Annotated in this window: 58 protein-coding genes and 1 tRNA gene (2 of these 59 cut by a window edge); 10 read left to right on the top strand and 49 right to left on the bottom strand. The window is 57.8% G+C overall.

Annotated features, from left to right (window positions below; genetic code table 11):
* From nuoN to PG871_RS12165, 34 genes are all read right to left on the bottom strand, one after another.
* Positions 1-115: the 5' portion of an NADH-quinone oxidoreductase subunit NuoN gene (gene nuoN, locus PG871_RS12330; protein ID WP_270729707.1), read on the bottom strand. It extends 1,325 nt beyond the left edge of the window; the window shows 115 of its 1,440 coding nt (coding positions 1-115); the start codon lies at positions 113-115; its stop codon lies beyond the left edge, outside the window.
* Positions 116-129: 14 nt separating this feature from the next.
* Positions 130-1,677, bottom strand: coding sequence for an NADH-quinone oxidoreductase subunit M (locus tag PG871_RS12325; protein WP_270729704.1), 1,548 nt, complete (start codon positions 1,675-1,677; stop codon positions 130-132).
* Positions 1,677-3,830, bottom strand: coding sequence for an NADH-quinone oxidoreductase subunit L (gene nuoL / locus PG871_RS12320; protein ID WP_443020491.1), 2,154 nt, complete (start codon positions 3,828-3,830; stop codon positions 1,677-1,679). Before nuoL ends, PG871_RS12325 begins: the two co-directional genes overlap by 1 nt.
* A gap of 4 nt (positions 3,831-3,834) precedes the next feature.
* Positions 3,835-4,140: an NADH-quinone oxidoreductase subunit NuoK gene (gene nuoK / locus PG871_RS12315; RefSeq protein ID WP_054001749.1), complete on the bottom strand. Its 306-nt coding sequence runs from the start codon at positions 4,138-4,140 to the stop codon at positions 3,835-3,837.
* 106 nt (positions 4,141-4,246) lie between these two features.
* The gene (locus PG871_RS12310) at positions 4,247-4,855 is read right to left on the bottom strand and encodes an NADH-quinone oxidoreductase subunit J (RefSeq protein WP_270729700.1); all 609 of its coding nucleotides are present in this window, start codon (positions 4,853-4,855) and stop codon (positions 4,247-4,249) included.
* The gene (locus PG871_RS12305; protein WP_270729698.1) at positions 4,852-5,259 is read right to left on the bottom strand and encodes a carboxymuconolactone decarboxylase family protein; all 408 of its coding nucleotides are present in this window, start codon (positions 5,257-5,259) and stop codon (positions 4,852-4,854) included. The genes PG871_RS12310 and PG871_RS12305 overlap by 4 nt, the downstream gene beginning before the upstream one ends.
* A complete protein-coding gene (gene nuoI / locus PG871_RS12300; protein WP_270729697.1) occupies positions 5,256-5,750 on the bottom strand; it encodes an NADH-quinone oxidoreductase subunit NuoI in 495 nt (164 codons plus the stop codon). Before nuoI ends, PG871_RS12305 begins: the two co-directional genes overlap by 4 nt.
* Before the next feature lies 1 nt (position 5,751).
* Positions 5,752-6,789, bottom strand: a complete 1,038-nt coding sequence (gene nuoH, locus PG871_RS12295; protein ID WP_270729696.1) for an NADH-quinone oxidoreductase subunit NuoH — start codon at positions 6,787-6,789, stop codon at positions 5,752-5,754.
* 6 nt (positions 6,790-6,795) lie between these two features.
* Entirely contained in the window at positions 6,796-7,203 is a 408-nt protein-coding gene (locus tag PG871_RS12290; RefSeq protein WP_270729695.1) for a hypothetical protein, read from the bottom strand.
* 9 nt (positions 7,204-7,212) lie between these two features.
* Positions 7,213-9,225 carry an NADH-quinone oxidoreductase subunit NuoG gene (gene nuoG / locus PG871_RS12285; RefSeq protein ID WP_270729694.1) on the bottom strand — a complete coding sequence of 671 codons (2,013 nt, stop codon included), beginning with the start codon at positions 9,223-9,225 and terminating at the stop codon, positions 7,213-7,215.
* 3 nt (positions 9,226-9,228) lie between these two features.
* Complete coding sequence (locus PG871_RS12280) at positions 9,229-9,630, bottom strand: DUF5333 domain-containing protein (RefSeq protein ID WP_270729693.1); 402 nt, start codon at positions 9,628-9,630, stop codon at positions 9,229-9,231.
* A 103-nt stretch (positions 9,631-9,733) separates the two neighbouring features.
* Positions 9,734-10,108, bottom strand: a complete 375-nt coding sequence (locus PG871_RS12275) for a hypothetical protein (protein WP_270729692.1) — start codon at positions 10,106-10,108, stop codon at positions 9,734-9,736.
* 3 nt (positions 10,109-10,111) lie between these two features.
* Complete coding sequence (locus PG871_RS12270; protein WP_270729691.1) at positions 10,112-10,531, bottom strand: DUF5333 family protein; 420 nt, start codon at positions 10,529-10,531, stop codon at positions 10,112-10,114.
* A gap of 27 nt (positions 10,532-10,558) precedes the next feature.
* The gene (gene nuoF / locus PG871_RS12265; protein ID WP_270729690.1) at positions 10,559-11,854 is read right to left on the bottom strand and encodes an NADH-quinone oxidoreductase subunit NuoF; all 1,296 of its coding nucleotides are present in this window, start codon (positions 11,852-11,854) and stop codon (positions 10,559-10,561) included.
* Positions 11,855-11,858: 4 nt separating this feature from the next.
* Positions 11,859-12,086: a DUF5337 domain-containing protein gene (locus PG871_RS12260; protein ID WP_270729689.1), complete on the bottom strand. Its 228-nt coding sequence runs from the start codon at positions 12,084-12,086 to the stop codon at positions 11,859-11,861.
* Positions 12,087-12,089: 3 nt separating this feature from the next.
* Positions 12,090-12,797, bottom strand: coding sequence for an endonuclease (locus PG871_RS12255; protein WP_270729687.1), 708 nt, complete (start codon positions 12,795-12,797; stop codon positions 12,090-12,092).
* 32 nt (positions 12,798-12,829) lie between these two features.
* The gene (locus tag PG871_RS12250; protein ID WP_270729686.1) at positions 12,830-14,056 is read right to left on the bottom strand and encodes an NADH-quinone oxidoreductase subunit E; all 1,227 of its coding nucleotides are present in this window, start codon (positions 14,054-14,056) and stop codon (positions 12,830-12,832) included.
* A 1-nt stretch (position 14,057) separates the two neighbouring features.
* Positions 14,058-14,426 (bottom strand): hypothetical protein, encoded by a 369-nt coding sequence (locus PG871_RS12245; protein ID WP_270729684.1) that lies wholly within the window; start codon positions 14,424-14,426, stop codon positions 14,058-14,060.
* Complete coding sequence (locus PG871_RS12240) at positions 14,426-15,649, bottom strand: NADH-quinone oxidoreductase subunit D (RefSeq protein ID WP_270729683.1); 1,224 nt, start codon at positions 15,647-15,649, stop codon at positions 14,426-14,428. Before PG871_RS12240 ends, PG871_RS12245 begins: the two co-directional genes overlap by 1 nt.
* A 77-nt stretch (positions 15,650-15,726) precedes the next feature.
* Complete coding sequence (locus PG871_RS12235) at positions 15,727-16,641, bottom strand: sulfotransferase (protein ID WP_270729682.1); 915 nt, start codon at positions 16,639-16,641, stop codon at positions 15,727-15,729.
* The gene (locus PG871_RS12230) at positions 16,634-17,245 is read right to left on the bottom strand and encodes an NADH-quinone oxidoreductase subunit C (protein ID WP_270729681.1); all 612 of its coding nucleotides are present in this window, start codon (positions 17,243-17,245) and stop codon (positions 16,634-16,636) included. Before PG871_RS12230 ends, PG871_RS12235 begins: the two co-directional genes overlap by 8 nt.
* Before the next feature lie 16 nt (positions 17,246-17,261).
* A complete protein-coding gene (locus PG871_RS12225) occupies positions 17,262-17,795 on the bottom strand; it encodes a NuoB/complex I 20 kDa subunit family protein (protein WP_170846646.1) in 534 nt (177 codons plus the stop codon).
* On the bottom strand, positions 17,786-18,151 hold the full coding sequence (locus PG871_RS12220; protein ID WP_054001766.1) for an NADH-quinone oxidoreductase subunit A: 366 nt from the start codon (positions 18,149-18,151) through the stop codon (positions 17,786-17,788). The genes PG871_RS12225 and PG871_RS12220 overlap by 10 nt, the downstream gene beginning before the upstream one ends.
* A gap of 326 nt (positions 18,152-18,477) precedes the next feature.
* On the bottom strand, positions 18,478-19,473 hold the full coding sequence (locus PG871_RS12215; RefSeq protein WP_270729674.1) for a sulfotransferase: 996 nt from the start codon (positions 19,471-19,473) through the stop codon (positions 18,478-18,480).
* A 149-nt stretch (positions 19,474-19,622) separates the two neighbouring features.
* Positions 19,623-20,408 (bottom strand): crotonase/enoyl-CoA hydratase family protein, encoded by a 786-nt coding sequence (locus PG871_RS12210; protein ID WP_270729672.1) that lies wholly within the window; start codon positions 20,406-20,408, stop codon positions 19,623-19,625.
* Positions 20,401-21,270, bottom strand: coding sequence for a hydroxymethylglutaryl-CoA lyase (locus PG871_RS12205; RefSeq protein ID WP_270729670.1), 870 nt, complete (start codon positions 21,268-21,270; stop codon positions 20,401-20,403). Before PG871_RS12205 ends, PG871_RS12210 begins: the two co-directional genes overlap by 8 nt.
* Before the next feature lie 2 nt (positions 21,271-21,272).
* Entirely contained in the window at positions 21,273-21,938 is a 666-nt protein-coding gene (locus PG871_RS12200; RefSeq protein WP_270729668.1) for a glutathione S-transferase family protein, read from the bottom strand.
* The gene (locus PG871_RS12195) at positions 21,938-23,890 is read right to left on the bottom strand and encodes an acetyl/propionyl/methylcrotonyl-CoA carboxylase subunit alpha (RefSeq protein ID WP_270729666.1); all 1,953 of its coding nucleotides are present in this window, start codon (positions 23,888-23,890) and stop codon (positions 21,938-21,940) included. The genes PG871_RS12200 and PG871_RS12195 overlap by 1 nt, the downstream gene beginning before the upstream one ends.
* Entirely contained in the window at positions 23,872-24,228 is a 357-nt protein-coding gene (locus PG871_RS12190; RefSeq protein WP_270729665.1) for a hypothetical protein, read from the bottom strand. The genes PG871_RS12195 and PG871_RS12190 overlap by 19 nt, the downstream gene beginning before the upstream one ends.
* Positions 24,228-25,835 (bottom strand): carboxyl transferase domain-containing protein, encoded by a 1,608-nt coding sequence (locus PG871_RS12185; protein WP_270729663.1) that lies wholly within the window; start codon positions 25,833-25,835, stop codon positions 24,228-24,230. Before PG871_RS12185 ends, PG871_RS12190 begins: the two co-directional genes overlap by 1 nt.
* A 16-nt stretch (positions 25,836-25,851) precedes the next feature.
* Positions 25,852-26,328 (bottom strand): lysozyme inhibitor LprI family protein, encoded by a 477-nt coding sequence (locus PG871_RS12180; protein WP_270729662.1) that lies wholly within the window; start codon positions 26,326-26,328, stop codon positions 25,852-25,854.
* Between the two features lie 4 nt (positions 26,329-26,332).
* Positions 26,333-26,827: a lysozyme inhibitor LprI family protein gene (locus tag PG871_RS12175; RefSeq protein ID WP_270729659.1), complete on the bottom strand. Its 495-nt coding sequence runs from the start codon at positions 26,825-26,827 to the stop codon at positions 26,333-26,335.
* Positions 26,828-26,912: 85 nt separating this feature from the next.
* Positions 26,913-28,076 (bottom strand): isovaleryl-CoA dehydrogenase, encoded by a 1,164-nt coding sequence (locus PG871_RS12170; protein ID WP_270729658.1) that lies wholly within the window; start codon positions 28,074-28,076, stop codon positions 26,913-26,915.
* 164 nt (positions 28,077-28,240) lie between these two features.
* On the bottom strand, positions 28,241-29,071 hold the full coding sequence (locus PG871_RS12165; protein ID WP_270729657.1) for a fumarylacetoacetate hydrolase family protein: 831 nt from the start codon (positions 29,069-29,071) through the stop codon (positions 28,241-28,243).
* A 121-nt stretch (positions 29,072-29,192) separates the two neighbouring features.
* Here PG871_RS12165 and PG871_RS12160 point away from each other — a divergent pair, with 121 nt between their 5' ends.
* Entirely contained in the window at positions 29,193-31,010 is a 1,818-nt protein-coding gene (locus tag PG871_RS12160; protein WP_270729655.1) for a M3 family oligoendopeptidase, read from the top strand.
* A 108-nt stretch (positions 31,011-31,118) separates the two neighbouring features.
* On the opposite strand, the gene PG871_RS12155 is transcribed toward PG871_RS12160, so the two are convergent.
* The gene (locus tag PG871_RS12155; RefSeq protein WP_270729653.1) at positions 31,119-31,415 is read right to left on the bottom strand and encodes a hypothetical protein; all 297 of its coding nucleotides are present in this window, start codon (positions 31,413-31,415) and stop codon (positions 31,119-31,121) included.
* Between the two features lie 211 nt (positions 31,416-31,626).
* Positions 31,627-32,061: an NAD(P)H-dependent oxidoreductase gene (locus PG871_RS12150; protein ID WP_270730886.1), complete on the bottom strand. Its 435-nt coding sequence runs from the start codon at positions 32,059-32,061 to the stop codon at positions 31,627-31,629.
* 166 nt (positions 32,062-32,227) lie between these two features.
* On the opposite strand from PG871_RS12150, the gene PG871_RS12145 reads away from it, so the two are divergent.
* Positions 32,228-33,400 (top strand): dipeptidase, encoded by a 1,173-nt coding sequence (locus tag PG871_RS12145; RefSeq protein ID WP_270729652.1) that lies wholly within the window; start codon positions 32,228-32,230, stop codon positions 33,398-33,400.
* Between the two features lie 18 nt (positions 33,401-33,418).
* Here the strand turns inward: PG871_RS12145 and PG871_RS12140 are convergent, their stop codons facing one another.
* The 4 genes from PG871_RS12140 to PG871_RS12125 all read right to left on the bottom strand — a co-directional run bounded on the left by PG871_RS12140 (position 33,419) and on the right by PG871_RS12125 (position 37,603).
* Positions 33,419-34,381 (bottom strand): Gfo/Idh/MocA family protein, encoded by a 963-nt coding sequence (locus PG871_RS12140; protein ID WP_270729651.1) that lies wholly within the window; start codon positions 34,379-34,381, stop codon positions 33,419-33,421.
* A 12-nt stretch (positions 34,382-34,393) separates the two neighbouring features.
* Complete coding sequence (locus PG871_RS12135; RefSeq protein ID WP_270729650.1) at positions 34,394-35,368, bottom strand: capsular polysaccharide export protein, LipB/KpsS family; 975 nt, start codon at positions 35,366-35,368, stop codon at positions 34,394-34,396.
* Positions 35,369-35,447: 79 nt separating this feature from the next.
* Entirely contained in the window at positions 35,448-36,344 is an 897-nt protein-coding gene (gene rpoH, locus PG871_RS12130) for an RNA polymerase sigma factor RpoH (RefSeq protein ID WP_270729649.1), read from the bottom strand.
* A 224-nt stretch (positions 36,345-36,568) separates the two neighbouring features.
* A complete protein-coding gene (locus PG871_RS12125) occupies positions 36,569-37,603 on the bottom strand; it encodes an RluA family pseudouridine synthase (protein WP_270729648.1) in 1,035 nt (344 codons plus the stop codon).
* On the opposite strand from PG871_RS12125, the gene PG871_RS12120 reads away from it, so the two are divergent.
* Entirely contained in the window at positions 37,602-37,895 is a 294-nt protein-coding gene (locus PG871_RS12120; protein ID WP_270729647.1) for a DUF6476 family protein, read from the top strand. The genes PG871_RS12125 and PG871_RS12120 overlap by 2 nt on opposite strands.
* Before the next feature lie 13 nt (positions 37,896-37,908).
* On the opposite strand, the gene PG871_RS12115 is transcribed toward PG871_RS12120, so the two are convergent.
* The 5 genes from PG871_RS12115 to PG871_RS12095 all read right to left on the bottom strand — a co-directional run bounded on the left by PG871_RS12115 (position 37,909) and on the right by PG871_RS12095 (position 47,828).
* Entirely contained in the window at positions 37,909-39,636 is a 1,728-nt protein-coding gene (locus PG871_RS12115) for an adenylate/guanylate cyclase domain-containing protein (RefSeq protein ID WP_270729645.1), read from the bottom strand.
* Complete coding sequence (locus PG871_RS12110; protein WP_270729644.1) at positions 39,636-44,504, bottom strand: PKD domain-containing protein; 4,869 nt, start codon at positions 44,502-44,504, stop codon at positions 39,636-39,638. The genes PG871_RS12115 and PG871_RS12110 overlap by 1 nt, the downstream gene beginning before the upstream one ends.
* 25 nt (positions 44,505-44,529) lie before the next feature.
* Entirely contained in the window at positions 44,530-46,887 is a 2,358-nt protein-coding gene (locus PG871_RS12105) for a FecR domain-containing protein (protein ID WP_270729643.1), read from the bottom strand.
* 281 nt (positions 46,888-47,168) lie between these two features.
* A tRNA-His gene (locus tag PG871_RS12100) sits at positions 47,169-47,245 on the bottom strand.
* A 43-nt stretch (positions 47,246-47,288) separates the two neighbouring features.
* Complete coding sequence (locus tag PG871_RS12095) at positions 47,289-47,828, bottom strand: GNAT family N-acetyltransferase (RefSeq protein ID WP_270729641.1); 540 nt, start codon at positions 47,826-47,828, stop codon at positions 47,289-47,291.
* 32 nt (positions 47,829-47,860) lie between these two features.
* Here PG871_RS12095 and PG871_RS12090 point away from each other — a divergent pair, with 32 nt between their 5' ends.
* A complete protein-coding gene (locus PG871_RS12090; protein WP_270729640.1) occupies positions 47,861-48,046 on the top strand; it encodes a DUF6324 family protein in 186 nt (61 codons plus the stop codon).
* 8 nt (positions 48,047-48,054) lie between these two features.
* On the opposite strand, the gene PG871_RS12085 is transcribed toward PG871_RS12090, so the two are convergent.
* The 4 genes from PG871_RS12085 to PG871_RS12070 form a co-directional block, all read right to left on the bottom strand.
* Positions 48,055-48,237: a hypothetical protein gene (locus PG871_RS12085; protein ID WP_270729639.1), complete on the bottom strand. Its 183-nt coding sequence runs from the start codon at positions 48,235-48,237 to the stop codon at positions 48,055-48,057.
* A complete protein-coding gene (locus PG871_RS12080) occupies positions 48,234-48,707 on the bottom strand; it encodes an MmcB family DNA repair protein (protein ID WP_270729638.1) in 474 nt (157 codons plus the stop codon). Before PG871_RS12080 ends, PG871_RS12085 begins: the two co-directional genes overlap by 4 nt.
* 329 nt (positions 48,708-49,036) lie before the next feature.
* Positions 49,037-49,312, bottom strand: coding sequence for an Imm27 family immunity protein (locus PG871_RS12075; RefSeq protein WP_270729636.1), 276 nt, complete (start codon positions 49,310-49,312; stop codon positions 49,037-49,039).
* Between the two features lie 430 nt (positions 49,313-49,742).
* Positions 49,743-50,132: a RidA family protein gene (locus tag PG871_RS12070; RefSeq protein WP_270729634.1), complete on the bottom strand. Its 390-nt coding sequence runs from the start codon at positions 50,130-50,132 to the stop codon at positions 49,743-49,745.
* Between the two features lie 187 nt (positions 50,133-50,319).
* Here PG871_RS12070 and PG871_RS12065 point away from each other — a divergent pair, with 187 nt between their 5' ends.
* The 6 genes from PG871_RS12065 to PG871_RS12040 all read left to right on the top strand — a co-directional run.
* A complete protein-coding gene (locus PG871_RS12065; protein ID WP_270729633.1) occupies positions 50,320-51,114 on the top strand; it encodes a creatininase family protein in 795 nt (264 codons plus the stop codon).
* A gap of 68 nt (positions 51,115-51,182) precedes the next feature.
* Positions 51,183-52,367 carry an amidohydrolase family protein gene (locus PG871_RS12060; RefSeq protein WP_270730884.1) on the top strand — a complete coding sequence of 395 codons (1,185 nt, stop codon included), beginning with the start codon at positions 51,183-51,185 and terminating at the stop codon, positions 52,365-52,367.
* Positions 52,364-53,770, top strand: a complete 1,407-nt coding sequence (locus PG871_RS12055) for an FAD-binding oxidoreductase (RefSeq protein WP_270729632.1) — start codon at positions 52,364-52,366, stop codon at positions 53,768-53,770. Before PG871_RS12060 ends, PG871_RS12055 begins: the two co-directional genes overlap by 4 nt.
* Positions 53,767-54,666 (top strand): TauD/TfdA dioxygenase family protein, encoded by a 900-nt coding sequence (locus PG871_RS12050; protein WP_270729631.1) that lies wholly within the window; start codon positions 53,767-53,769, stop codon positions 54,664-54,666. Before PG871_RS12055 ends, PG871_RS12050 begins: the two co-directional genes overlap by 4 nt.
* A 546-nt stretch (positions 54,667-55,212) precedes the next feature.
* Complete coding sequence (locus PG871_RS12045) at positions 55,213-55,953, top strand: SDR family oxidoreductase (protein ID WP_270729630.1); 741 nt, start codon at positions 55,213-55,215, stop codon at positions 55,951-55,953.
* Between the two features lie 203 nt (positions 55,954-56,156).
* Positions 56,157-57,038 carry the 5' portion of an NAD-dependent epimerase/dehydratase family protein gene (locus tag PG871_RS12040; RefSeq protein ID WP_270729628.1) on the top strand. It continues 15 nt past the right edge of the window, so the window shows 882 of its 897 coding nt (coding positions 1-882); it begins with the start codon at positions 56,157-56,159; the stop codon falls past the right edge of the window.

Raw genomic sequence — 57,038 nt, 5'->3', positions numbered from 1 at the left:
TCAGCATCGGCGCGATCTTGTCTTTGCCGGTGTAGACCGCAGCAACAAGCGCCACCATCGCGTACACCGACAGCAGGATCTCCGGCAGGATAATATTCAGATCAGCCTGGATCATGTCTCAAGCTCTCCTTAATGAGATACCGCTTGGCCGGCGGCAGCAGCGCCGTGGTCCAGTGCGGTTTGATAATTGGATACGAGGTTTTCAACCGATGGCCCGATGATGTCGAGCACCAGCCAGGGCGCGACGCCGAGGATCAGGGTCATGGCCACCAGTGGCGCAAAGATCCACTTTTCGCGGGCGGTCATGTCGCTGATGGTCTTGAGGCTTTCCTTGATCAGGTCGCCCAGCACCACGCGGCGGTAGAGCCACAGGGCATACGCCGCCGAAAGGATCACGCCGGAGGTTGCGACCAGCGCCACCCAGGTGTTGACCTTGAAGATACCCATCAGTGTCAGGAATTCGCCGACAAAGCCCGAGGTGCCCGGCAGGCCAACGTTGGCCATGGTGAAGAACATGAAGATCAGCGCATAAGCCGGCATCCGGTTCACGAGGCCGCCGTAGGCGTCGATCTCGCGTGTGTGCATGCGGTCATAGATCACGCCCACGCACAGGAAGAGCGCGCCGGAGATAAAGCCGTGGCTGATCATCTGGAAGATCGCACCGTCGATACCCTGTTGGTTGGCGGCAAAGATGCCCATGGTCACGTAGCCCATGTGAGCCACCGAGCTGTAGGCGATCAGCTTCTTCATGTCTTCTTGGACCAGCGCCACGAGCGACGTGTAGACAATCGCGATGGCGCTCATCCACAGGATCAGCGGTGTCAGCACCTCTGCCCCAATCGGGAACATCGGCAAGCTGAAGCGCAGGAAGCCGTAGCCACCCATCTTGAGCAGGATTGCCGCAAGTACGACGGACCCTGCTGTAGGCGCCTGAACGTGCGCGTCGGGCAACCAGGTGTGCACCGGCCACATCGGCATTTTCACCGCGAAGGACGCGAAGAAGGCAAGGAACATCAGAGTTTGCATGCCCCCGACCACAGTGATGCCAAGCACCGACATGGTTTCGGAACCAAAGTTGAATTCCGATAGTGCAACGATGTCTGTGGTGCCCGCTTGGCTGTACATTGCCACCATCGCCACCAGCATCAGCACGGAGCCGAGCAACGTGTAGAGGAAGAACTTGAAGCTGGCATAGATGCGGTTTTTGCCGCCCCAGATGCCAATGATCAGGAACATCGGGATCAGGCCTGCTTCAAAGAACATGTAAAACAGGATCAGATCCAGCGCCATGAAGACGCCGAGCATCAGTGTTTCCAGCAGCAGGAAGGCGATCATGTATTCCTTGACGCGGTGAGTGACGTCCCAGCTGGACCAGATCACCAAAGGCATCATGAAAGTTGTGAGCATGACAAACAGGATGGAGATGCCATCGACACCCATCTTGTAGTTCAGACCCATCAGCCATGTGTAGTCCTCGACGAACTGCATGCCCGTGTCAGAGGGGTCAAATCCGGCCAGCACAAAGAGCGACACCAAGAAGGTGATGGTGGTGGTCGAAAGAGCAACCCATTTTGCATTGCGGTTCGCCGCTGCGTCATCGCCGCGCAAAAAGACTGCGAGGATCACCGCCGCCCCTGTTGGGATGAAAGTCAGGAGTGTGAGGAGAAGTTCGTTCATCAGTGCGCTCCTCCGCTGAGCGTCATCCAAGTGATCAGGGCCACGATGCCAAGCACCATGGCAAGGGCGTATGTGAAGATGTAGCCGGACTGTGCCTTACCTGCGAGGCGGGTTGCCCAAGGGATAAAGCCCATGGCGATGCCATTGAGGGTTCCGTCAATCACGGTGCCGTCGCCCCGCTTCCACAGGAAACGGCCGATGGCGCTGGCTGGACGCACAAAGACGACGTCGTAGAGTTCGTCAAAGTACCATTTGTTGAGCAGGAACAGATAAAGCGGACGTTGGCTTGCCGCCAGCTTGGCGGGCATCGACGGGTTCCAGATGTAGAACCACAGCGCCGTCAGCAGACCGATAACCATCGCAACAAAGGGGCTTACCTTGACCCATTTCGGGGCATGGTGCGCGTCGTCCATGACGTGGTTGTCAGGATGCATGAAAATCGCACCCTTGGGCGCCTCGCCGTGATGTGCGGCAGCGATGACCGCGTGGGCCGGATCGTCGTGCATCGCCGCATGGTCATCACCGTGATCATCAGCATGGCCGTCATCATGGCTGTCATCGGCGTTGGCATGATCGTCAGCGTGATCATCTGCGTGGCCCTCGCTGGCCTCGGCGTGGTGGTCAGGAATGCCAAAGAATTTGTTCACGCTGGCATGGTCACCAAAGAAGCCGTTGTACCAGATCATACCGGCAAAGATCGCGCCAAGCGCAAGTGCGCCCAGTGGCACCAGCATAATGGTCGGGCTCTCGTGCGCGTGGTCGTGCGTGTGCTTGTTGCCGCGCGGGGTGCCGTAGAACGTCAGGAAGATCAGGCGCCAGCTGTAGAAGCTGGTGAACAAGGCCGCCACAACCAGCATCCAGAAGCCATAGCCGCCCATGGTGCCAGCCCAAGCGCTTTCGATGATTGCATCTTTCGACAGGAAGCCTGCGAAACCGATGTGTGTCAGCGGGATACCGACGCCGGTGATGGCGAGCGTGCCGATCATCATAGCGCCAAAAGTATACGGGATCTTCTTACGCAGACCACCGTAGTTGCGCATGTCTTGCTCGTGGTGCATCGCGTGGATCACGGAGCCTGCGCCAAGGAACAACATCGCTTTGAAGAAGGCGTGCGTGAAGAGGTGGAACATGGCGGCCGAGTAGACACCAACGCCAGCGGCTACGAACATGTAGCCAAGCTGGGACATGGTTGAGTAGGCAATCACGCGTTTGATGTCGTTTTGCACAAGGCCAATGGTCGCCGCGACAAAGGCGGTCGAGGCACCGATAAAGACCACAATCGACATGGCTTCGGGTGCGTATTCCATCAGAGGCGACATGCGGCAGACAAGGAAGACACCTGCGGTCACCATGGTTGCGGCGTGAATGAGCGCCGACACGGGTGTCGGGCCTTCCATCGCGTCAGGCAACCAAGTGTGCAGGAACAATTGCGCCGACTTGCCCATCGCGCCGACAAACAGCAAGAAGGCCAAAAGGTTCGCTGCGTTCCAATCGCGCCACAAGAAGGTGATGTCGGTTTCTGCAATCGCGGGTGCTGCGGCAAAGATCGTGTCGAACTGGATGCTGTCGGTCAGCATAAACAGACCAAAGATACCCAGCGCAAAGCCGAAGTCACCGACACGATTGACCACAAAGGCTTTGATGGCGGCGGCGTTGGCCGAGGGCTTCTTGTAGTAAAAGCCAATCAGAAGATAGGACGCGACGCCCACGCCTTCCCAGCCAAAGAACATCTGCACAAGGTTGTCAGAGGTCACCAGCATCAACATGGCGAATGTGAAGAACGACAGATAGGCAAAGAAGCGCGCTTTGTAGTTCTCGCCCTCGCCCCAATGTTCGTCATGCGCCATGTAGCCAAAGCTGTAGAGGTGCACGAGGGCGGAGACCGACGTCACCACAATCAGCATCGTGGTGGTCAGACGATCCACGCGGATCGACCAGGACGTGTCCAAGTGACCCGATTGGATGAAGGTCATGATGTGCACAGCTTCGTCCAACTGTGCGCCGCGCAGGAACACGATCCAGCTGAGCAAACAGGCGAGGAACAAGAGCGACGTTGTCACAACCTGCGCCGCCTTCTCACCGATCATGCGCCAGCCGAAGCCAGCGATGAGGGCGCCGATCAGAGGCGCAAACAGGATAGTCTTGAAGATCATCTGATCAGCCTTTCATCACGTTGACATCTTCGACCGCGATCGAGCCACGGTTGCGGAAGAAGGACACAAGGATCGCAAGGCCGATGGCGGCCTCGGCTGCGGCCACTGTCAGCACGAAGAGCGTGAAGACCTGCCCGACGAGATCGCCCAGAAAGCTGGAGAAAGCCACCAGATTGATGTTGACCGAAAGCAGGATGAGTTCGATCGACATCAACAGGATGATGATGTTCTTCCGGTTCAGGAAGAGGCCGAAGATGCCGATGACGAACAACGTCGCCGCCACGCCCAGGTAATGTTCAAGTCCAATCATAACGTCCCTCAGGGTTGCCCCATTCGTCTTTCATTTGTCGTGCCCCGATTTTGGCGGGGCTTTCTTGGTTCGTGTCCCTCGGATCATGTCCGGGGCGGAGAGAGGCTTAGAGCCCCTGCCCCGGTTTTACGTCTTTGAGCTCCATCGAATCCGCTGGATCACGCCACATTTGTTCCAGAACGTTCTGGCGTTTGACGTCTTTGCGGTGGCGCAGTGTCAGAACAATTGCGCCGATCATGGCGACCAGCAGTATCAGACCGGCCAGCTGGAAGAGCAGGAAGTACTGGTCATACAGGATCAGACCCAGCGCCGCCGTGTTGTGTGTGTCGGTTGGCGCGACAGCCGCGCGGGCCGCTTCGGCGCCGTCGGCGAATTGCCACACACCAAAGGCCATGCCCAGTTGCATCAACAGCACCACGCCGATCAGCAACGCCAGCGGCAGGTATTGCGCCATGCCCGCCTTGAGTTCGGCAAAGTCCACATCCAGCATCATCACCACAAACAGGAACAGCACAGCGACCGCGCCGACGTAGACAATGATCAAAAGCATCGCCACAAACTCCGCGCCCAAAAGCACAAACAGTCCCGCGGAGCTTAGGAAAGCCAGAATGAGCCAGAGCACCGAGTGCACCGGGTTGCGGCTGACGACGGTGAAAAACCCGCCTGCGATCACGCAGATCGAAAACAACCAAAATGCCAAAGCTGCGATGGTCATGTTTCACTTCCCTCTTGTTCCGCGAGCACCTCTTGCACCAATTCCATGGCGCGGGTGGTGGCGGGAATACCGGCGAACATCGACATCTGGCCGATGGTCTCCACAATTTCCTGTTTCGTGGCCCCTGTTTCCGTCAGGTGACGGACGGTGAGCCGAATTTGTGCGTCTGCTTGCGCGCCCAGCATGGTGAGCGCCCCAAGGGTCAGCAGCAGGCGGGTCTTGGCATCAAGGCCGCCGGGGTTCATCGTGTTGCCAAAGAACATCTCCATAACGTCCTTGGGCATCGTTGGCCAAAGCGTCTCAAACCCCTTGGGCGTGAAGGATTCCAGCGCGGGATTGAAGGCTTTCGCCATCTCCTGATACTGGGCGAACATCGCCTGATATGGGTTTTTGGGATCGGTCATCGGTACGGTGCATCCAGTTCTAGGTTCTTGGCGATCTCTGCTTCCCAACGTTCGCCGTTCTCAAGCAGTTTTGCTTTGTCATAGAACAACTCTTCGCGGGTCTCGGTGGCGAACTCGAAATTCGGGCCTTCGACAATGGCGTCTACTGGGCAGGCTTCTTCGCAGAAGCCGCAGTAAATGCATTTGGTCATGTCGATGTCATAGCGCGTGGTGCGGCGCGAGCCGTCTTCGCGGGGTTCCGCGTCGATGGTGATTGCTTGCGCCGGACAGATCGCCTCGCAAAGCTTGCAGGCAATGCATCGCTCTTCGCCATTGGGATAGCGGCGCAGGGCGTGCTCGCCGCGAAAACGCGGGCTGAGCGGGCCTTTTTCATGCGGATAGTTCAGCGTCGCTTTGGGTTTGAAGAAGTACTTCATGCCAAGGCGGAAACCGCCGAAGAAATCTTTCAGCAGGAAATAACCGGCGGCGCGTTTGTAGTCGATTGCCGTCATATCAGCCTCCGATGGCCCAGCGGGCATAGGCGCCGCCAAGAATTTCGAATTTTGCGAGGAACGCCACCAAAACTACCCAAAACAGCGACAGCGGCAGGAAGACTTTCCAACCGATGCGCATCAACTGGTCGTAGCGGAAGCGCGGGGTGATCGCCTTGACCATCGAGAAGATGAAGAAGACGAAGCAGATTTTCAGAAGCATCCAGCCAATGCCGTCTGGCAGACCCGGAATGGGTGACAGCCAGCCGCCAAGGAACAGCAGCGACACCAGCGCACACATCAGCACGATGGCGACATATTCGCCGATCATAAACAGCAGGAACGGTGTCGAGCTGTATTCCACCTGATAACCAGCCACCAGTTCGCTTTCCGCTTCCGGAAGGTCAAATGGAGGGCGGTTGGTTTCGGCCATGGCGGAGATCAGGAACAGGAACAGCATCGGGAAGTGCGGCAGCCAGTACCAGCTGAAGATGCCATAGCGGCCATCTTGGGCGGCAACGATGTCGCCAAAGTTCATAGACCCGGTCGAGATGATGATGCCGATGATGATCAGGCCCAGCGAGACCTCATAGGAAATCATCTGCGCAGCCGAACGCAGCGAGCCAAGGAACGGGTATTTGGAGTTTGACGCCCAACCGCCCATGATCACGCCGTAAACCTCAAGCGAGCTGACGGCCATCACGTATAGGATCGCCACGTTGATGTCAGACACCACCCAGCCGTCGTTGAACGGGATCACCGCCCAAGCAATCAGCGCCATGCAAAGCGTGATCATCGGGGCCAGCAGGAAGACAACTTTGTCAGCGCCCGCCGGATAGACGATTTCCTTCACCGCATATTTGATGAAGTCCGCGAAGCTTTGCAGCAGGCCGAAGACGCCCACCACGTTTGGGCCACGGCGCAGCTGGACAGCTGCCCAGATCTTGCGATCGGCGTAAAGCAGAAACGCCAGCGCCACCAGCAAGGGAACAACGACCAGCAGGACCTGACCAAGCACGATCAGCAGTGTCCCGAGGTTTGTGTCAAAGAAATTCGTCATGAGTCCTCACACCGTCGGTATGCTATTGTCTTCGCAGTCGGCCACGATGACCTCTGCATCAATTGTTTTGAGCCCTTTGGGAAGGGCTGCCGAGATCACGTAGACAGCGTCGCCGCTCCAGATCTCGTTCGATTTGTTGGTTGTCGTACGCACGTGGCGGGCAAAACCAAAGCCGCGGATCAGCGTGTATTGCGCAGCAGCACATTCCGCATAGCGGTGCACGTCCGTCTCGCTGCGCGCCCCGCGCATGGCCACGTGAAAGTTCACCAAATCACCTTCAAGAAGGCGGGTGTCCACGCCTTGATAATCGGGTAAAAACACCACATCCCGCGCCACGGACCCGTCGGTCTGCGGTTCACAGGCCGCCAGCCCAAGGGCCGCGACGCTGAGAGCGAGGATATGAGGGCGAAACATCACTCTGGGTTACTCCGCTGCGATCTTTTTGCTGTGGCGCGCTTTGGCGTTGGCGGAGAGTTCCGCCATCACGGCACTGGCGCGCGCAATCGGGTTGGTCAGGTAGAAATCGCCAATCGCATTGGCAAAGGCACCCTTGCCCAACTCTTTGACCTCCAAAGCGTCCCAGCCGTTGTCGATCACCTGATCGACCTTGGCGAGATGCGGCACCTCTGCCACCAGCGCCTGACGCAATTGCGCGAGGCTGTCATAAGCCAGCGTTGCGTCCAACTCGGCGCTAAGTGCGCGCAAGATGGCCCAGTTTTCTTTGGCATCACCCGGCGCAAAGCCCGCGCGCATCGCCAATTGTGGACGCCCTTCTGTGTTCACAAACAGGCCGTTTTCCTCGGTATAGGCCGCCGCTGGCAGGATCACATCCGCGCGGTGCGCGCCACGGTCACCATGGCTGCCCTGATAGATCACAAACGGACCTTCGGCGATATCGACCTCATCCGCGCCAAGGTTGAAGACCACCTCGGCCCCCTCAAGGGCCGCGTCCATGCCGCCTTCGGTCACGGCACCAACGTCCATCGCACCGACGCGGCTGGCCGCTGTGTGCAGAACCATCATCTTGCCGCCAAGCTTTTCAGCCAGCGCCATCGCCTTGCCCAAAACCGCAACGCCGTCACCTTCGGTCAGAGCACCCTGCCCGACAATCACAAGCGCGTTCTCTGTGGGCTGCGCTTCGTCAACGGCCTTGTTGAGCATCAGACGACCGGGGCCCATGAAGGTAAAGTCGTAGGTCAGGTCCATGAACTTCGGACCCACAGCCACAACGTCGGCACCTTTGGTCCAGGCCTTGCGGATACGCGCGTTCAACACCGGTGCCTCAAGGCGTGGGTTGGAACCGATCAGATAGATTTTCTTTGCGGTATCAATGTCTTCGATCGCTGCATTGCCGACGTAGGCAGAGCGGTTATCGGCAGGCAGCACCGCGCCGTTGGTGCGGCATTCAATTGTGCCTTCGAGGCCGTCCACGATCTTTTTGAGTGCGAAAGTGGCTTCAGTCGGGACCAGATCGCCCACAAGTGCGGCAACTTTTTTGCCTTTCATCGCACCGGCAGCGGCGGACAGAGCCTCGCCCCATGTCGCCGGTTTGAGCTTGCCGTCAACACGTACATATGGCGTGTCCAAACGCTGGCGACGCAGGCCGTCCCAGACAAAGCGGGTCTTGTCGGAAATCCATTCTTCGTTCACGCCATCGTGGTTGCGCGGTAGGATGCGCATCACTTCGCGCCCCTTGGTATCCACGCGGATGTTGGCGCCAAGCCCGTCCATCACGTCGATGGTTTCGGTCTTGGTCAGTTCCCACGGACGCGCGGTGAAGCTGTAAGGCTTGGAGGTCAGCGCACCGACGGGGCACAGATCAATGATGTTGCCTTGCAGGTTGCTGTCGAGCGTTTCGTTCAGATAGCTGGTGATTTCCGCATCTTCGCCGCGACCGGTCTGACCCATCTGGGTGATGCCAGCGACCTCGGAAGTAAAGCGCACGCAACGCGTGCAGCTGATGCAACGGGTCATCGCGGTGCCCACAAGTGGGCCGAGATTGAGATCGTCCACCGCGCGTTTGGGTTCGCGGAAGCGGGAGAAATCCACGCCGTATGCCACAGCCTGATCCTGAAGGTCGCATTCGCCACCCTGATCGCAGATCGGGCAATCCAGCGGGTGGTTGATCAGCATGAACTCCATCACGCCTTCGCGGGCCTTTTTGACCATGGGCGAGTTGGTTTTCACCACAGGCGGCTGGCCTTCTGGGCCGGGGCGCAGATCGCGGACCTGCATCGCGCAGGAAGCGGCAGGCTTCGGTGGGCCGCCCACAACCTCAACCAGGCACATGCGACAGTTGCCGGCAATCGACAGTCGTTCGTGATAGCAGAAGCGTGGAATTTCCACGCCAGCCTCTTCGCAGGCCTGAATAAGGGTCATAGCGCCCTCTACTTCGACCTCGGTCTCGTCGATGATGATCTTGCGTAGGTCAGACATCGCCTATTTCGCCCTCAAATACGCGCCGATCGCGCTGTTTCGTTCGATTTCTGCGTGCCCGAAGGTGCAGAAGGTTTCAGGGGCATCGTAAGTGACCCCTTTGCTCGCCAGAAATGCCTCGCCGCGCTTGCGCATGCGGGCTTTTTCTTCATCCGAGCGGATGTATGTTTTGATCTCGTCGCGGCTGTAGCCCAGCGAGCGCGCTTTGTTGGCCAGCGACCAGAGATCGCCAACGGCCTTCATTGTGCGCGCATCAATGCTGTCGCACTGCTCGGAAATCTCATATGCCAGCACGCCCCAGAAAATCTGGTCGTCGATCTCGGAGACCTCGCGCAGTGGCGGGTTCGCCCAAGCGGTTGCAGCGGCAAGTGACAAACCCAGCGTCATGGATGACAGGCGTTTCATTCAAATTCTCCTTTTGCGCATGCGGGAGAAATTCCCGCACGGCTTGGGGAGACCTGATGGCCACCTGATAGGCAATAACAGCCCGGATATGCAGCGGACATGATCATGTCGGGCGACAGATCCCTTCGAGACGCAAAGTGTCGTCAACTGGCACCACGGCTTCGTTGTCAGGCCCAACGATCCATTCGATGCGAGAAGTGCCATATTCGGCGATGCAATAGCGGGTTCCGGCATAGCGGCCTGCTTCGCGCGCTGCTGCGAGATCTTGGTTCGCCCGTTTCACGATCGATTCAAATCGGTCGCGCTGCTCTTTGGAGACTTTGTCAGCTTTGGATTGGAAGTAGATTCCATTGAAGGCGAACTGGTCGTCTTTGTTTCGGTTGACGCAGGCGCTGAGTGCCAACGTCGCACAAAGAACGACACCCGTCGCGACGCGGGTGGCTTTTGCTTTAGTCAGAATGTTGCGGGTGTTTTTCATCGCTTACTTCTTTTTCAGCACCGACCCGATAAAGGTCTTGTTTGCAATTTCAGTGTCGCCAACAGAGCAATAAGAGGCTTCGTTGCCCTCCACTGCGCCCATTTTCAGGACCATAGCTTTGCCCGATGCCTTACCTCCGGAAAGTTTCACCCCTTTGAGCCCGGCGTTGATCTCTTCTTTGGTATAGCCCTTGGCCATGAGCGTTTTTTTCAGGCCCATCGCGGCGCCGCCGATCTTGCTTTCGACGGCGCGCATGGATTTACAATTTCTACCGATTTCACGTGCCGCATAATTGGAGGCCAATTGATTTGAAACATAGGCGCGCACCTCTGCTGAACGATCAGCAAGAGCCGGTGTCGCCAGAGCGCTACCGAGAACAATACCGGCAACCCCTAAGGCGCTGTTTTTGGTACCGTGTTTCAAAACCCTACCCTCCAAAATATTGCAGCTTTACTCCGCAGCCATGGCGCCCATGCGCCCGGTTTTGTTTGCCTTGATGCGATCTTCGATTTCCTCACGGAAGTTCTTGATCAAACCCTGAATAGGCCAAGCGGCCGCGTCACCGAGCGCGCAGATGGTGTGGCCCTCGACCTGTTTGGTCACGTCAAACAGCATGTCGATCTCTTCAATTTCGGCCTCGCCTCGCACCAGTCGGTCCATGACACGCATCATCCAGCCCGTGCCTTCGCGACAAGGCGTACACTGGCCACAGCTTTCGTGTTTGTAGAATTTCGACAGCCGCCAGATCGCTTTGATGATGTCGGTCTGTTTGTCCATCACGATGACGGCGGCGGTACCAAGCGAGCTGCCGACCTCGCGCAGGGCGTCAAAATCCATAACCGCGTCGCGCATGTTTTCGCCACGCACACATGGCACCGAAGACCCACCGGGGATCACGGCCAACAGATTGTCCCAGCCGCCGCGAATGCCGCCACAGTGTTTCTCGATCAGCTCTTCAAAAGAGATCGACATCTCTTCTTCGACAACACAGGGCGTATTCACGTGACCGGAGATGCCAAAAATCTTGGTGCCCGCGTTGTTGGGGCGACCAAAGCCTGCAAACCATTCCGGTCCACGGCGCAAGATGGTGGGCACAACGGCGATCGATTCCACGTTGTTCACCGTGGTCGGGCAGCCATAGAGACCCGCGCCCGCCGGAAACGGCGGCTTCATGCGCGGCATACCTTTTTTGCCCTCAAGGCTTTCGATCAGCGCGGTTTCTTCGCCGCAGATATACGCCCCTGCCCCGTGGTTCAGGAACAGATCGAAATCCCAGCCGGACCCAGCGGCGTTTTTGCCAAGAAGACCCGCATCATAGCATTCATCAATCGCGGCCTGCAGCGCTTCGCGTTCGCGGACATATTCACCGCGAATGTAGATATAGGAGGTGTGCGCATTCATCGCGAAGGACGCAATCAAAGCCCCTTCGATCAGCGTGTGCGGATCGTGGCGCATGATTTCGCGGTCTTTACAGGTGCCGGGCTCGGATTCATCAGCGTTGATGACCAGATAAGCCGGACGTCCGTCGCTTTCCTTGGGCATAAAGGACCACTTCAGCCCTGTCGGGAAGCCCGCGCCGCCACGGCCACGCAAACCGGAGGCCTTCATCCGTTCGATGATGGTCTCCCGCCCCGCCTGGATCAGCTTGGCGGTGCCGTCCCAGTGGCCACGTGCCTTTGCCCCTGCCAGCGTGCGGTCATGCATGCCGTAGAGGTTGGTAAAGATACGGTCCTGATCTTTGAGCATCCCGTTACCCTTCGTCTGCCTGACGCGCACGCCAGATCTGATAGATATTCACCAACGCCCAAATCAGCGCGGCCAAAGCGGCAAGATCAAAGAGAAGCGCAAAGCGCCCCGGCAATCCTGCCGCCTTTCCAATTACATTGAGAGCCATCCAGATCAAAACGGAGCCAGCAATCACCAGCGCCACAACACGGCCCCTGCGGGCCAGTTCCTGATCCTTTGTCTCTCCACTCATACCTCAGCCCTCAGCGAGCGTCTTGGCTTGTTCCACCCAACCGTCGCGTTCGATCCGGCCTTTGAATGACAGTTTGTCGTCCATGTCTGCGATGTCTGCGGCGCCCCACGCAGCGATCTGCGCAAAAGTTGTCACGCCATTTTCCTGCAGCTTTTTCTCCAACGCCGGGCCAACGCCCTTCAGCTGCTTAAGATCGTCGGCACCAGATGTTGCGGCGGCCGCTTTGGGCTTGGGTGCCGCTTTGGCGGCCTTAGGCGCTGCCTCATCCGCAGGCTTTTCGTAGGTCCACTCACCCTTACGCTCAGCCAGTTCTTTCTGACCCGGCAGTTCAGTGCTTGGCTTGATCACTGACGCGGTGCTGTCTGCATCAGACGCATCAGCGGCCATTGCTTCGTTGGCGTTGGCCGCGGCTTCGTCGGCTGCTGCTTCGGATTCGGCCTCTGCCGGCTCATCGGCAGGCTGCGCCGCTGGTGCAGCAGGTGCGGGTGCTGCTGCTGGCGCGCTCGCAGGGATCGACGCGGGCGCTGCTTCGGTCACGCAGAAGGTTTTCACCATCCACAGGCCCAGCACCACAACGACAACAACACCAAAGATCAACGCAAGCAGGGTCCAAAGGATGCCTTTCAGCACCATGAATGCGATCAAGCCGACAATCGCGGCGATCACCCAACACGCGATTGTGCAGGTCATATTTTTGTTTTCAGTGGCCATGTTACGTTTTTCCCTATGTTGGTCTTGTTATTTTACTTTGCGTCCTTTGCGCGTTTGGAGAATTCTGTGTCTCCACCTTCAGCCAACAGTTTTGCCTGTTGGACCCAGTTGTCTCGTTCGATGCGGCCCTTAAACGACAGTTTGTCATCCATGTCCGTGATATCTTCTGCAACCCACGCCGCGATCTGGGCAAAGGTTTTAACGCCATTCGCGTGCAACTTTTTCTCAAGTGCAGGGCCAACGCCCTTCAGCAGTTTGAGATCATCCGCCTTGCCCGCTTTGGCGGCCGCTTTCTTTGGCGCGGCTTTCTTGGCGGCTGGTTTTTCAGCAGACGCCGTCTTGGCGGGTTTTGCCTTGGCTGGTTTCGCAGCTTTGGTTTCGGCCTTTTTCTCGGCCTTCTTGGCAGCCTTTTTGGGCTTTTCTTCCGCAGCCGGTTTGGCCGCGGCATCTTTGGCTTTCTTAGCCTCTTCTGCCTGTTTAACAGCCGGCTTCGGCGTTGCCGCTGGCGCAGGCGGTGCATTTTCGGCTTCGCGACCCGCGACCTTGCCATCTTTGTCGATCCAAGGCGTCAAAAGTGGCACTTCGGTGCCGTCGATGCGCTTGATGCTATCGCCCAGATCCGACGCGAGCTGCACGGACGCGTTGTATTGCGTGTGACCGCTGTCAAAGTCCTTGAGCGTGGTCAGGCCCGTCAGAGGCTCGGACGCATAACGCCCGTTCTGTGGCCCCGGCAACGGCACTTGGCCTGCGGCCATCTCATCCAGCATTTTGGCAAAACCTTCGGCGGTCAGATCCTCAAAGTAATCTTTGCCGATCTGTGCCATTGGCGCGTTGGTGCAGGCGCCCAGACATTCGACCTCTTCCCAGCTGAACTTGCCGTCCGCTGACAGCGCGTGTGGCTTGTCAGCAATCTTTTCACGGCAAACCGCAATCAGGTCTTCGGCGCCGCAAATCATACAGGACGTGGTGCCACAAATCTGAATATGCGCAACAGATCCAACCGGTTGCAGCTGAAACATGAAGTAAAAAGACGCCACTTCGAGCACGCGAATATAGGCCATACCCAAAAGGTCGGCGACATATTCGATGGCCGGCTTGGACAGCCAGCTTTCCTGCTCCTGTGCGCGCCACAACAGCGGGATCACCGCCGATGCCTGACGGCCCTCGGGATATTTGGTGATCTGCCCTTCCGCCCAAGCTTGGTTGGCGGCGGTGAAAGCAAAGCTTTCTGGCTGTTCATGATACAGACGACGTAGCATCTCAGGCGGCTCCGTTACTTAGGGCTGTCCACGCGGCGACGGCAGCCACAAGAGCGGCAGCCACACCAGCAGCGGTGTGTTTGATGTGAGGATGACCGGCGCGGGCGTAGATCACCCCGTCAGCAAGTCCCATAAAGGCAAAGGCCACGAAAAGAACCGCAATCACGCAGGGATCGCCGTGCCATGCGGCAGCGAGCGCCAGAAACGTGAAGGCAAAATAGCGGTCGGTCATCACTTGTGGCAGCTGTTCGTGACGGTGGGTCGCCGATTTCATGCCTGCAACAGGATCACGCCAGAAGGTGACGGCAAGAATGCCGGTCACAATCGCGCCCCCGAGGCAAAGCAGAATTGTCAGCAGTCCCAAGCTCATCAGCGGTCAATCTCCCCGAACACGATATCCATCGTGCCGATGATTGCGGCTACGTCGGCCAGTTGGTGACCCGTGGCGATGTGGTCCATCGCCTGCAAGTGCAGATAGCCCGGTGCGCGCAGCTTGGCGCGGTAAGGTTTGTTGGTGCCGTCCGCGACCATGTAGACGCCGAATTCGCCCTTGGGCGCCTCAACCGCGGCGTAAACTTCGCCAGCAGGCACGTGGAAGCCTTCGGTGTAGAGCTTGAAGTGGTGGATCAGGCTTTCCATCGAGGTCTTCATGTCACCTCGTTTGGGCGGTGTCAGCTTGCCACGGGACAGCACGTCGCCGGTGGCTTCGCGCAGTTTGTGGATCGCCTGACGCATGATCGAGAGCGACTGGCGCATCTCTTCCATACGCATCAGGTAGCGGTCGTAGCAGTCACCGTTTTTGCCGACGGGGATCTGGAATTCAAACTCGTCATAGCATTCATAAGGCTGCGCGCGGCGCAGATCCCATGCCATGCCGGCCGAGCGCGCCATGACGCCGGACATTGCGAAATCCAGCACGTCCTGCTCGGTTACGACGCCGATATCGACGTTACGCTGTTTGAAGATGCGGTTTTCGGTCAGCAGCCCGTCGATGTCGGCCAGCATTTCCGGAAACCCGATGGCCCATTCTTCGATGTCATCAATCAGCTCATCCGGCAGATCCTGATGCACGCCACCAGGGCGGAAATAGTTGGCGTGCAGGCGCGCGCCGCAGGCACGCTCATAAAACACCATCAGCTTTTCACGCTCTTCAAAGCCCCAAAGCGGCGGCGTCAGCGCACCCACATCCATCGCCTGCGTGGTGACGTTCATCAAGTGGTTCAAAATGCGGCCGATTTCGCAGAACAGCACGCGGATCAACTGCGCACGGCGCGGCACTTCGGTGCCGGTCAGTTTTTCGATGGCCAGACACCAAGCATGTTCCTGGTTCATCGGCGCAACATAATCCAGCCGGTCCAGATACGGCAGGTTCTGCAAATACGTGCGGCTTTCCATCAGCTTTTCGGTGCCGCGGTGCAGCAAGCCGACGTGCGGGTCGCAGCGTTCGACGATCTCGCCGTCAAGTTCCAGCACCAGACGCAACACGCCGTGGGCTGCAGGGTGCTGCGGGCCGAAGTTGATGTTGAAATTGCGGATTTTCTGTTCGCCGCTCAGCGCATCCACGCTGCCGTCGTCAAATTTGGAACCGTCCATTTATCGTTTCCTCATTTCATTCGATGGGTGCACCGTCATTTTCATGGTTGTGCTCGACATATCTTGGTTGTTCGCCATCATGTGGCAGCCTGCGGTCGTTGCTGTGTCAGCACGCGATCGGTGTGCCAATTAGACGGCACTACGTCCGCGAAATTCTCTGATATCCGTTGATAAACCACTCGCAACATCGGAGCGAGCTTGTCGAAGGCCTCGTCAGGGATGCCCTGCGTCTTGCCTCTGCGCACAATAGTTTCATAGTCACCGGCGACAAAAGAAACTTCCAGAAAATCGCAGAACTGTCTGATAGATGCTTCCGAAAAGAGGCTCTCGTAGAACAACACAAGCAGCTGATCGGCCGGAACGGATCGCTTTAAGTTGAACAATGTCTGCTGGTACATTGATCTTTGCAAAATGTGCTTCTGGCGCCCTTGAACCAATCGGTTCACAATGTCCATTTCATCAAGAACGATGTTCTTCCGGGCCTTCAAAAACGCCCTGTGCATTTTGATATTGGACCAAGTCCGCTCCATGGGGTCACGCATGATGAACAGAAATTTCGGAGCGCCCGGCATGCTAGCCATGTCTTCAAAGGCTGGCCTATTCAAAACACTATAGTCCGGCGTTATGTCCGCCACAACTTTTTCAGTAGTTCTTCCACGGTTGACAAAGGCCTGATACGCAAGGTGTTCCGCGGATGTGTCTTCGTGCATGGCAACCAGTGCCTGTAGCGTTTCCTTTGAGGAGTCATCACCCGGTTGGCGTGACCTACGCAATGAGGACATCAATTTTGTCAGAGGTTTATATTTGGCCAAGGCCTCCGCCCGGTTATTTGCGAACCCGGAATGTTTTGCGTCGTGAAGCACATCGAAATAATGCGCTTCCTTCACGGAAGGCACATGAATTTCAGGATGCTTCGCACAGTAGTCGTACAACCAAGTGGTGCCGGCTTTCTGTGCTCCAACGCAAAAAAACCAAGTCGGCAGTTCAGGCATTTTTGTCCCCCGACTTTTCATCCCCCGGCAGGATGTAGTTGGCACCCTCCCACGGCGACATAAAATCAAACTGGCGATAGTCCTGTGTCAACTGCACGGGTTCATAGACCACGCGCTTCTGCACCTCGTCATAGCGCACTTCGGTGTAGCCCGTGGTTGGGAAATCCTTGCGCAGCGGGTGGCCGCGGAACCCATAATCGGTCAGCAGGCGACGCAGGTCCGGGTGATCGGAGAAGATGATGCCAAACATGTCAAAGACTTCACGCTCAAACCAGTTGGCAGAGGGATGCACCGACGTGATCGACGGAACCATCTCATCTTCGCGCACCTTGATCCGCAAACGCACACGTTGGTTCCGGAACATGCTCAGCAGGTGGTACACGACATCAAAACGCTTGGCGCGCTCGGGATAATCCACCGCCGTAACATCCACGAGCGTAGAGAACCGGCAATTGGCGTCGGTTTTCATGAACTCGATAAAGTCGGCAATGTTGGCCGGCGTCACTGTGATGTTCAGCTCGCCAAAGCTGACCTCCCAGCCCAGCACACAGTCTGGCCGCTTTAGCTCAATATGCGCGCCCAGTTCGTTTAGTGCGTCACTCATGTCTCAATCGCCCCTATCAACGTTCGATTGTGCCGGTGCGGCGGATTTTGCGTTGCAACTGCAACAAACCGTACAGCAGCGCCTCGGCAGTCGGAGGGCAGCCGGGCACGTAGATGTCGACCGGAACAATGCGGTCACAACCGCGCACCACGGAATAACTGTAGTGATAATATCCGCCGCCATTGGCGCAGGAGCCCATGGAGATCACGTACCGTGGCTCGGGCATCTGGTCGTACACTTTGCGCAGCGCCGGGGCCATTTTGTTGGTCAACGTGCCGGCCACAATCATCACATCCGATTGACGCGGGGACGCGCGCGGCGCAATGCCGAAACGTTCCGCATCATAGCGCGGCATGGACGTGTGCATCATCTCAACCGCACAGCAGGCAAGACCAAAGGTCATCCAGTGCAGCGAACCTGTGCGGCCCCAATTGATCAGGTCTTCTGCGTTGGTCAGCAGGAAGCCTTTGTCCTGAAGCTCCGTATTGATGGCCTGAGTGACCACTTCACGATCAACACCTGCGGTGTTCGCGCCTGTCATCACTCCCATTCCAGAGCTCCCTTTTTCCACTCATATGCAAAGCCAATGGTCAGCACGCCGAGGAAGACCATCATTGACCAGAAACCGACCATCGACACGTCCTTGAAGGCCACAGCCCAAGGGAAAAGGAAGGCAATTTCGAGATCGAAAATGATGAACAGGATGGAAACGAGGTAAAACCTTACGTCAAATTTCATCCGCGCGTCGTCAAAGGCATTGAAACCGCACTCATACGCACTCACCTTCTCAGGATCGGGGTTGCGTACGGCCAAAACAACTGCGGCGAGGATGAAAACAAGGCCAAGTGCGATTGCGACGGCCAAGAAGATGATAATGGGGAAGTACTCCCGAAGCATCTCTTCCAATGGTAGCTCCTTTCATGCACCCGCAGTTCGGGGCAGTCAGCTGGCTGTAGTAAGTCTCTGTCGGGGTTTACCCTTGGCCCTTGGCGGGGTCAATAAGAACGACACAGCTGGAGACTTGTCGGGAATAGGCGTTTACGCCTGTTTTAAAGGGTTTCGGGCGCAGGATGCGACGACCTGCGGCATTAGGCCTGACAAGTTTTTTATCGATCGCCTCTTGAAGTTACTCGTCCGAGCGCTTTGATTCCCATTCGCCTCCATTCCGAGCATTTCTATCGGATACTACCGCTACCCTTCAGTCCATTGGTTTTTGGTGCGGTGAAGGAACGTCAAATGTTTGGGGCGTTTTTCGCTTTTTCGATGATGTCCATTTGCCTCGGCGTCCAATCCCATACCAAGGGCGCATGCGCGCCAAACCTTCGTGCCACAAAGGCATAGACTGGATCAAGCCGTGCCCTGAAAACCTTTGTAAATTGAGCAGGAGGCGGCGAGCCCCCGTCCGCCAACCCTTTGGGCCTGAAGGACTCGGCAGGACACTCCTGCACGCCGATAAAGTCCGTTATTGCACGCAATGTTTCCGGCAGGAAAAGCGTTTCGTAAAACAGGCATAGTACATCTGTGGGTGGCACCGATTTGCGCAACGCCTCAATCGTGCCCTTGTAGTCTGAGGCAATTAGGCGTGGCGTGTCAGCGATATAGCTCGACAAAAAGGCATCGGGGTCAAAATCTTTCGCGGCGTTGCTCAGTTTGGTGCGCAGAGCCGCGCGAAATGCGCCCCACTGACGATCCACAGGGTCGCGCATGATAAAGATAAACTTGGTCCGTGTGTGTGTGGCGCGCATCGCGGCAAAAGCTTTGGCACCAAGCATGCCATAAGACGAGCTTGCGTCGCACACCACCGGTTCGTCGCCCAGCCCGTCCGTCAAAACGTCAACGTAGGGCAACGACCCATGACGCAATCCCTGTCGCAATTCCAATACCCGCAATGCCTCTTTGGCCTCTGCAACTTTTTCTGCCGGCCAGTTGGCGGATTTGTCTTCTAGTCGCTGACGTGCGCCATCCACCCTGCGGTCGATGTCAGCACGTTTTCGGGCGGTAATCTTGGCTTGGTTCCTGGAGCCCCCCCGCGACGAAAAGGCAAAGTCAAAATGGTGCACTTGCTTAAGCGGCGGCGTGTGGATGTCCGGATGGGTCTGAAAATAGTCAAGCAGCCGCGTTGTGCCGCACTTCTGCGCGCCAATACAAAAAAGCAACGTCCGAGCGTCGAGGCTCGCGTGTCCCTCGGTCAAAGGCGAAACGCCAGTCGCGGTCTCGGAAGTGGGCATGCAAAGGGCTCAGTGTTTCATGGTCTCACAACAGTGCTACATCCGTCCGGGCAAGCATACAACTCTGACGTGATCAAATGGCGCTTTGATGTGGGCTCATCGCGGTTTTGTGGCAAAAAAGAAATTCATAAAACCGCTCCGAAGCGTCGTCAGCCTTTGACCCAAGGCGCTTTCTGCTTGGCGAAGAACGCGCCGATGCCATCTTTGGCTTCTTGGCCTTCCCAACAAACAACCAATTCGTTGATGGTGTGGTCGATTACCGCATCATCAATCACCGGTCCCAATTTGCGGGTCAGTGCCTTGGCGCGCGCCACGGCACCGGGGGCGCAGACGAGGTATGGCGTGACTTCGGCCTCAACCGCAGCGTTCAGATCTTCGGCGGGAACGGCTTTGGCCAGAAGTCCCAATGTCACAGCCTCGGGCGCCTTGAACAGGCGCGCAGACATAAAGACACGCCGCGCCATGGCCTCACCCATCCGCGAGAGCACATAGGGGCCGATGGTGGCCGGGATCAGACCGAGTTTGGTTTCGGTCAGCCCCATGGTGAGCGTCTCGACGCCGATAGCCACATCGCAAACAGAGGCCATGCCAACACCACCGCCAAAAGCGTTGCCTTGTAGCTTGCCAATCAGCGGCTTGGGCATGGTGTTGAGCGCCTGAAGCGCCTCGGCCAACTTGCGCGCCTCGACAAAGCGGGTTTCGCTGTCTGCCGCCATCTGTGCCTGCATCCACCCCAGATCGCCGCCCGCACAAAAGCTTTTGCCCGCGCCCGTAAGGACGACCACGCGCGCAGTGTCGTCCGCGCCCAGTTGATTTGCGGCCTGTGTAAGTTCGGCGATCATCGCGCCGGACATGGCGTTGTGTTTCTCCGGCCGGTTCAACATCAGCGTGGCAACGCCGCGATCGTCCGTGGTTATAGTCAGGGTTTCAAACATCTGTCGTTCCTTCAAAACGCAACGCTCGCGCCATGTCGGCGGCTTTTGCAAGAATGGCTGTGTTCAGGCCGGTTTCATAACCAAGCTCTTTTAGTCGTACATCGACGGCCTCTGTCGCCACATTGCCTTTGGCACCGGGTGCATAAGGGCAGCCACCCAGACCGCCCACGGCGGCGTCAAACACGCGCACGCCCAAGGCCAGCGACGCTTCGATGTTGGCAAGCGCGCGGCCTGCAGTGTCGTGATAGTGGCCTGCGAGTTTCTCTGCTGGCACCACCTCAAGAACCGTTTTCAGCATCGCGGTGATGCTCTCGGGTGTGCCTTGGCCAATGGTGTCCCCCAGGCTGATTTCGTAGCAGCCCGCGTCAAACAAATGTTTCGCCACTTCGGCCACCTTTTCAGGCGGGGTTGGCCCATCGTAAGGGCAGTCTGTGACGCAGCTGACATAACCGCGGACCGGCAATCCGATCTTTTGGGCTGCGGCAACCACGGGCGCAAAGCGCTCGAGGCTTTCGGCAATGGTGGCGTTGATGTTGGCCTTGGAAAACCCTTCAGAAGCGGAGCCAAAGATCGCGATTTCATCTGCCTTTGCGGCGACCGCGCCTTCAAAACCGCGCATGTTCGGGGTCAGAGCTGCGTAGCTAACACCGCCTGCCCGCGTGATGCCCGCCAGCACATCGGCGCTGTCTGCCATTTGTGGCACCCATTTGGGGCTGACAAAACTCGCCACTTCGATGCGTTTAAAACCGGCGGTGCTCAGACAATCCACCAGCGCGATTTTCTCCGCTGTCGGGATCTGGCGCTTTTCGTTTTGCAGCCCGTCACGAGGGCCCATCTCGAAGATTTCGACGGTGTCAGCCATGCTCAGCTCTCCGGCAGGTTGTAGAAGTCTTGGGTGTAGAATTGTTGCGGTCCTTCAGCGGCCTCGGCGGCAATGTAGGCCTCTCGCGCTTTCAATCTAGCCAGATAAGCCGCCGTCTGCGGGTAGTTGTCAAAGCGCACATAGCGGCGGGCGCTGTCGAGCGTGAATCCCATCATCACATCCGCTGCAGAAAAACCGCTGGAAAGCAGATAGTCGCGACCATCCGTCAACGCGCCTTCGACCGCCTTGAGCGCAATCGCCAGCCGCTTGGTTTCGATACCCATCACGGTGGGCGATTTCATCCAGTCCTTGGGCAGAAAGAGATGCTGCATGTTGAGGTTCTGAATGCCCGCGCCCAGCGTTTCAGGGTAGTGCAACCATTGCAGCCAGTCCGCGCGTTCAGCACTGTCGATGGCCGGCATGAGGTCGTGGCCCGTGCGGGTTTCACAGAGGTATTGAACAATTGCGCCGCTTTCAAAAAGCACGCGCCCGTCGATTTCCAACGCAGGCACGCGGCGGGCCGGACTTTTGGCCTTGAAGTCAGGGCGTTGCAAGGAGCCGTCCATGATCTGATACGGCACGATCTCGACCGGCTCTCCAAGCTCTTGAAGGAGCCAGTTCACCCGAAAAGACCGGCTGCCGGCGATGGAATGCAATTTGGCAGCCATCAGATGTCTTCCTCGTCTTCCAGTCGGATCAAGGCAGCACCGTCCTCTACCTGCGCAGCCTCAGCGGTCAACACTTCGGCCACCACACCGTCACGCGGCGCCAAGAGGGAGTGCTCCATCTTCATGGCTTCCAAAATGGCCAGGCGGTCGCCTTTGGAAACGGTTTGACCGGCCTTGGCAAACACGGCTTTCACCAATCCGGGCATCGGCGCGACAACCACATTGCCCCCTGCCCCTTCGGCGTCTTCGCGCACCAGCGGATCAACCACGTGGAAGCGGTAGCCGTTGCCCCAAAACACGGTCAACTCATCGCCGTGACGCGCGGTGCGGGCCAGAACTTTGGTTGCGTCCACCCACCATGCGCCGCCCTTATAGGTCACGTGATGCTGTGCTTCGCCGAGATCTACGGTAAAATCGGCCGTGTCATGCACGGTGACGCGGGCGGTAATGGCCTCGTCATTATGCGTCAGGTCGATCACGTGGGTCATCGGCGACCAGAGCACAAGAATGGGCTTGGGCGCACCGCGCACCATTTCCATCAGGCCCATTGCGGTCAGGGCCGCGACGGAGCGCGCTTTAGTGCACGCCACAGGTTGCGCGGCCAGCGTGTCGATGTGACGCTCGATCAGGCCGGTGTCGACATCGCCCGCGACAAAGTCTGACTGTGCCGCCAAAAGCGCGAGGAAGCTGACGTTGGTGACGGTGCCGCCGATGTCGGTGAAGCGCAGGGCGCGCTCGAGTTGCTTGAGCGCGACGTCGCGTGTGGGTCCGTGCACGATCAACTTGGCAATCATGGGATCATACCAAGGGCTGATCGTGTCCCCAGCGCGGACGCCGCTGTCGATGCGGGCCTCGGCGGGGAATTCGAGATGGGAGAGCGTGCCGGTGGCAGGAAGGAAGCCCTTGGGCACGTCTTCGGCATAGATGCGAGCCTCAAAGGCATGGCCTGTGATCGTCAACTCGTCCTGCTGTTTGGGCAGGGGTTCGCCCGAGGCAACGCGCAATTGCCATTCCACCAGATCAACGCCGGTGATCAGCTCGGTCACGGGGTGTTCCACCTGCAAACGGGTGTTCATTTCCATAAACCAAAAGCCGTCGGGGCGCAGGCCATCGGAGCCGTCCACGATGAATTCGATGGTGCCGGCCCCTTTGTAGTTGATCGCCTCAGCCGCACGCACAGCGGCGTCGCCCATCGCGGCGCGCATTTCGGCGGTCATGCCCGGCGCGGGGGCTTCCTCAATCACTTTCTGGTGGCGGCGCTGCAGGGAGCAGTCACGTTCAAACAGATGCACGGCGTTGGTGCCGTCGCCAAAGACCTGCACCTCGATGTGGCGTGGGCTGGTGACGTATTTCTCGATCAGCACATCCGCATTGCCAAAAGATGTGGTTGCTTCACCTTGGGCACTGGCCAATGCGTCCGCAAAATCTGCGGTCTGCTCAACAAGGCGCATACCTTTGCCGCCACCGCCCGCGACAGCCTTGATCAGTACCGGATAGCCGATGGCCTCGGCCTGCTCTGCCAGAAATGCCGCGTCCTGATTGGCACCGTGATAGCCCGGCACAACCGGCACATTGGCCTCCTCCATCAGAACCTTGGCCGCATCTTTCAGACCCATAGCGCGAATGGCATCCGCAGACGGGCCGATGAAAGTCAGGCCAACAGCTTCTACCGCGTCGACGAACTCAGGATTTTCCGACAAAAAACCGTAGCCGGGGTGAATGCCCTGCGCGCCGGTCTCAAGCGCGGCCTGAATAATCACATCGCCTTTGAGGTAGCTGTCTGCGGGCGCAGGCCCGCCGATATGCACCGCCTGATCGGCGAGCGCCACATGCTTGGCGGTGGCATCGGCGTCGGAGTAGACGGCGACGGTTTTCACACCCATCTCACGGGCGCTTTCAATTACGCGGCAGGCAATTTCGCCCCGGTTGGCTATCAGGATTTTTTCAAACATTTCGTGGCCTCCCGCCCCTTCAAATCTCTTCTCATTTGTTTTGCGCCTACGCTGATCAGCCTTCGACTAATCTTCGCCTGGACCACGTCGCCCAAAGGTGCATGGGGTGCTTTCTTAAAACGGCTTTGTGCCTTTTTCCGAAATTCATCCTCGGCGCGATCAGGGTCATCGATCCATCCCCCATTCCCTGCCCGCCGCAACGCGCGGTTGCCTATTGCTTTACCTCTAGGAACGTTTTTCCGAGAACTCTTATTGTTCTCACCATAGGTGTCACGCCTGTCTTTCTCATAAGACAAACGCTTCTTTTCCTGAGGGCTTCTAAACCGTTTTTGTGGCATCACATCCGGAACACGCCGAAACGTGTCTCCTCAATTGGGGCGTTCAAACTTGCCGTCAGGCTCAGGTGCAGCACGTCGCGTGTTTTGCGCGGGTCGACGATGCCGTCATCCCACAGGCGGGCGGACGCGTATAGCGGGTGGCTTTGTTCTTCAAACATATCGAGCGTTGGCTGTTTGAAGGCGGCTTCTTCTTCTGCCGACCATTCCCCGCCTTGGCGCTCAATGGAGTCGCGCTTGACGGTGGCCAGAACGCCTGCCGCCTGTTCGCCGCCCATCACGGAAATGCGCGAATTCGGCCATGACCACAGAAACCGTGGGGAATAGGCGCGGCCCGCCATGCCATAGTTGCCAGCCCCAAAGGAGCCGCCAACCAACATGGTGATTTTGGGCACTTTGGTGGTGGCGACGGCTGTAACCATCTTGGCTCCGTGGCGTGCAATGCCTTCGGCCTCATACTTCCTGCCCACCATAAAGCCGGTGATGTTTTGCAAAAAGACCAGCGGGATGCCGCGTTGAGAGCAGAGTTCCACAAAGTGTGCACCTTTGGAGGCGCTTTCGGAATAGAGCACGCCGTTGTTGGCGATGATGCCAACGGGGCAACCTTTAACGTGGGCAAAGCCGCAGACCAGCGTTTCGCCGAAGCGTTTTTTGAATTCGTCAAAGCGAGAGCCATCCACAACCCGCGCGATGACTTCGCGGATGTCATAAGGCGTGCGCAACCCGCCCGGCACAACGCCAAGGATTTCTTCTGGGTCGTAGGCAGGCTCTTCGGGCGTTTGCCAATCCACAGTTTGCGGTTTGGTGCGGTTGAGGTGACGCAGGGCGTCGCGGGCCAAGGCCAGCGCGTGGGCGTCGTCATCCGCCAGATAATCCGCCACACCGGAGAGGCGCGTGTGCACGTCACCGCCACCAAGGTCTTCAGCTGAAACAACTTCGCCGGTTGCAGCCTTCACCAAAGGCGGGCCGGCCAGGAAGATTGTGCCCTGCTCTTTGACGATGATGGTCACGTCGCTCATCGCGGGAACATAGGCGCCGCCAGCGGTACAGGACCCCATGACCACAGCAATCTGCGGGATGCCTTTGGCGGACATGTTGGCTTGATTATAAAAGATGCGGCCAAAGTGGTCGCGGTCCGGGAAAACCTCATCCTGTTGCGGCAGGTTGGCGCCACCAGAATCGACCAGATAAACACACGGCAGGTTGTTTTCTTCGGCAATCTCCTGCGCGCGCAGGTGTTTTTTGACCGTCATCGGATAGTAGGTGCCGCCCTTCACGGTGGCGTCATTGCAGACCACCATGACCTCTTGGCCGTGCACCTGACCGATACCAGCCACGGCGCCAGCACAGGGCGCGGCCCCGTCATACATGCCATGCGCCGCCGTAGAGCCGACTTCAAGGAAAGGTGAGCCCGGATCAAGCAGCCCAGCCACACGGTCGCGCGGCAGCATTTTGCCACGGCTGAGATGACGAGCGCGAGATTTCTCGCCGCCGCCCTGTGCTGCCGCCTGCGCGGCTTCGCGCACGGTGCCGATCATCTCCAGATGCGCTGCGCGGTTGGCGGCGAAATCATCAGAGCCCGTGATAACCTTGGACTGGATTTTGCTCATCGTTACTTTCCGTTTCTCATTCAATCAAAGCCACAGCTTCGAGGTAAAAGACCTGCTCCGCGGTCAGATAGAGGTGACACGTCTGCACCTCCGGCGCATCGGCTTGACCAGAACCCCACAGCGTTTGTTCAAACGCGCAGGTGTCCGCGCGATAGGTATGCCAACTGTCCTGCGCCGTCGCCAACGCGCCGGCCTGATCGCGAGGCTGCAAGTTCAGGTGATGCGCGTCGTCGTCCTTGCCTTTGGAACGGTCCAACACCAGCGCGTAAGCCACCTTGAGCCGCGTGTCCCAGTAGGTGATTTCGGCGGCCATACATATCGCGTCATCCTGTTCATGGCTGCAGCTCCGCGCCGAGGCACCAACACAAACGCGACGGTCGGTTTTGCGATCCAGACCTGCGAGGCAGGCCTCAGTTTCCTCGGGCGAAAACGCGTCTTGCGCGAAGGCGGCGCTGCTCAGGCAAAGTGCTGAAAGGAGTGAGAAAAACCGCATCAGATCACTCCACAATTGCATCGGCTTCGAGGAAAAGCGCTTGCTCGGCCGTCATATACATATGGCAACTGAGCGTGGCCGGACCGCCGCCTGTGCCGCCGCCCCAATGGGAGCGTTCATAGTCACATGTGGCGTCGCGATAGGTGATCCACGCGCGTTGCATTGCCAGCAGGGCGTCGGCCTGCGAGGGCGCGGCCGAGCCGATGTCGGCCATTTCTTTATCGGTTGCTTTGCGCATCGTGCGGACTTTGCCGTAAGCCGCATTCAGACGCTTGTCCCAATATTGCAGTTCCTGATCAAGACAGATGCTCATGCCGCGTGTGGACCAGCCACCTTCGGTGGTTTCCATGCAATGGTTGGCGCTGGCTCCGATGCAGCTGCGCGGGGTCTGACTGTCGCTCATGGCCGCCAAACAGCGCTGTGTGATGATCGGGTCAAACCCCACCACATCTGCGGTATCCGAAGCCGTGGCCACACCCGCCGAAAATGCCAAAATCATCCACATGTCAAAACTCTCCAAATCAATTTTGAGGGCAGCTTAGCCGCGTCAGGCGCAGCGCCCTACCCTCAAAATCAATTCATGTTCAGCTCTGTGCGCTCATCAGTTCGCGACCAATAAGCATACGGCGGATTTCGCTGGTGCCAGCGCCGATTTCCATCAGCTTGGCATCGCGGAAAATGCGCCCCACAGGGTTGTCAGACAGATAGCCCGCGCCGCCAAAGGCTTGCACAGCCTGATGGGCCTGCGTCATCGCAACCTCAGAAGCGTAAAGACAGCATGCTGCCGCGTCCTGACGGGTGATCAGACCGCTGTCGCAGGCTTTGGCACATTCATAGACGTAGGCCCGCGCGGAGTTCATAGCCGTGTACATGTCCGCGATCTTGGCCTGCATCAATTGGAAATTGCCGATGGGCTGACCAAACTGTTTGCGTTCCACCATGTAGGGCATGACTTCATCCAGACAGGCGGCCATGATGCCGGTGCCAAGACCCGCCAGAACCACGCGTTCGTAGTCCAGACCGGACATCAGAACCGCAACACCGTTGCCCTCTTCGCCGAGGATGTTTTCAAACGGCACTTCAACGTCTTCAAAGATCAGCTCTGCGGTGTTGGAGCCGCGCATACCGAGTTTGTCAAAGTGGGGGCTGGTGGAGAAACCTTTCATCTCTTTTTCGATGAGGAAGGCGGTGATGCCACGAGAGCCTGCATCCATGTCGGTCTTAGCATAGACCACGAGAGTGTCGGCATCCGGTCCGTTGGTGATCCAGTATTTATTGCCGTTTAGAACAAAGCGGTCGTTCTTCTTTTCGGCGCGCAGCTTCATCGACACAACGTCGGAGCCAGCGGAGGGTTCAGACATCGCTAGCGCACCGACGTGTTCACCAGACAGCAAACGCGGCAGATACTTTGCTTTTTGCTCGGGCGAGCCGTTCAACTTGATCTGGTTCACGCAGAGGTTGGAGTGTGCACCGTAAGAGAGTGCCACAGAGGCCGAGGCCCGCGCGATTTCTTCGCAGACAATCACATGCGCCAGATAGGACATATCCGCGCCACCGAATTCTTCGGGGACTGTAACGCCCAAAAGGCCCAGTTCGCCGAATTCTTTCCAAAGTTCGTTGGGGAATTCATTTTTCTGATCGATCTCAGCGGCCATAGGCTTGATGCGCTCTTGCGCAAAGCGGTGCACCATGTCGCGCAGCGCGTTGATATCTTCACCAAGGTCGAAAGTCATCGAGTGCATGAACATCTGTCCGAATCTCCCATTATTGAACAGCTGTTCAATTACTAGACCGAGTCGGTTTTTTGATCAAGATACTTTGTGGATGCTGCCCTTCCCGGATGGCCCAAAACCAAGAAAACGCACAGATTTCCCTGTGCGTTTTTCCTAATAAATTGGACAAATTGTCGGTGTCAGCCGTCCTGCATCACGCGCTGGCGCTGTTTGCCTAGGCCTTCGATGCCCAATTCCATCACATCCCCCGCCTGCAAGAACCGCTGGGGCGTCATGCCCATTCCGACGCCCGGAGGTGTGCCTGTCACGATAACATCGCCCGAATGCAAGGTCATCATATGGCTGAGATAGCTGATCACTTGCGCCACACCAAAAATCATCGAAGCGGTTGTACCGGTCTGCATCCGGTCGCCGTTGACGTCGAGGTACAAATCCAGCGCTTGCGGATCAACCACCTCGTCCGGCGTCACCAGCCACGGCCCCAAAGGCCCAAAGGTGTCGCAGCTCTTGCCTTTGGTCCACTGACCGCCACGCTCGAGTTGATAGGCACGCTCTGACACGTCGTTGGCCACGCAATAGCCGGCCACATGGGACAGCGCGTCCTCCTCGGACACGTATTTCGCAGGCCTGCCGATCACAACGCCAAGCTCGACTTCCCAATCGCCTTTTTCAGAGCCACGCGGCAGGATCACCGGATCGTCAGGGCCGACAATCGCACTGGTGGCTTTCATAAACAGGATCGGTTCTTCGGGAATGGGCATACCCGCCTCTTCGGCGTGGTCGCGATAGTTCAGGCCAATGCACAGCAACTTGCCCACCTGCCCCACCGGAGCACCGATACGCGGGTGGTCCTCCACCAGCGGCAAGCTTTCGGGGTCAACACTAGGCAAGTCCGTCAACACATCGCCAGCCAGATCCGAAACCACGCCACTGAGGTCCCGGATGCGCCCCTCGCCGTCTAAAACACCAGGTTTCTCCTGGCCAACTTCACCATATCTCAGAAACCGCATTTTGGCCCTCCTTGTTGATAGACATGCTAGCGGGCGTTCGCCGAAGCGCAACCACCCCTTGAAGCTACCGGTGCACTCTGCCTATCTGTTGCCAAACAGCTTTCCGTTCAAAGGACGTCTCATGTTCAACCTGCCTTTTCCCGTTTTTGATGCCAATGCCAGCGCCGGTTCCGGTGGTTTCGGCGATCTGCCTGAATGGGATCTGTCCGATCTCTATACCGGCGATGATGCGCCCGAATTGACCGCCGATCTGGAGTGGCTTGAGGGCGAATGCGCTGCTTTTGCTGCGGATTACGAAGGCAAGCTTGGCGAACTGAACGCCGCAGAATTTTTGCAAAGTGTTCTGCGCAATGAAAAGATCTCGCAGATTTCCGGTCGCATCATGTCTTATGCAGGCCTGCGGTATTATCAGCTGACCACCGACGCGGAACGCGCGCAGTTCATGGCCAACATGCAGGAAAAATTGACAGAATTCACCACTCCGCTGGTGTTTTTCACGCTGGAACTGAACCGTTTGGACGACGACGTCATGGCGGCACATTTTGCAGAAAACGAAGAGCTTGCACGGTATGAACCGGTCTTCCGCCGCATCCGTGCAATGAAGCCGCACCAGTTGTCTGATGAGTTGGAAAAATTCCTGCATGACATGGGTGTTGTCGGTGATGCGTGGGAGCGCCTGTTTGACGAAACCATCGCGGGCCTGACGTTTGATGTGAACGGCGAAGAGTTTAACATCGAAGGCACGCTGAACTTTATGACCGACCCTGATCGCAGCAAGCGGGAAGCGGCGGCCCATGAGTTGGCCAAAGTCTTTGGCGAAAACATCAAGATTTTCTCCCGCGTGCACAACACTGCCGCCAAGGAAAAAGAGGTTATCGACCGCTGGCGCAATATGCCGTCCGCCCAAGCCGGTCGCCATCTGTCAAACGATGTTGAGCCCGAAGTGGTTGAGGCGCTGCGCGATGCGGTTGTTGCCGCCTACCCCAAGCTGAGCCACCGCTATTACGAGTTGAAACGCAAATGGCTGGGTCTGGATGTGATGCAGGTCTGGGACCGCAACGCGCCCCTGCCGATGGAAGATCCGTCAACCGTGGATTGGGCCACAGCGCAGCAAACCGTGATGGACGCCTATACCGCGTTTGACCCACGCATGGGGGAAATTGCCGAGCCGTTCTTTACCAAAGGCTGGATCGATGCGGGTGTGAAACCGGGCAAAGCGCCGGGGGCGTTTGCCCATCCCACCGTCACCAATGTGCACCCCTATGTGATGTTGAACTACCTTGGCAAACCGCGCGACGTGATGACCTTGGCGCATGAGCTGGGCCACGGTGTGCACCAAGTGCTGGCCGCCGAACAGGGCGAGATGCTGTCGTCAACACCACTGACGCTGGCGGAAACCGCGTCTGTGTTTGGCGAAATGCTGACCTTCCGCGCGATGCTGGACAAGGCCGAAACCCAAGAGCAGCGCAAGATACTGCTGGCCGGTAAAGTCGAGGACATGATCAACACAGTTGTGCGCCAGATCGCGTTTTATGACTTTGAATGCAAACTGCACGCCGCACGGCGCGAAAGCGAGCTGACGCCCGAGGATATCAACGCGCTGTGGATGTCGGTGCAGGCCGAAAGCCTTGGTGAGGCGTTTGAATATATGGAAGGCTATGAAACCTTCTGGGCCTATATCCCCCACTTCGTGCACTCGCCGTTCTATGTCTACGCCTACGCATTTGGTGATGGCTTGGTGAACGCGCTCTATGCGGTTTATGCCGAGGGCGGTGAAGGCTTTGCAGACAAGTATTTCGACATGCTCAAGGCAGGTGGGTCAAAGCACCACAAAGATCTGCTGGCGCCGTTCGGGCTGGATGCGTCGGATCCGAAATTCTGGGACAAGGGTCTGTCGATGATTTCGGACATGATTGATGAGCTTGAAGCGATGGAGTGAGTTCCCAAAGATCGGCGAACAGTTTCTCCTTCCCTTCCCGCGGCAGAGTTACCACCGCAAGTTCACGACCGAAAAAAGGGCGCTACCTCAAATTGGGTAGCGCCTTTTCTATTTCAGAAGATCACCAACAATCCCAACCGCATCCACAACAGTGGTCAGATCGTCGGAAACTTCCAAAATCTCGTCTCCTACGCGAATATAGCGATTGCCCTTGCCAGGCGGCTTAAGTTTCCAACCCGACAAATCGCCGATGTCTTTCCACTTAAGATCGGTCGGCAACTTCGCTCCACGTGTGTACCTCTTGATTTGTCCAGGCGGCACTTTCTTGGCTTTGCTTTTGTCGACCTGAACCTTTTTGTCGCCTCCCTTAACGCCTTTGTCCTTGGCGTAAACGTCAGTGGTCACACCTCCGACGATTAAGAATGCAACGGCGGTAGCAATAATTTGTAACGGTTTGCCCACAAGCTAGCCCTCCTGAATACCTATTGATGTGAGCTTTACTCTGCCATAGGTCGCGCCAAATCCCTAATCGCCGGCAGTGGCTGGGAGTTCGGCGGCTATTCTTGCCAGCAAACAGAAATGATCACGGATCAAAGTTCGACCCCTCCCACGCTGATTAAAACATCCCCATCGCCAGCCCTGCCCCCAGCGCGGCGCCCATCTCGCGGCAGGGCTTCAAGTCCCCTTCGCCCAACACCTTATCTGCCAAAATCTGTTTCTCGGTTTGCGCCCGCGTATTCACAATCACCGGCGGCTGTACCTCTTTCAAACGCCACCCCGTCGTGATCCGCGCCAGTTGCCGCGCGGCGTTGTCGCCATCTGAGCCAGCACAGATCATCTGTGCATAGGGCCGACCGTTGAGCTGACCCAGCACGGGATAGTAGCACCGATCAAAGAACTCCTTCATCACGCCCGACAATGCCGCCAGGTTTTCCGGCCCGCAGAAAATATACCCCCCGGCGGCCAGCAAATCCTTTGGGCCTGCCTCGGCCGCGGGCAACAGGATCGCGGGCCCTTCGGCCGATGCCGCGGCATGGGCTGCCTCTGCCATCTGGCGGCTGCCGCCAGTACGCGAATGGTAGATGATCAATAAACTCAAGCCGTTGCCCCTGCGCTGTCACATCAATTGGGATCCGCCACACGTTAAGGCCTCACGTCACTCTTGCCAAACCTACAGGAGCGCTTACCGTCACAAAAAACAAAATCGGGGAATTGTGATGCGTGTAATTGGAAAATGGCTGGGGCGGCTGTTGTTGCTTGTTGGTCTGGCCGTGGCGGCTTTTTTGATCTTTGCCCCGGGGTATGTCGAGAAATCGCGCAACACCGTTGCTCCGCACGATCCGTTTGATGTCAGCGCCGAGGCGCAGGCCTTGCATGACACGTTGATCGTTGGGGATTGGCACGCTGATACGCTGCTTTGGAAACGCAATCCTCTGAAACGCGCAAATCGCGGTCAGGTCGACATTCCGCGCCTGATTGAGGGCAATGTGGCTTTGCAGGTCTTTACCGCGGTGACCAAATCACCGGCCGGTCAGAACTACGATGAGAACTCAGCAGACGCGCAAGACAACATCACCCTTTTGGCCATTGGGCAGCTTTGGCCTGTTGTCACGTGGGACTCACTTTACGAACGTGCGCTGTTTCAGGCCGCGCGTCTACACAAGGCGGCGGAAAATTCTGACGGGCAATTGCGTGTGATCACCACGCGCGCCGAAATGGAGCAGTTGCTGGCGGATCGCGCCGCGGGGCAGAATGTCACCGGCGGCATGTTGGGTGTCGAAGGCGCACACCCGCTGGAGGGCGACTTTGCCAAACTGCAAGGCTTGCAGGACGCAGGCTATCGCGTGATTGGGCTACAACACTTCTTTGACAACGAACTTGGCGGCTCTTTGCATGGCACCGGCAACAAAGGTCTGACCGATTTTGGTCGTCAGGTTGTTGCAGCCATTGAAAAGCGCAATCTGGTGCTCGATCTTGCCCACAGCAGCCCTCAGGTGGCGATGGATGTTCTGGCAATGACAGATATGCCCATCATCGTCAGCCACACAGGCATCCATTCCAACTGTCCGGTCAAACGCAACTTTGAAGACGCCTTGATGCGCGAGATCGCGGCCACCGGCGGCGTGGTTGGCATCGGTTATTGGGCCGATGTGACCTGCGACGACAGCCCGCTTGGCGTGGCCAAAACCATCCGCGCGGCCGTGGATGTGGTGGGCGAAGATCATGTGTCTCTGGGCTCGGATTTTGACGGGTCCGTGCCGACGGCCTTTGACACCGCCGAAGTGGCGGCGATCACACAGGCGCTGATGGTTCAAGGCCTGAATGAGCCGCAAATCCGCAAGGTCATGGGCGAAAACATGCTGCGTGTGTTGCGTACACGTTTGAAATAAAACGATGTTTGCGGCGACTTAGATCGCCTCAAATACCTGATCCATCATTGCCTGTGTGCCGCGTGCGTCCTCAAGCGTCCATGCGTAATGCGCACCATCGCGCAATGCATGCCCGAAGGCTTCGACCTGTTCTACATAGTGATTCACCCGTGGAAACCGCTCGATCAAAACGCTCATATCAGGGCGGCTGATGTGGATTTCGGCTTGATCAAACACGCCGGCATTAAACGGACAGGTCAGGCTCATGACCGCCTGATCGCCGTGAAAATGCACTTCTTGGCGGGGCGCCATGCGGATCGAGGTAAAGGCCTGATAGGTGAAGTCCGGAAAGGAAAATCCCATGTCGGCAAACAGATCGACACCATTGTCCATCTCGGCACGTGCATAGTCGAGTTGCCTCGGCTCCTGCCCCGTCGCATAGCGCACGCTGCCCATCACATAAACTCCGATGTCGCGCAATCCACCGCCGCCTGCCGCCGCCTGATTGCGGATGTTGCCGGCATCATCATTAAAGAATGAAAAGGCGGCGTTTACGTGGCGCAGGTTGCCAACCGCACCCTCAGCCAACAGGGCTTTGGCGCGCTGCCACTGTGGGTGGTGCACTATCATGAAGGCTTCGGCACACAAAAGCCCGGCGGCATCACGTGCAGCGATCAAGCGGTCAATCTCTGCGACGTCCATACCGATCGGCTTTTCACACAGAACCGCTTTGCCCGCGTCCAGCGCCTTGATCGACCAGCCTACATGCATGTGGTTAGGCAATGGAATGTAGATCGCGTCAATGTCCGGATCTGCCAGCAGCGCCTCGTAGTTTGTATGCACCTGCAAATCCGGCGCGAAGGCGGAAAACGGCACAGCCTTGTCCGGACTGGAGGTCGCCAGCGCCACCAGTTTGGCTCCTTTGGCAGCGTGAATGGCCGGGCCCATTTTGTCCAAAGCAAAATTGGAGGCGCCAAGAATGCCCCATCTGATAACTGCCATTGTCGTTGGTCCTTATTCCGCCGCCAGTTTCTTGGCGCTTGCTTTTATGTCGTATCCTTGCGCGGCCATCCGGCGCACAACCTGTCTGGCAATCACCTTGTCGCGCCGGCTGGCGTCCAAACATTGCAGCCCGAAATACCAATATAGGTATTTGGCATAAACCCGACCGCGCGGTTCTTGCTCAAGTAACACCTGAAGCTTTTCCGGCGTGCGGGCCACATCCGCGAGGTGATGAAAATCCGCCTGACCACACAAAATCACCGGTTTCCGGTGCATGTAAGCCTCGATCCCCACAGCCGAGTTGATCGTCACAACCCGTTGGCATTGCGCCAGAATGTCATGGATGTTTCCCGTTACGACGTGCAGATCGGGATAGACCTTTTGCATCGCCTCAAGCCGCTCGCCCAACATGGGATCATGATCTTTGGGGTGAGGTTTCACGACCACTGAGCCGTCCCAGCTTTTGAGCACGGTCTCCAACATGGTCCATCGATCCATATAACAGGTTTCGTCCACATTGCGGTCGCTTTCGCTTTGGAAAAACACCGCCACCGAGTCATCCGGTATCGTCAGCGACTCTTCGGGTTGCGGATAACGAGAGCTGCGTTTGTCCATCCAGCGCCGCCGCAGACGGCCAAAGAACCGCCGCGCCTTGTCATCGTCGATTTTGCCCGACACAAATTTGGTATCTGCAATGGAGGAAAACGCCCGAATGCCCAAAGGGTCCACATTCCAGAACGGGTAAACGTAGGCCACGCCCGCGTTTAAGACCCGATCATGCTGAATATGGCTGTGGTTGAAAATGTGAAACCAGTCGTCTTGCGCGATCCGCTTCAGGGCGTTGTCGCGGTCAATAGCCTCGGTGCGCCACGGCACCCCAATTTCATCAAAACCTGCCTTCAGCTTTTGATAAAACGGCAGCATTTCCGTGCTGTTAGGTGCCAGCCAGCTTTCTGGTAGATGTAGCACCACCCCCCGATCAGCCATTGTTTCTGCTCATAAAAATGCCTCTTCCGTTCGCACGGAAGAGGCTAAACTGTTTCCTGACATTCGCCAAGAGAGTGTCTTAATGATTTGTAAGCATTCCTTTGGTCGCCGCCAATTCACGCATGCGTTTTTGCAGCTTTTCAAAGGCGCGCACTTCGATCTGACGAATACGCTCGCGGCTCACGTCGTACTGACCACTCAGGTCTTCAAGCGTGACCACCTTCTCTGCCAACCGGCGCTGGGTCAGTATGTCTTTCTCACGATCGTTCAGAACCGCCATTGCTTCTGCCAACAGCTCACGACGGGCATCAAGCTCGTTTTTAGCCTCATAGTCACCCGCCTGATCAGCGTCTTCGTCCTCAAGCCAATCCTGCCATTGCATGGTGCCTTCGCCTTCGGAGCCGACCTGCGCGTTCAGGGACGCGTCGCCGCCCGACATGCGGCGGTTCATCGAGATCACCTCGGTTTCGGTCACACCCAGATCATTGGCAATGCGGGCCACGTTTTCAGGGCGCAAATCGCCCTCTTCCAACGCACCAATACGGGCTTTGGCTTTGCGCAAGTTGAAGAACAGCTTCTTTTGCGCAGATGTGGTTCCCAGTTTCACCATCGACCACGACCGCAGGACGTATTCCTGAATGCTGGCGCGAATCCACCACATGGCATAGGTCGCCAGACGGAAGCCTTTTTCCGGGTCAAAACGTTTGACGGCCTGCATCAGGCCGACGTTGGCCTCAGAAATCACTTCGGCTTGCGGCAAGCCATAGCCGCGATAACCCATCGCGATCTTGGCTGCGAGACGCAGGTGAGATGTCACCATTTTGTGAGCGGATTCAGCGTCTTGCTCTTCCACCCAGCGTTTGGCGAGCATGTATTCTTCTTCCGGCTCAAGAAGGGGAAATTTGCGGATCTCCTGCAGATAGCGGTTCAGGCCGCCTTCTGGTGTTGGGGCCGGCAGGTTTGCATAGTTTGCCATCTTTGTCCTCCCTCTGAGTAACAAGTGCCATAATGTTTATATCGTTAACATCTATTTAGTCAGCGCTAACGGGCTTTCAATGGCGCTCGGCGATTTTCTCTCTAAAAGGTTAAGATTTTTTCCACAGCGGCACCACAGGCTTTTCTGTGCTTTTTCGCGCATGTGCAGTTTGTTGCCGATGGAAACGAAAATGCGCTGCAATCCTCTGCCCAAGTTGGAAAAGGTTACCCAGCGCCAGCGCCCAGCGCCCTGATCAGCGCGGCCATATCCTCAGGCATTTCAGCCTCAAACCGCAGATCTTCTCCGCTCACAGGGTGTACAAATCCCAATACAGCCGCGTGCAATGCCTGTCGCGAAAATGTCTTTGCCGCTTCCAGCCCCGCCGCCCCAACCGCTTTTTCGGCCAGCTTACGCCGCCCGCCATAGACCGGATCGCCGATCAAGCCATGTCCGGCGTGGGTCAAATGCACGCGAATCTGATGTGTACGGCCGGTTTCCAACCAACATTCCACCAATGCGGCCACCGCTGGCGTTCCGAACGGCTCAACAATGCGCACCCTTGTGACGGCATGTCGCCCGCCTTCAAACAGCACTGCCTGACGCTGACGATCCGTCTTGTGCCGCGCCAGGTGGGTGGTGATTTTCATGATGTTGCCGGGCTCAAAGTTCACCCCGCGCACGCCGCGCAAGCGCGGATCGTTGGCATCAGGCACCCCATAACAAACCGCGCGATAGTAGCGCTCGACTGTGTGGGCGGCGAATTGATCTGCCAACCCTTGATGCGCGGCATCAGATTTAGCTACGACCAGCAACCCGCTGGTTTCTTTATCAATTCTATGGACTATTCCGGGGCGCTTCATGCCCCCGACACCGGACAAGCTGTCGCCGCAGTGATGCAGCAGCGCATTGACCAGCGTGCCGTTTGGCGTACCGGGCGCCGGATGAACCACCATGCCCGTCGGCTTGTTGATCACAATGAGATCGTCGTCTTCCCAAATCACATCCAGCGGGATGTCTTCAGGGCCGATGTGGCTTTCTTCGGCCTGCGGCACCGCGATCTCGACGGTTTCGCCGCCCGTAACCTTGGCTTTGGGATCGCGCACCACAACGCCGTCCACCTTGACTGAGCCGTCAACCAGCAATTTCGCCAGCCGTGTGCGCGACAGAGTCGCCTCCACTGGCACATTCAGCGAAAGCGCCTTATCAAGACGCTTGGGCGGGTTTTCCGCGATCACGAAAGTAACAAAGGCTTCAGCCATGACAGATGCTCCGGACCCGATCGAGCCAGCCAACCTGCGGTTTTTGCGGTTGCTGGTCACAGGCTTGACGACGGTGATGATTGTCGGGCTTGTAACCGTGGTCGCGCTGATTGTCATGCGCTTCCGTGACGACGGGCCAATCCTTCCCGAAGAGATCACTTTGCCTGACGGAGTTGCCGTACAGGCTGTGACCACCGGTGACGGCTGGTACGCACTGGTGACCGATGATGACCGCATCTTGATTTATGACCGTATCACCGGCGCGCTGCGTCAGGAAGTGGCGCTGGACTAGCACGCGGACGACCTCAGACAGCCAGTGTTTCTTCTTCGCTGAATGACGCGCGATAGACTGGCACCGGATCGGCATAACCTTTGAGGTCAACCGCAGGACGCGGGTCCAAATCGACGCCTTCATCCACCAAATCCGTTGTGGCGCGATCTACAAGCACCTCCCATGGGCCTGCTTTGGAACACAGGCGTGCAGCAAGGTTCACGGTGGAGCCCAGCACGGTGTAGTCCATCCGTTCCCGCGCGCCCATTGCGCCAAGCACCACCGCGCCAGACGCAATGCCGATGCCCACAGCCAATTCACGGCCTGTTTGGGCGCCAAAGCTCTCGGCCAGCGCTTCCTTGATTTCGACACCGCAGCGCACGGCGCGGTCTTCTTTGTCCTCGCCCACAAACATTGCCATTAATTCATCGCCGACAAATTTGTCGATGTCTCCGCCGTGGCGCACGACAATGGCTGACTGGATCTCGAAATAGCGGTTCAGCACCTCGATCACTTCTTCCGGTGTCACAGTCTCCGAAAACGCAGTATAGCCGCGAATGTCAGAGAACAGCATTGTCACCTCACGCCGCTCTCCGCCGCGCCGGATGCCTGCGCCGTCACGGGCCTGAATGGCGGACACGGTTTCGTGGCTGACAAATTTCATCAACTCCATCCGTTCGCTAAGCTGGCCCGCCATGGTGTTCACCCGCGCTGCCAGATCGCCGATCTCGTCGCGGCTTTTGACTTTGTCCACGCGCGCGCTGTAATCCCCTTCGCCAATCGCGTCCGCCACGCGCCCGATTTTCAGGATTGGTCCGGTCAGGCCCTTGGAGAAAATCAGCGCCGCAACCGACGCCGCGGCAAAGCCCAGCGCACCGACCATCACAATGCGACGCATCATTTCCGCGATCACCGCATAGGCGCTTTCTTCACTCAACTCGGTAATAACAGCCCAGGGAAACCATTCGGGAAAGGCATAAGCCCCCAGCATCGCTGTGCCGTCAGGCCGCGTGTAGGTCTGAAGCGCATCGGCCCGCGCGCCCGCCACAATCAGCGGCATGGCCGAGGCCACAATTGCGCGTTGGTTCATCACCTCAGGCTCGTCCACCAAAGCCGTGCGGCCAGCGTGATCCACGATGGTGATCTCACCACGTTGGTTAAACGGATGGCGCGACACTGTGCGCCGCAAAGCACCAAGGTTGATCCGCGCCGCCAAGGTCAGATCCCGCCCCGCGATCTTGCTGTCCATCGGCAGCGCCAATGTTGCCACCCAATCACCGGTTTCCCGTATCTGGCTGATCAGCGGGCGGCCAAATTGGCCAGTGCCTTTGATGTTGGCGATCAGTTCCGGGCTCGCAGCCAGAGTGGTTACCGGATCCAGCCCTTCTGCGGCAAGCGCTTCGCCAAAAGTCTGATCGCTTACCACCATGGGAATATCAGAGCCTTCAACGCTTAACTGAAGCGCCACGACCCCTTCCAATTGCTCCATGCCCTGCGTCAGCAGCGAGACCTTTTGCGCCACATCCAGATCCGGATTGTCCACGCCGGAGCGGATCACCATCAAAGGCGCAAGCCAACGCCCTTGATACATACTGTCAAACTCGCTGCGTACCTGCGCGGCGACCCCTGTCAGGTCTTCGTTCACGGCGCTTTTGAGTTCATCGCGTGCGATCCGCACCAAGTTTTCCCCCACCAACGCCAGAGGCACCACAGCCACAAGTGCTGCAAACAGGAAGAACTTGAGCGGTAGCGGGAAACGCATCAATTGCTGCCTTCACGCGCGGTGGCTTTGATCAGCGCCGTGTCTGTGCTGACACCACAGCTTAGCCCGCTGCTGTCTCGTGCGGTTACTGTGACCGTATAGTCCCCCGCACTGGCATAACGGTGCCGCGCCACAGCACCAGACAGGCTGGTGCCATCGCCAAAGTCCCAATTGATCAACAGCCCCTGCCCGTCCGGATCACGCGCAGCACTGGCGTCAAACCGCAGCACATCGTGTGCGGCACCAACTGGCGTTGATTGGTGCGCCCCGGCATCCACAACCGGCGCGCTGTTAACCAGAACCCGCGCCATGTCCTGACCTGTGTTGCAGGTTGCACCACTATCATCGACAACGCTCAGGGTCACATCAACCGGGCCTGTGACGCCAAAGCTGCGTGTCACTTCGGCTCCGCGCAGTTCCACACCGTCCGAGAATGTCCAGATGTGGTTGGTGATCTTGCCATCCGCATCATACCCACCGGCGCTGAAAACCACGTCTTCACCGGGACAGACCACACGATCCGGCCCCGCATCAGCCTCCGGCACCGCATTGACGCGCGCGTATACCTCCTCGCGGTAAACCGAATTCGCCAACCCGCGCCCGTCATCTGTGGTCACCGCCACAGGATAAAGCCCCGGCTTGGCAAAGACATGCTCCACCGCGACCCCGGTGTCGGTCTGCCCGTCGCCAAACGCCCAGTTGACCGCGACACCCTCCGCCGCAGTCACTTGCCAGCTGCGTGGAGTGTTCGCACAGAGCGCGGGCGGCGTATCCAACCCGGCAATCGGCACCGGATTGACCGTGACCTGCCGCGCCGCCACCGCGACCGAATTGGCCACGCCCGCATCGTCGACAACCTCAAGGGTCAACGCATAGGTGCCGGCCTTTTCATAGCGGTGGTGTCCAGCAACCCCAGTCGACGTGTTGCCGTCGCCAAAGTCCCACAAGTAGCGCGTGATCACCCCGTCTTGATCGAGCGACCCACCAGCGTCAAACGACACCAACGCGCCCACTGCGACGCTTTCGGGTCCATCAATCGCGGGCTGGGGCGCTGCGTTAACAACAATCTTGTGGCGGCTGACCAATTGCCCGCAGTCCTGCGTGCCGCCCTCAAGTTTGGTGGTCAATGTCACCAGATATTCACCCGGGGCATCAAACACATGGCTGGCGTTTTGTCCTGACGCATTTGCACCGTCGGAAAACTGCCAGTCAAACGCCACTGGATCGCCGGTTCCTGCGGCCTCGCCCAGTTTGGCTGAAAACGCGACCGCCTCGCCGACCGGTGCGCGGTCGACGGCCACAATCGTTTGGCTGCGCGCAGGCAGCACCTCGACCGTCACGGTGTCTGTGTCCAGCGGGCTGCATTGACCAACCGCGTCGCCCGTTATGGTCAAAGTCACGGAATAGGTGCCAGCGCGTTCAAAACTTTTGACCGGCGACGCGCCGCTTGCGCGGCTGCCATCGCCAAAGGTCCACTCATAGCCATTCACCGATCCATCCGCATCGGTGGAGCCGCTGCCATCCATGCGCACTTCTTGATTGACGCACACCCGCATATCAGGCCCCGCGTTGGCAATAGGCCCTTCTTGCACAATCACCGCAATCCGGTCGCGATCGCTGCCACGGCTTGAACCGCTTTCATCCGCCACCGACAATGTCACCGGATAGGTGCCCGGCATTTCATAGGTCTTGGTCGGGTTGATGATGTCAGACCACGTACCATCGCCAAAGTTCCAGTTGTACTGCAACAGATCGCCATCCGCGTCCGCACTTTGAGACGCATCAAACAGGATCGACTCGCCTGAACACACATCACGGTTGCCACCGGCATGTGCCACAGGTGCCGCGTTGATGATCACTGTGGTGGCGTCAATATCGCTGGCATTGCTGAGGCCCGAACCGTCGTCCACCCGCAACGTCACAGGAAAGCGCCCGGCCCTTGGGAACACATGCGCCACTTCACGACCAAACATCGGACGCGATCCGTCGCCAAAGTCCCACTGATAGACAAGGTTGTCCCCATCCGCGTCGCTTGAGCCGCCCGCATCCAGTGTCACGAGCAACTGGTCGGTATCGATTACAGGACCTGCTTCGGCTTCGGGACGGTGGTTGACCTGAATGACAACGCTGTCTTGGGCTGTCGCATTGGCAACGCCGCTGTCATCGCGCACCACAAGGCGGGCGTTGAACACGCCGGCCGATGGCCACGCGCGTTCGACAACACTGGCCTCAAGCGGGGATTGCAGATCGTCAAATTCCCAACTGTAACCCGTCAATTGACCGTCGCGATCAAAGGATCCGGTTGCGTCAAAAGACACGCTTTCGTCTGGTGCCACGCGAATATTGGGGCCTGCAACAGCCACAGGCTGATCGTTGACCGTGATCAACACTTCGCTTTCGTCACCCGCGCCGCCGCCCGCAAAATCATCGGTCACGGCAAGCATCACGCGATGCAGTCCCGGTTGATCAAAACTGTGCGCCGCGCGCACGCCGGTCTTGGAGCTGCCATCCGTGAACGACCAGACGTAATCGACCACCCGACCGTCGGGATCAAGTGACGCCCCCGCATCCAGCACAAACTCTTCGCCCGGCGCCACCGTCAATGCAGGACCGGCATCCGCAATTGGCGCGGCGTTCACCACCACTTTCATCGTGTCGCGATGGGTGCTTTGTGGCGCACCGCTGTCATCCTGCACGGTCAAAGCCACATCATAAGTGCCGGGCCGTGCAAAGCTGTGCACAGGGCGTGGTCCCTGTCCGGTGCGTCCATCGCCAAAGTCCCAAAGGTATTGCGCGATCTGCCCGTCGATATCGCGAGAGCCGCCACCGTCAAACTGCACATCTGATGCTGTCACAAATTGATCCGCTCCGGCGTCGGCCACGGGTCGCGTATTGACGATCACCTCATAGGCCACCTGTTGAGTGGCCGACGTGGTGCCGGAATTGTCGGTCACTGCCAGTACCACGCGGTAAACGCCTGGTTTGGCCCAAGCGTATTCGGCCATCTCACCTTCGCCGATCGAGCCATCGCCGAAATCCCACAAATGGCTCAAGATCACGCCATCCGCATCGCGCGACCCGCTGCCATCAAGCACAACGGCTTCGCCCACCGCAACCGGCTCTGACGGGCCTTCGATCACCGGCACCGGTGGCGCGTTCACCCGAATGGTCAAACGATCCATAGCCGTTGCATTGGCAACCCCGCTGTCGTCGGTCACGGCAAGCGCCACAGTGTATACCCCGGGCTCGGTATAGACATGCGTCACCCGCGATCCGTCGAGCGTTGTCCCGTCGCCCATCTCCCAGACGTGGGCGCCAATGGTGCCGTCCACATCATAGCTGGCAGCGCCATCCAGCGTCACAGCACGGCCCACGATAGTGCTTTGATCCGTGCCCGCCTCGGCAACTGGCGCTGCGTTCACAGTCACCAAGCGCGTTGCCACGCCAAAGTTGCAGGGATGACTGCTGCCATCAGACACCCGCAACACCGACCGATAAGCCCCCGCCTGACCATAGACGTGTTCGGCAGCCGCGCCTTCAACCGCGGCGCCATCACCGAAGGTCCAAACATAGCGGGTGATCGGGCTGTCACTGGGAACTGAGCTGCCACCGTCAAAAGCCACCACATCGCCCGGTGCCACTGTTATGTCCTGACCTGCCATTGCAACCGGTGCTTTGCGGATGTGCACGGGTGCCGTGGCCTCAGCCCCGCGTGCTGCGCGCGTACCGGGCAACAGAACGCGCAGGCGCGCGTCATACTTGCCAGGTGTGCTGTAGCCATAGGCGCTCACCGGCTCCGCGCCGGTTGCACCATCGCCGTAGTCCCACATATAGGCCAGCAATGGATCCGCGCCGTCATGGCTGCCATCAAAGGCCACCGACCGGCAGTCCGCCAATTCCCGCGCGCGCGGCAAAGCGTCGGGGCGTTCCGGCACTGGGGCTTGTCGGGGTGGCATCAGGATTGGCAAAGCAGTGCCTGTTTGATCGAACACCGACAGGGTCACATCATTGGGGGTTTCAAACCCGCCACGCAAGGTGATGGCAAGCAAATCCTCACCAGGCGATACTTCTTCCGAGCTCCAGACGTTCTGGCCTGACGCCCGCAGTCGCATGTCAGAATACATACGGTTCAGACGCAGATCGCCTGCCGCGCCGTCAAAATTTTGCACCGTCAGGGGGCCGGTTGTGGGGTTCAACAGCTCAACCCTTGTGCCGACACCGTCACCAGGCCAACGAATGGTTGGCTGATACGCTTCCATCACAAGCCCGTCGGGTCGGCGATGCACATCGCGCGCGAGACTCACATCCACGTTGAACCCGTTGCCGTCGTCCCCATCCGCCCCAAGGACTTCGAGGCGAAACCAAGCGCGGTCGCCAATGATCTCACCTTGGCGGGCCCGCACCGATCCGAGCGACACCCATTGCCCATCGGTTTTCTTGTCAGCGACAAACGTGGCCTCTCGCAGGACGTCTCCGGACCGAGGTGCCATAAGCGCGGCGCGTTTTACCTTTTGTGGTCGCGCGCCGTCTGAGACCGGCACCGGCATCTCAATGCCAGTACGAGCACCGTCGCCACCAAACACCCGATAGATTGTCTCTGTGTTGCCATAGCGCCCATAGCTGAAATCATGCGCACCGTTCATCTCTGGATCAAAAATCCGTACATAAATTCGGTCGCGTAAATTACGGGGAACACTAAATAAAATGGTTTCGCGGTGATCAATATCGCCTTCACGCGTTGGCGCGAGAACGCCGTAGACGACCAAAAGACCCTGATCCACGGGTGCAGCCGTGTCTTGCGCTCTGACGGCCTCACCGCTCAGCGCCAAAACCACAGCTACCCAAATACGCATCATGCGTTGCATCATCCCAATCATCCCCACCTCAGCCCTCTCATCGGAACGCCTCGTTGCCCGCGTAATCCTGCACGATCACTTCGATCAAACTCATCTCACCTTGCGAGGCTGGCAAACTTGCGCGACAGACACCCGCGCGGCTGTCACAGCGCAAATACCCTTCAAATTCCGCATCCCCAACTTCCACCAGATAAGGCGCGGCCTGTCGCAGACCGCCTTCATCTGTTGCTGTCACCACAATTTCAATCGGCCCCGATTCCCCGCTGGGCCGCTGCATGTCCGCAGACGTGATTTCTGGCGGTTCCAGATCCAGAAGCGTTTCCACAGCCAGAACGCCGACGTTTCCTGCAGCGTCTTCAGCTCTCAACTCAAAAGCGTTGCGCCCGGGCGTCAACGCAATTTGAGTGGCAAAGAAATCATCAAACATCTCAAGCGCTTGACCGTCGAGCTTCAAGCTCACGGCGTCGCCAAAAACCCCAGTCAAATCCAGCGTTTCTTCTGACGTGGCGCGCGGTGGTGGCACGTCCAAAACGATCTCTGGCGCTTGCGTGTCCAATTGCACGGAGAACGCCAACTCGCCAACCAAACGACCCGCCAACGACACCACTTCAAAGCGATAGCCTTGTGGTTGTGGTCCCACCGGCACCGACATGGCGAGCCGACCGCCGGCGCCTGTGCGTGTGCGGCCGATCTCTGCGCCCACGTCATCGCGCAACACCGCGTCCAATCCCGCCGGCGCCGAGGTCGCGGCCAAAACTGTAAGCTCCGGTGTGCGGCTAACCAGCAAATCTCCTTGTCGCGCAAGACCAGCGTCCAAATCAATCTGTACAGCTTCCTGCCGGACATAGGTCACCGTCCTACGCTTTTCGGAGCGGTTGCCAGCGGCATCCAGCGCCACAAGCACCAATTGATTTTCTCCAACCTTCAAAGGGGCTTGCATGACAAAGCTGCCATCACTTGACATCTTCACAGGTGCGCCATTGAGCGTCAGCATCACGCCGGCCTCGGCCGCTCCCAAGACCTCGATCGCGTCACTTTCCACTAGCGTGGCTTCTTGCGGTGCCAAGATGGTCAAGAACGGCGGTGTCTCGTCAATGCGCAGCTCAAAGGCGCTGGTTTCGGACCATTTACCGGGCAAACCCAGTTTATCCAGCGCCGCAACACGCCAGAAATGTACGCCAGGGATCAAGGCTTCGACACGAAATCCAGTGTCCTTAACGCCCCATTCGGTGGTGATCATCTGGTTGAAGCCCGGATCGCCCGCAACCTCAAACCAATAGCCGCTGGCCTCTGGAAACGCCCGCCAGCTAAGATCAACCGCACGTCCGAAGACTTCGGACTTGTCGGCTGGTGCTGACAACACCGTGCGCTCCAGAACTTCCGCCCGCGCCGTAACACCGCCATCGGTGATCACGACACCCTCGTCCTGCCCGAGCGACACCTTTGCAGTACCGCTTTCGATGTCCAGAGCCGCCGTGTCGTAGTTCACAAACAGAGCGCTGTCGTCCTCTTTCTTGATCCAGAAATCATCGCTTTCGGTGGTTGTCTGAATGCCGGGCACGTCGATTTCAAAGCTGTCCTGATCAGACAACTGATTGAGCAGCGCATAAAAATCGCCGCTCTGCAGGCTGACTTTGGTGACTTCTTTGCCCGTTAGCGGGTCCGACCGCATGCGTTGAATCGTAGCATTCGAGTTCGGATTAAGCCGCAACCGGCTTAGGTCGCGAAAGGTCACTTGTGTGGTGGAGTTGGTCAGCGTGCGCACTCTTTCAAATTCCACCAAAATGTCGTCAAGCGCCCGATCAGACCAAGCTGCCTCTGCCGGGTCTCGGCCTTCTACGCGGCCATGGATGTCTGTAATCAACGCCTCCGCCGCGCGGTCGCGCTGTGCCACTGCAATCTCAAAGGCCTCCACTGCATGGTCGGTGCTGGAGCCTGCGAAATTTACCACTTGCCGCCATTCGCCTTCGCCGCGCCGTGTCACCGCCGTGTCCCGATCCGAAATAGCGTCGCCAATTTGGCGCGGCGCAAACAGCCGCGCGCCCTCGGCTGTGGCTTTCTGAATCGCCGTAAGTGACATGGCCAAAGCCTCATCTGCCAAGGCCACCTGCACGACCGGTAACTGCAATACTGTTCCGGGCGATAAATCCGCGACCGACGCCAAATCGTTCAGCCGCAACACGGTTGGCCAAAGGTCCGGATCGTTCAGATGCTCGGCTGTGAAATCACGCAGTGTCGCGTCGCCAGAGAATGGCACCAATTCATATGGCGCATTCAGAGGATCCACATCTGCAGAGACACGAAAAGACCCGCTGTTGCCGCCAATGGCCAGCAACAGGCACAACGCCCCCAAAAGTCCGGCACGCGTATTTCGAATTGTCGCAGGGTGGAACATGGCAGCCCCCTTTGATCGAAATGCGTAGTGCTAAAAATAGTTAACGCGACAAATGTCCTTGTTTCTAAAGCTTTGCGCAAGCTTTTTGACTTTTTAGGCAATTATTTACCACGAATTTGGAAACAGTGCCGGGAAATTACCCTGCAAAACGCCCGATCGGAAACAAAGCTGCTGACCGGGAGCCGACCGTCGGTTCACTGGCGTTTGCTCACAGGCCACACCGCACTACAGTTGCACGCGGCCAGAAACACAACGCAAGCAATTCAAGTTTCTTGGAGAAATGGTACCGCCTCCCCGGCTCGAACGGGGGACCCCTGGTTCCACAAACCAGTGCTCTAACCAACTGAGCTAAGGCGGCACGCTCAGGCGATTTAGCGCCCCGCGTCGGCGATTGCAAGCGCCTAAAATGAAATTTTCCAAGTTTGTTCGACAAGGTCGACACCGAAATTCCGCACCGGTTGCGCATCGGTCATTTCAAAGCCATAGGCCGCATAAAGCGCACAAGCCGCGGCATGACTTTCATGGGTCCAAAGCTGCATTCCTGTGTAGCCACGGTCGCGTGCAAACCCCATGCTGGTCTCAAGCAATCGCCGCCCAAGTCCAAGCCCCTGCGCCTCTGGTTGCACCAGGAACAAGCGCAGTTTGGCCTGCAATGGATCCTTGGATTTCACGCAGAAAATACTGCCCAATCGCCACCCTTGCCGCTCGGCAACCCAACCGCGTTCCCAAATGGCGTCGTTGTGATCCACAAAATCCGTCAAAATCGCGGAAACCAACACCGCGAAACTGTCATCAAATCCTTCTGTTCTGGCATAAAGCTCTGCGTGTGCCTCTACCAGCCAATCCAGATCGCGCGCCTCAAATTGGCGCAAAGTAACTTCATCAATCTCACGCACTGCACTCTCCTGTCGCCGCGTGCCTTGCCTTCGTCGTGCATTCACGCTACCCGATTTGCCAGCACAGGAGAACCGTCATGGGCATCAACACCGAACGCGACATCGAAGCCAACATGCAAATCGGCCCGACCGATCAGGGATTCGTGCGGATTTTTATCGAAGCCGACGGTCTGGAAATTCCGATGGACTTCTCTCCGGAAGAAGCTGAAGAAATCGCCGACGAAATTCGCGCCGCGGCTGCGACGGCCAAACACGTCGACTGAAACGCCGGTTACGTGAGGATTTCGCCGGGACCTTTGAGTTCAAAGCCGGTAATTTCAAACTCGTAATATCCATTGCGATCGCCGCGCTCAGCGCGTGCGATCAGCTTGCCGTCTTTGTGGAAAACCGCGTGCACCGTTTGAAGGCCGCGGTAACACCAGTCATCGTCAGGATAATAAAACTTCACCATCATCGTGGGGTCTCCTCATCAGGCATTGGCGCCAGTTTGGGGTCGCGAAACCGGTGCAGTCGCCGCGCCGCGTCTGTGGCGAACTTCTGGATCATCTTCTTGCGTCGCGCAGGCGCCAGCTTGTCTTCGGGTCCCATGCGGATAATTTCAGCATCATACGCATCCGCCATGATCAACCCCGTGCCTTCCGGCAGCAGCTCGGTCGGAAAATCCGTATCTACCGCCCAGAAATACCGGTCACACCACTCCAGATAGCCTTGCCATTTCGTGTCTGATTGAAAATCCGCGCGGCTGGATTTGCATTCCACCACCCAAAGTTCCCCTTTGGGACCAAGCGCCATCACGTCAACGCGCAGGCCGCGCGTTGGCACAAATTCCTCGATCGACACATAGCCATGGCTGCGCAAGTGACGGCTGACGCCACGGGCCAAAAGCTGACCGGGTTGTAGTGATTGAGGGGCAATGTCATTCATGCCATCAACGTGAACAATTCATGAACAAATTGCAAGAGCAACTGCGCCACTGCCCTCTTGCGCTGAGGCGGTCGGACGCATAGATAGAGCGGTGGCGGGTTCTGCCCTTCTCGTAATACGGTTGCATTCCGGTGGCCTTAAGCAATTCCGAGGGAGCTGGCTCTGTTCTGGTCCTGGCCTGATTACCTGGCACCCACCTGTACATACAGGTCCTCGGGAATGAGATAACCCTACGGCTGCGTTTGCGGGCCCGCCACTTTTCTTTCTTTATGGTTCAGTCTTGGACATGTGTTCGGCAGTCCGATTTGTTGACGAGGGTGCCGTTCGGTTCATAATCCGTATTTGGTCTGTGCCAATAAAAATGGCACCGGCGAAAGCAGTTTTGGTCCTCCACCATGCATCGATGATTGCGGGAATGTTAATTCCCAGTACGTGCCATCAAGGGGGTCAACAAATAATAGCTCCCAACCATCATCAGATGCTGAAACTTGTTGCAAATCTTCGCGCATACGTCTCTCGATCTCGAGTTCAGTTTGGTCTGCGACGATTGAAGAACCCTGTTTGATCCAAGATCCTGCCAATGGCTTCTTAGGTGAGCTTGTCATAGTGAGACTGTGCCGAGCGCGTCACCAAATGGCAACTCGATGTCCAAAAGCGAATGATAATTTGGGCTCCAAGCCGCTATTGGCCGCAACGGCGCAAATCAGGAAACTGCCAAGGTCAGCTTTTCCGAAGTCCAGACTTTTGCTCGCAACAGCAGCGTTTGCGCCTGAATTCGTTGCGCCAAGTAGGAAGCCGCTTTGGCCACAAGCGGCGGAAAGTGAGCTTTCGTGTGCGTGTACACTTGAGGCTGTGTCGGACAAGTCGGGCTTGTGTAGGCGCGTTTGGTGGCTGCGCGGGGTTTGTCAGCCAGAACAGCAAACCCATTCTTGCAGCACAGAAAACCTCACCGAACCGGTTATTGGCCCCTTCCACGTTCGGCCCTGTGAACTGCATGTTCCCTTGTGAAAGGTACGGCGAGTATGGGGTCAAATCTTAGGGCGCTGCCGCGAGCACTTCAATCTCGACCTTGAACTCTGGCCGCGTGAACCCCGACACAATCAACAAGGTGGAGCTGGGCAGCCGATTCACATCAGCCAGAAACGCATCCCGTGCGGCCATATAGGCGGCCATATGCGCGCGGTCGGTGACATACGCTGTCAAGTGGGCAATGTCGCCTCGCGCCATGCCTGCGCTGGCAAGAATTTCATCAATACTGGCAAAACAGATTTCAGCCTGCGAACGCACATCTTCCGGCACGACCTCATCCATGCGAATCCCCAATTGTCCGGATGTTTGAACAAGCCGCCAATGGCCGGGGATCTCCACTCCGTGCGCATAACGGGCAAAGGGTGGCCGGATGGATTCAGGCGTTAACTCTCTCATTTTATTGATGTTTTCCTAGGGAAATTTCCGCTTGTCCCAGATTACATTCGATGCCAATCTACTTGTCAATCTCTGGCACGGATAAATCCCAAGGGCCTCGCAACACCAGTTCTTTGAAAGGAGAACCTATGGAAACGCGTGTGCTATTGGCGTGTCTGATCCACCCCTCTGCGCGAGGGCTTGGAACATGACTGTGCAAGGATATTGGGCTGATTTGCCCTCCAGTGCATTTGCCAAACTGCCGGAAACCACTGTCGCTGTCCTGCCGATCGGGGCCACCGAACAACATGGCCCCCACCTGCCCGTCAATGTCGATACAGCGTTGATAAATGCCGTCACACGCCAAAGCCTCGCGGCACTTGACGCGGCAATGAGCGTGCTGGTTCTGCCGACGCTTACCATCACCAAAAGTGAGGAACACGGCACCCATCCCGGCACACTCAGCCTTTCAGGAGAAACACTCTTGGCTGTGTTGCGCGACGTGGCAGCCTCCGTCTCGCGCGCAGGCATCCGCAGGCTGGTGCTCTTCAATGGACATGGCGGGAATTCGGCCGCACTTGAGATCGCGGGGCGTGACATGCGGATCGCGCATGAGATGATTGTTGTTTCCTGCAGTTGGTTTGGGTTCGCAGACTATGACGGTCTGATTGATGTCGCAGATCTGGCCTACGATCTGCATGCCGGATTTATCGAGACCTCTGCCATGTTGGCGATCCATCCCGAAGTGGTCGACATGGATCTTGCGGCGGATTTTCGCACGGCGATGGAAGGCTGGGCGGACGCATTTCCAAAGATTGGCATGTCCGGCCAACCCGCGCGCCCGGGTTGGATAATCGACGATCTGAATGACCAAGGGGCCTGCGGAAATGCCGCGGCGGCCTCGGCAGCGGCGGGCACGCACTTGCTCACCACAGCCGCCACAAACTTTGCAGAGTTCCTCAAAGATTTCGCGCAGTTTGATCACAGGGCATCCCCCAAATGAACAAACCGCTTCTCACTCAACCATCAAGAGACGTCCGTATTGCGGATGTCAAAGTTCCCAGATCCTTGGTGCGATCTGCGACGGGTTTCGGCGGCATTGTTGAAGGGGCGTATCTGCGCGGTGATCTGATCTGTAAAAATGGCGGTAGCCCCAGATTGCTCCCTGCTTCACTGTCACCTGCTCCCAAGCTGGTGCTGCCGCGCTTCACCGAGGCACATGTCCATCTTGATAAATGCCACTCCGTTGACCGCATGCCTGCCGTGGGCGGCAACCTGCGCGCCGCAATAGATGCGCAATCGCAGGACAAGGCCTTCTGGAGCGAAGAGGATTTGCGCGCCCGTGCAACACGCGGCCTGCAAGAATTGATTTCGGCAGGCTGCAAGGCCGCGCGCAGCCATGTCGACTGGTCCCATGGCGAAGGTGCACGTACGCCCCCATTGGCTTGGCATATCCTTAAGGAACTTGCGCAGGACTTTCGGGACCACATAACTCTAAACCTCGCGCCGCTCACCTCTCTGGAGGATTTGGCCGATCCTCAGACCGCAAAAACCTTGGTGCGGGAAATTTCGTGTGTCGGAGGCGCCCTCGGCAGCTTCGTTCTGGATCAACCCAATCTGCCAAAGGGCATTCAAACCGCATTTGAAATCGCAATGCACCATGGCATCGCTTTGGATTTTCATGTGGATGAAGGTTTGGCAGACGGACTCGATGGCCTTGAACTGATAGCGCGGACCGCCATCGAAACTGGATTTGATGGCCCAATCCTGTGTGGGCATGCCTGCAGTATGATGAATTTGAGCGGCGACGCGATGAAGCGGCGGATCAATTTGGTCGCGCAATCGGGCCTGTCTGTCGTGACATTGCCATCCACCAACTTGTACCTGCAGGGCCGCACCGAAGGCACCCCTGACAGGCGCGGCCTGACACGCGTGCGCGAATTGCGCGCTTCAAGTGTGCCGGTCATCGTCGGAACAGATAATGTGCGAGATGCATTTTGCCCGCTCGGGCGCCACAATCCACGTGCGTCGCTTGCTCTGGCTGTTCTGGCCGCCCATCTGGACCCACCCTTGGCGGACCTTTGGCCGATGATCACCACTGACGCCGCGCAAGCGTTGGGCATGGCGCAAACCTTCGTTGATGAAGCCAGTATCGACGACCTCTTGGTATGTGATGCGCCGTCGACAACCTCAGCGCTGGACGACAGCACACAACTATACCCCCTGAAAACCTATGCAGACAGGACAGTGGCATGACTTCTATCTCGGGAAAGACTGACATTGATTGGGGCGCTTTCGCCGCCGCACTCGCCCCCGTTGAGGTGATCAGCGAAACCGTTCTGGTCAAGAAGCGGTCGCGGGACTTTTTTTGGTACAGCCCCATTTTGAACGCGCGCCTCAAACGTTGTTTTGCTGATCTGATCGCGCGCCCGAAGGACGTCGGCGAACTGAAGCAGTGCCTTTCGGCGGCGTATGACGCTGGCGTGCCCGTCGTCCTTCGCGGCGGTGGCACCGGCAACTACGGACAGGCGGTGCCTATGGACGGCGGATTGGTCCTGGAGATGACCGCGATGAACAAAGTTCTTGAGATCGGAGAAGACTTTGTGCGGGTCCAAGCAGGTGCGCTGATGAAGGACATCAACGCCGCCCTTGCCGAAAGTGGCCGCGAGATGTGCATGTTCCCTTCCACGCAGGAAATCGCCACCATCGGCGGTTTCGTGGCGGGCGGCTCATCAGGCATCGGGTCCATCGCCAACGGTATGCTGCGCGACCCCGGCAATCTGCGTGCGCTGAAAGCGATGTCGGTCACCGACACGCCGGAAGAGCGCCGGTTTGAAGGTGCGCACGTCATGCAAATTCACCATGCCTGGGGCTTGAACGGTGTGATCACCGAAGTCACCATTCGCACCGTTCCTTTGCAGGATTGGATAGGCTGCATGGCCACCTTTGACACCTACGAGGGCGCTTACGCCGCCGGCTACGCCCTTGCACAACGCGGTGACATTGGCCCTAAGCTGATAAGCACAGTCGATGCCCGCATCACCACCTATTTCCCTCGTCTTGATGGAAAGATCAGAGCCAACAAACACCTACTTGTTTCTATGATCCCCGCCGCGCAAGCATCGACTTTTGCTGCCCTGATGGAAGCCGAGGGCGGCTACGTCGACCTGATGATGACCGACACCGAACGTGGTGACGCGGGCATCCCTCATGTCTATGACTTCTCCTACAACCATACGACGCTTCAAGTGCTCAAGGCGGACCGTTCCGCGACTTATCAACAGGTCGGCTGCCCCAGCCCGCCGGACCCGCAGGCAATCGCGGACCTGCGCGAACACCTAACCGATGACGTTTGGAACCATCACGAATTTTCCCGCGTCGACGGCGAAATCGTGACTTTTGACCTGCCCATCATTTGGTACCGAGATGCGGACCAACTCGCGGCAATCAACGCAATCTATGAGGACAACGGGTTTCCCGTCTACGACGCGCACACGTGGCAAGTCGAAGGGGGTGGCCTAAAAAACGCCGACTACCGCCATCTGGCATGGAAAAAACGAATGGATCCCAAAGGGTTGCTGAACAGCGCCAAAAGCATGGCCTGGGACAGCGTCAAGGATCTGAGCCCAGAAGAAATTGAAGCAATGAGCACACCATGATTAACCCGACAGCCAGCTGGAAAACCACACCGCTAACACCTGTTTTTGGGGCCATTGTCGAAGACGTGTCACTGGCAGATGTCGCCCGGACTGACGGATTTTTCCGATTGCGCGCGCTCTTTGAAGAGCATTCCGCCCTGCTGTTTCGCGGCCAAGACATTACGGATGAGGACCATTTGGCGCTTGCCCGCCGCTTTGGCACTATCGAAGACCGTCTGGCGGATGAGCGCACATCTGATGATGCCTATAAGGTGCCAAAAGTTTCGAACGTGCGTGCCGATGGCAAGCTGACCGCAGCAGATGACCTGCACACGCTGCACCTCAAAGCAAACTTTCTTTGGCACGCCGACAGCACCTTTTTGCCTGTACCAGCGCTGACCAACATCCTGATCGGGAGAGTGGTGACAAAATCAGGAGGCGCGACAGAACTCGCCTCGACGCGCGCAGCCTGGGCGGCAATGCCCGAAAGCTTGAAGGCCCGCGTTAGGGGGCGTGGCATTCGCCACCGCTACAGCCATTCACGCGCGCAAATTTCGCCCGAACTGGCAAAACTCCCTATGTTTCATAAATGGCCTGATCAGCACTGGAAATCGGTCTGGACCAACCCGGTGAATGGCAAAGAGGCGCTGTACATCGCCAGTCATGCCTTTGCTGTTGACGGATATGACGCCGCCGAAAGCGCCGCATTGCTGCGCGAGTTGATGGAGTTTTGCACGCAGCCGGATTTCACCTACTCTCATAGCTGGCAAGCCGGTGATGTGTTGATCTGGGATCAACGTGCCGTGCTGCACAGAGGCACCCCATGGCCAGAGGATCAACCCCGCACGTTGTCCAGTCTCTGCGTCTCGGCCTCAGACGCCGACGGGTTGGGCACGATGCACATAATGCCCCAATAGCGCGCGCTCGGGACTACTTTAATTCATGTGCCTCACCCAACACCAACACCGCATCCAGCAGGGGCTTGGCGAAATCTTTTGCAAGGATGGCAGCCCAAGCGGCAACAACTCCATGAAACAATGCTCAAGAGGATGATCGCGCTTCAAGATAGGTCGCCCTTGCCAGCCTACAGAGCTTGACCGTTTGAAGTCTGGACCTCAGGCAGCTCCGTAAGATTGTTGTCTATAAGGTCGAGCCGACGGCAAAACGGCTGTCCGGCAACAAGGCCGGAAGGACTGTTTAGCACCGGAAACAGCCCTCCAAAGTAGTCGGCGGGAATAACCCTTTTGGCCAATTTTGTAGAAAACAGCCGGTTGAAATGATGACGTTGGAATGAGCGCCTTTGGCCGAGCTTTACAGTTCAAGCGAACGCCCCTCTTTTGATCCCGGGTTGAGCATACAGATGCTACCAGTTGGCCTGATGGTGGCCAAGAAGTGGCGACGGACGTCAGAAACTGTGCAATGGTCATGCGCACGATCCAACGGACCAATTTCACGGAGCCCCCATGTCAAACCGGTTAAAAGGCAAAGTCGCAGTTGTCACAGCAGCAGCACAGGGCATTGGAAATGCGACGGCGCGCCGCCTGAGGGATGAAGGTGCTCAGGTGTTTGCGTCCGATCTGGATGGGGCGCTGATGGCGCAGGAAACCGGCATGGACACGGCCACACTGGACGCCACCGACTATGACGCCGTTCATGGCTATTTTTCCGGATTTGAAAGGGTCGATATTCTAGTACATGCCGTTGGCTATGTGCATCAGGGCACCATCGAGGAATGCAGCCCGCAAGACTGGCAACGCTCGCAATCCATCACCCTCGACAGCGCCTACAACGTCCTGTCCGCCGCAGTTCCGCGCATGCGCCAGCACGGTGGCAGCATCGTGACGATCGCCTCCGTCGCCAGCTCGATCAAAGGCTTCCCGAAACGTGTCGCCTATTGCGCTGCCAAAGGCGGCGTAATCGGGCTCACCAAAGCCGTCGCCGCCGATTATGTGGCCGAGGGCATCCGCTGCAATGCCGTCTGTCCCGGTACGGTGGACACACCCAGTTTTCGCGGCCGGATCGCAGAGCTTGAGGCCGAGTTCGGCAGCACCGAAAAGGCTTGGGATTTTTTCAACCGCCGCCAGCCGTCCGGCAAACTTGGCACAGCCGAGGATGTCGCCGCCGCTGTTGCATTCCTCGCGTCCGACGATGCAGCCCTGTTTACCGGCCAAACCCTGCAATCAGACGGCGGCATAACAATTTGACGTTCCCATCAAGTCGCACCGCTGCCAAGCTTGGCCCGCGGCCATTTTCGGTTCCGGCAGCATGCTAAATCCGCGCACCGAGGTCACCCACCGCGTCCACAAGCCGCTGGCGGGTGCCATTGAAATTCAGATGTGAGTTGGAAATACTCCACCGCAAGCGGCCTGCCATGTCTAAAGACCGGCCAGTATCACAGGAGATCCTTATGCGCATCCTTTTTACAGGCGGATCCGGCAAGGCTGGACGGCACGCCTGCCGGTATTTGCGGGACGCGGGCCACCGCGTGGTCAACGTTGATCTGACACCGCTTAACGAACCCGGCATCGACGACCTGATCGCTGACATCACCGACAGCGGCTCAATGTTCAACGTCATGTCCAGCTACGCCAACTTCGACGAACTGGAGCCCGGCACCGGAGTGCCCGCGTTTGACGCCGTGGTGCACTTTGCCGCTGTTCCGCGCATTCTGATCGCCCCTGACCACGAGACCTTCCGCGTCAACACAATCGGTACCTACAACGTGATCGAGGCCGCCACAAAACTCGGCATCAGAAAAATCATCTTTGCGTCGTCGGAAACCACCTATGGGGTTTGTTTCGCAGACGGCACGATCAACCCGGACTATTTGCCGGTGGATGAGGCCCATGACACCAACCCCATGGACAGCTATGGCCTCTCTAAGGTGGTCAACGAAAAAACAGGGCGCGCGTTCCAGCGCAGATTCGGTGCGGACATTTACGGGCTTCGGATCGGCAATGTGATCGAACCCCATGAGTATGAAAACTTCCCCGCCTATTTTGCTGATCCCGCCGTCAGGCGGCGCAATATTTTCTGCTACATCGATGCCCGCGATCTTGGCCAGATTGTCGATCTGTGCCTGAAAACCGACAATCTTGGCTTCCAGATATTCAATGCAGGCAACGACACCAACTCGGTCAACCTGCCCGCCCACGAGATTGCCGCGCGTTTCTTTCCCGGTGTGCCCGTCGCAGCGGATATGGGCGAGACTGAGGCGCTGTACTCCAATCGCAAAATCCGCGACCTGCTTGGGTTTCGCGAGCAGCACTCTTGGCGCACCTACGTGGAT

The organism is Shimia sp. Alg240-R146 (genome assembly GCF_947331465.1).
Lineage (GTDB): Bacteria > Pseudomonadota > Alphaproteobacteria > Rhodobacterales > Rhodobacteraceae > Shimia.
The sequence above is the reverse complement of the archived record's forward strand: the minus strand, read 5'-3'. Positions and strand labels throughout refer to the sequence as shown.

Coding starts and splice junctions, on each gene's coding strand:
- PG871_RS12325 (WP_270729704.1), bottom strand. CDS start 1,677: ATGAACGAACTTCTCCTCACACTCCTGACTTTCATCCCAACAGGGGCG.
- nuoL (WP_443020491.1), bottom strand. CDS start 3,830: ATGATCTTCAAGACTATCCTGTTTGCGCCTCTGATCGGCGCCCTCATC.
- nuoK (WP_054001749.1), bottom strand. CDS start 4,140: ATGATTGGACTTGAACATTACCTGGGCGTGGCGGCGACGTTGTTCGTC.
- PG871_RS12310 (WP_270729700.1), bottom strand. CDS start 4,855: ATGACCATCGCAGCTTTGGCATTTTGGTTGTTTTCGATCTGCGTGATC.
- PG871_RS12305 (WP_270729698.1), bottom strand. CDS start 5,259: ATGACCGATCCCAAAAACCCATATCAGGCGATGTTCGCCCAGTATCAG.
- nuoI (WP_270729697.1), bottom strand. CDS start 5,750: ATGACGGCAATCGACTACAAACGCGCCGCCGGTTATTTCCTGCTGAAA.
- nuoH (WP_270729696.1), bottom strand. CDS start 6,789: ATGACGAATTTCTTTGACACAAACCTCGGGACACTGCTGATCGTGCTT.
- PG871_RS12290 (WP_270729695.1), bottom strand. CDS start 7,203: ATGTTTCGCCCTCATATCCTCGCTCTCAGCGTCGCGGCCCTTGGGCTG.
- nuoG (WP_270729694.1), bottom strand. CDS start 9,225: ATGTCTGACCTACGCAAGATCATCATCGACGAGACCGAGGTCGAAGTA.
- PG871_RS12280 (WP_270729693.1), bottom strand. CDS start 9,630: ATGAAACGCCTGTCATCCATGACGCTGGGTTTGTCACTTGCCGCTGCA.
- PG871_RS12275 (WP_270729692.1), bottom strand. CDS start 10,108: ATGAAAAACACCCGCAACATTCTGACTAAAGCAAAAGCCACCCGCGTC.
- nuoF (WP_270729690.1), bottom strand. CDS start 11,854: ATGCTCAAAGATCAGGACCGTATCTTTACCAACCTCTACGGCATGCAT.
- PG871_RS12260 (WP_270729689.1), bottom strand. CDS start 12,086: ATGAGTGGAGAGACAAAGGATCAGGAACTGGCCCGCAGGGGCCGTGTT.
- PG871_RS12255 (WP_270729687.1), bottom strand. CDS start 12,797: ATGGCCACTGAAAACAAAAATATGACCTGCACAATCGCGTGTTGGGTG.
- PG871_RS12250 (WP_270729686.1), bottom strand. CDS start 14,056: ATGCTACGTCGTCTGTATCATGAACAGCCAGAAAGCTTTGCTTTCACC.
- PG871_RS12245 (WP_270729684.1), bottom strand. CDS start 14,426: ATGAGCTTGGGACTGCTGACAATTCTGCTTTGCCTCGGGGGCGCGATT.
- PG871_RS12240 (WP_270729683.1), bottom strand. CDS start 15,649: ATGGACGGTTCCAAATTTGACGACGGCAGCGTGGATGCGCTGAGCGGC.
- PG871_RS12235 (WP_270729682.1), bottom strand. CDS start 16,641: ATGCCTGAACTGCCGACTTGGTTTTTTTGCGTTGGAGCACAGAAAGCC.
- PG871_RS12230 (WP_270729681.1), bottom strand. CDS start 17,245: ATGAGTGACGCACTAAACGAACTGGGCGCGCATATTGAGCTAAAGCGG.
- PG871_RS12225 (WP_170846646.1), bottom strand. CDS start 17,795: ATGGGAGTGATGACAGGCGCGAACACCGCAGGTGTTGATCGTGAAGTG.
- PG871_RS12215 (WP_270729674.1), bottom strand. CDS start 19,473: ATGCCCACTTCCGAGACCGCGACTGGCGTTTCGCCTTTGACCGAGGGA.
- PG871_RS12210 (WP_270729672.1), bottom strand. CDS start 20,408: ATGTTTGAAACCCTGACTATAACCACGGACGATCGCGGCGTTGCCACG.
- PG871_RS12205 (WP_270729670.1), bottom strand. CDS start 21,270: ATGGCTGACACCGTCGAAATCTTCGAGATGGGCCCTCGTGACGGGCTG.
- PG871_RS12200 (WP_270729668.1), bottom strand. CDS start 21,938: ATGGCTGCCAAATTGCATTCCATCGCCGGCAGCCGGTCTTTTCGGGTG.
- PG871_RS12195 (WP_270729666.1), bottom strand. CDS start 23,890: ATGTTTGAAAAAATCCTGATAGCCAACCGGGGCGAAATTGCCTGCCGC.
- PG871_RS12190 (WP_270729665.1), bottom strand. CDS start 24,228: ATGCCACAAAAACGGTTTAGAAGCCCTCAGGAAAAGAAGCGTTTGTCT.
- PG871_RS12185 (WP_270729663.1), bottom strand. CDS start 25,835: ATGAGCAAAATCCAGTCCAAGGTTATCACGGGCTCTGATGATTTCGCC.
- PG871_RS12180 (WP_270729662.1), bottom strand. CDS start 26,328: ATGCGGTTTTTCTCACTCCTTTCAGCACTTTGCCTGAGCAGCGCCGCC.
- PG871_RS12175 (WP_270729659.1), bottom strand. CDS start 26,827: ATGATTTTGGCATTTTCGGCGGGTGTGGCCACGGCTTCGGATACCGCA.
- PG871_RS12170 (WP_270729658.1), bottom strand. CDS start 28,076: ATGTTCATGCACTCGATGACTTTCGACCTTGGTGAAGATATCAACGCG.
- PG871_RS12165 (WP_270729657.1), bottom strand. CDS start 29,071: ATGCGGTTTCTGAGATATGGTGAAGTTGGCCAGGAGAAACCTGGTGTT.
- PG871_RS12160 (WP_270729655.1), top strand. CDS start 29,193: ATGTTCAACCTGCCTTTTCCCGTTTTTGATGCCAATGCCAGCGCCGGT.
- PG871_RS12150 (WP_270730886.1), bottom strand. CDS start 32,061: ATGGCAGAGGCAGCCCATGCCGCGGCATCGGCCGAAGGGCCCGCGATC.
- PG871_RS12145 (WP_270729652.1), top strand. CDS start 32,228: ATGCGTGTAATTGGAAAATGGCTGGGGCGGCTGTTGTTGCTTGTTGGT.
- PG871_RS12140 (WP_270729651.1), bottom strand. CDS start 34,381: ATGGCAGTTATCAGATGGGGCATTCTTGGCGCCTCCAATTTTGCTTTG.
- PG871_RS12135 (WP_270729650.1), bottom strand. CDS start 35,368: ATGGCTGATCGGGGGGTGGTGCTACATCTACCAGAAAGCTGGCTGGCA.
- rpoH (WP_270729649.1), bottom strand. CDS start 36,344: ATGGCAAACTATGCAAACCTGCCGGCCCCAACACCAGAAGGCGGCCTG.
- PG871_RS12120 (WP_270729647.1), top strand. CDS start 37,602: ATGACAGATGCTCCGGACCCGATCGAGCCAGCCAACCTGCGGTTTTTG.
- PG871_RS12125 (WP_270729648.1), bottom strand. CDS start 37,603: ATGGCTGAAGCCTTTGTTACTTTCGTGATCGCGGAAAACCCGCCCAAG.
- PG871_RS12115 (WP_270729645.1), bottom strand. CDS start 39,636: ATGCGTTTCCCGCTACCGCTCAAGTTCTTCCTGTTTGCAGCACTTGTG.
- PG871_RS12110 (WP_270729644.1), bottom strand. CDS start 44,504: ATGATGCAACGCATGATGCGTATTTGGGTAGCTGTGGTTTTGGCGCTG.
- PG871_RS12105 (WP_270729643.1), bottom strand. CDS start 46,887: ATGTTCCACCCTGCGACAATTCGAAATACGCGTGCCGGACTTTTGGGG.
- PG871_RS12090 (WP_270729640.1), top strand. CDS start 47,861: ATGGGCATCAACACCGAACGCGACATCGAAGCCAACATGCAAATCGGC.
- PG871_RS12085 (WP_270729639.1), bottom strand. CDS start 48,237: ATGATGGTGAAGTTTTATTATCCTGACGATGACTGGTGTTACCGCGGC.
- PG871_RS12080 (WP_270729638.1), bottom strand. CDS start 48,707: ATGAATGACATTGCCCCTCAATCACTACAACCCGGTCAGCTTTTGGCC.
- PG871_RS12075 (WP_270729636.1), bottom strand. CDS start 49,312: ATGACAAGCTCACCTAAGAAGCCATTGGCAGGATCTTGGATCAAACAG.
- PG871_RS12070 (WP_270729634.1), bottom strand. CDS start 50,132: ATGAGAGAGTTAACGCCTGAATCCATCCGGCCACCCTTTGCCCGTTAT.
- PG871_RS12065 (WP_270729633.1), top strand. CDS start 50,320: ATGACTGTGCAAGGATATTGGGCTGATTTGCCCTCCAGTGCATTTGCC.
- PG871_RS12055 (WP_270729632.1), top strand. CDS start 52,364: ATGACTTCTATCTCGGGAAAGACTGACATTGATTGGGGCGCTTTCGCC.
- PG871_RS12050 (WP_270729631.1), top strand. CDS start 53,767: ATGATTAACCCGACAGCCAGCTGGAAAACCACACCGCTAACACCTGTT.
- PG871_RS12045 (WP_270729630.1), top strand. CDS start 55,213: ATGTCAAACCGGTTAAAAGGCAAAGTCGCAGTTGTCACAGCAGCAGCA.